The 57,671-nt window shown below is 47.1% G+C and carries 59 protein-coding genes and 2 tRNA genes; 48 read left to right on the top strand and 13 right to left on the bottom strand.

Going from position 1 to position 57,671, the window contains the following annotated elements; genetic code table 11:
- The first annotated feature begins 167 nt into the window (after window positions 1–167).
- From nusB to spo0A, 12 genes are all read left to right on the top strand, one after another.
- On the top strand, window positions 168–575 hold the full coding sequence (nusB, locus tag M3202_RS14230) for a transcription antitermination factor NusB (protein WP_251223996.1): 408 nt from the start codon (window positions 168–170) through the stop codon (window positions 573–575).
- A gap of 13 nt (window positions 576–588) precedes the next feature.
- Complete coding sequence (folD, locus tag M3202_RS14225) at window positions 589–1,434, top strand: bifunctional methylenetetrahydrofolate dehydrogenase/methenyltetrahydrofolate cyclohydrolase FolD (protein WP_251223995.1); 846 nt, start codon at window positions 589–591, stop codon at window positions 1,432–1,434.
- 8 nt (window positions 1,435–1,442) lie between these two features.
- Window positions 1,443–2,804, top strand: coding sequence for an exodeoxyribonuclease VII large subunit (gene xseA, locus M3202_RS14220; RefSeq protein WP_251223994.1), 1,362 nt, complete (start codon window positions 1,443–1,445; stop codon window positions 2,802–2,804).
- Window positions 2,801–3,034: an exodeoxyribonuclease VII small subunit gene (gene xseB / locus M3202_RS14215; RefSeq protein ID WP_251223993.1), complete on the top strand. Its 234-nt coding sequence runs from the start codon at window positions 2,801–2,803 to the stop codon at window positions 3,032–3,034. The genes xseA and xseB overlap by 4 nt, the downstream gene beginning before the upstream one ends.
- A 3-nt stretch (window positions 3,035–3,037) precedes the next feature.
- Window positions 3,038–3,928, top strand: coding sequence for a polyprenyl synthetase family protein (locus tag M3202_RS14210; protein WP_251223992.1), 891 nt, complete (start codon window positions 3,038–3,040; stop codon window positions 3,926–3,928).
- A gap of 700 nt (window positions 3,929–4,628) precedes the next feature.
- Complete coding sequence (locus M3202_RS14205; protein ID WP_251223991.1) at window positions 4,629–5,237, top strand: CNNM metal transporter family protein; 609 nt, start codon at window positions 4,629–4,631, stop codon at window positions 5,235–5,237.
- A 10-nt stretch (window positions 5,238–5,247) separates the two neighbouring features.
- Entirely contained in the window at window positions 5,248–7,137 is a 1,890-nt protein-coding gene (gene dxs, locus M3202_RS14200) for a 1-deoxy-D-xylulose-5-phosphate synthase (RefSeq protein ID WP_251223990.1), read from the top strand.
- Between the two features lie 5 nt (window positions 7,138–7,142).
- On the top strand, window positions 7,143–7,961 hold the full coding sequence (locus M3202_RS14195) for a TlyA family RNA methyltransferase (protein WP_251223989.1): 819 nt from the start codon (window positions 7,143–7,145) through the stop codon (window positions 7,959–7,961).
- A 313-nt stretch (window positions 7,962–8,274) separates the two neighbouring features.
- Window positions 8,275–8,724, top strand: coding sequence for a transcriptional regulator AhrC/ArgR (ahrC, locus tag M3202_RS14190; protein WP_251195463.1), 450 nt, complete (start codon window positions 8,275–8,277; stop codon window positions 8,722–8,724).
- Window positions 8,725–8,737: 13 nt separating this feature from the next.
- Window positions 8,738–10,459: a DNA repair protein RecN gene (gene recN, locus M3202_RS14185; RefSeq protein ID WP_251223988.1), complete on the top strand. Its 1,722-nt coding sequence runs from the start codon at window positions 8,738–8,740 to the stop codon at window positions 10,457–10,459.
- Window positions 10,460–10,582: 123 nt separating this feature from the next.
- Window positions 10,583–11,860, top strand: a complete 1,278-nt coding sequence (spoIVB, locus tag M3202_RS14180; RefSeq protein ID WP_251223987.1) for a SpoIVB peptidase — start codon at window positions 10,583–10,585, stop codon at window positions 11,858–11,860.
- Window positions 11,861–12,090: 230 nt separating this feature from the next.
- Window positions 12,091–12,897 carry a sporulation transcription factor Spo0A gene (spo0A, locus tag M3202_RS14175; RefSeq protein WP_251223986.1) on the top strand — a complete coding sequence of 269 codons (807 nt, stop codon included), beginning with the start codon at window positions 12,091–12,093 and terminating at the stop codon, window positions 12,895–12,897.
- A 659-nt stretch (window positions 12,898–13,556) separates the two neighbouring features.
- Here spo0A and M3202_RS14170 read toward each other — a convergent pair.
- The 3 genes from M3202_RS14170 to M3202_RS14160 all read right to left on the bottom strand — a co-directional run bounded on the left by M3202_RS14170 (window position 13,557) and on the right by M3202_RS14160 (window position 16,404).
- Entirely contained in the window at window positions 13,557–14,579 is a 1,023-nt protein-coding gene (locus tag M3202_RS14170) for a DctP family TRAP transporter solute-binding subunit (protein WP_251223985.1), read from the bottom strand.
- 63 nt (window positions 14,580–14,642) lie between these two features.
- Window positions 14,643–15,908: a TRAP transporter large permease gene (locus M3202_RS14165; protein ID WP_251223984.1), complete on the bottom strand. Its 1,266-nt coding sequence runs from the start codon at window positions 15,906–15,908 to the stop codon at window positions 14,643–14,645.
- 13 nt (window positions 15,909–15,921) lie between these two features.
- Window positions 15,922–16,404: a TRAP transporter small permease gene (locus M3202_RS14160; protein ID WP_251223983.1), complete on the bottom strand. Its 483-nt coding sequence runs from the start codon at window positions 16,402–16,404 to the stop codon at window positions 15,922–15,924.
- A 225-nt stretch (window positions 16,405–16,629) separates the two neighbouring features.
- Between M3202_RS14160 and M3202_RS14155 the strand changes: the two genes are divergently transcribed.
- From M3202_RS14155 to M3202_RS14140, 4 genes are all read left to right on the top strand, one after another.
- Window positions 16,630–17,286: a cyclase family protein gene (locus tag M3202_RS14155; RefSeq protein ID WP_251223982.1), complete on the top strand. Its 657-nt coding sequence runs from the start codon at window positions 16,630–16,632 to the stop codon at window positions 17,284–17,286.
- A gap of 218 nt (window positions 17,287–17,504) precedes the next feature.
- On the top strand, window positions 17,505–18,629 hold the full coding sequence (gene steA / locus M3202_RS14150; protein WP_251223981.1) for a putative cytokinetic ring protein SteA: 1,125 nt from the start codon (window positions 17,505–17,507) through the stop codon (window positions 18,627–18,629).
- Window positions 18,622–19,284, top strand: coding sequence for a glycosyltransferase family 2 protein (locus tag M3202_RS14145; RefSeq protein WP_251223980.1), 663 nt, complete (start codon window positions 18,622–18,624; stop codon window positions 19,282–19,284). Before steA ends, M3202_RS14145 begins: the two co-directional genes overlap by 8 nt.
- Before the next feature lie 2 nt (window positions 19,285–19,286).
- The gene (locus tag M3202_RS14140; protein ID WP_251223979.1) at window positions 19,287–20,081 is read left to right on the top strand and encodes a hypothetical protein; all 795 of its coding nucleotides are present in this window, start codon (window positions 19,287–19,289) and stop codon (window positions 20,079–20,081) included.
- A gap of 75 nt (window positions 20,082–20,156) precedes the next feature.
- Here the strand turns inward: M3202_RS14140 and M3202_RS14135 are convergent, their stop codons facing one another.
- Window positions 20,157–20,399, bottom strand: coding sequence for a DUF2627 domain-containing protein (locus M3202_RS14135; RefSeq protein ID WP_251223978.1), 243 nt, complete (start codon window positions 20,397–20,399; stop codon window positions 20,157–20,159).
- A gap of 253 nt (window positions 20,400–20,652) precedes the next feature.
- On the opposite strand from M3202_RS14135, the gene M3202_RS14130 reads away from it, so the two are divergent.
- From M3202_RS14130 to M3202_RS13980, 31 genes are all read left to right on the top strand, one after another.
- Complete coding sequence (locus M3202_RS14130) at window positions 20,653–22,698, top strand: sigma 54-interacting transcriptional regulator (protein WP_251223977.1); 2,046 nt, start codon at window positions 20,653–20,655, stop codon at window positions 22,696–22,698.
- 163 nt (window positions 22,699–22,861) lie between these two features.
- On the top strand, window positions 22,862–23,959 hold the full coding sequence (gene bcd / locus M3202_RS14125; protein WP_251223976.1) for a branched-chain amino acid dehydrogenase: 1,098 nt from the start codon (window positions 22,862–22,864) through the stop codon (window positions 23,957–23,959).
- Between the two features lie 18 nt (window positions 23,960–23,977).
- Window positions 23,978–25,399 (top strand): dihydrolipoyl dehydrogenase, encoded by a 1,422-nt coding sequence (gene lpdA, locus M3202_RS14120; RefSeq protein ID WP_251223975.1) that lies wholly within the window; start codon window positions 23,978–23,980, stop codon window positions 25,397–25,399.
- A gap of 27 nt (window positions 25,400–25,426) precedes the next feature.
- Window positions 25,427–26,419: a thiamine pyrophosphate-dependent dehydrogenase E1 component subunit alpha gene (locus M3202_RS14115; protein WP_251223974.1), complete on the top strand. Its 993-nt coding sequence runs from the start codon at window positions 25,427–25,429 to the stop codon at window positions 26,417–26,419.
- 18 nt (window positions 26,420–26,437) lie between these two features.
- Window positions 26,438–27,421: an alpha-ketoacid dehydrogenase subunit beta gene (locus M3202_RS14110; protein ID WP_251223973.1), complete on the top strand. Its 984-nt coding sequence runs from the start codon at window positions 26,438–26,440 to the stop codon at window positions 27,419–27,421.
- Between the two features lie 16 nt (window positions 27,422–27,437).
- Window positions 27,438–28,697: a dihydrolipoamide acetyltransferase family protein gene (locus M3202_RS14105; RefSeq protein ID WP_349775622.1), complete on the top strand. Its 1,260-nt coding sequence runs from the start codon at window positions 27,438–27,440 to the stop codon at window positions 28,695–28,697.
- Between the two features lie 88 nt (window positions 28,698–28,785).
- Window positions 28,786–29,244, top strand: coding sequence for a hypothetical protein (locus M3202_RS14100; RefSeq protein WP_251223972.1), 459 nt, complete (start codon window positions 28,786–28,788; stop codon window positions 29,242–29,244).
- Window positions 29,245–30,152: 908 nt separating this feature from the next.
- Window positions 30,153–31,199: a LacI family DNA-binding transcriptional regulator gene (locus tag M3202_RS14095; RefSeq protein WP_251223971.1), complete on the top strand. Its 1,047-nt coding sequence runs from the start codon at window positions 30,153–30,155 to the stop codon at window positions 31,197–31,199.
- A gap of 14 nt (window positions 31,200–31,213) precedes the next feature.
- Window positions 31,214–31,753 carry a TRAP transporter small permease gene (locus M3202_RS14090; protein ID WP_251223970.1) on the top strand — a complete coding sequence of 180 codons (540 nt, stop codon included), beginning with the start codon at window positions 31,214–31,216 and terminating at the stop codon, window positions 31,751–31,753.
- 26 nt (window positions 31,754–31,779) lie between these two features.
- On the top strand, window positions 31,780–33,057 hold the full coding sequence (locus M3202_RS14085; RefSeq protein ID WP_251223969.1) for a TRAP transporter large permease: 1,278 nt from the start codon (window positions 31,780–31,782) through the stop codon (window positions 33,055–33,057).
- Window positions 33,058–33,147: 90 nt separating this feature from the next.
- Window positions 33,148–34,206: a TRAP transporter substrate-binding protein gene (locus M3202_RS14080; protein ID WP_251223968.1), complete on the top strand. Its 1,059-nt coding sequence runs from the start codon at window positions 33,148–33,150 to the stop codon at window positions 34,204–34,206.
- A 96-nt stretch (window positions 34,207–34,302) separates the two neighbouring features.
- Window positions 34,303–34,728, top strand: a complete 426-nt coding sequence (locus M3202_RS14075) for a MaoC family dehydratase (protein WP_251191889.1) — start codon at window positions 34,303–34,305, stop codon at window positions 34,726–34,728.
- A gap of 29 nt (window positions 34,729–34,757) precedes the next feature.
- Window positions 34,758–36,524 (top strand): FAD-binding protein, encoded by a 1,767-nt coding sequence (locus tag M3202_RS14070; RefSeq protein WP_251223967.1) that lies wholly within the window; start codon window positions 34,758–34,760, stop codon window positions 36,522–36,524.
- Window positions 36,505–37,278, top strand: coding sequence for an enoyl-CoA hydratase/isomerase family protein (locus M3202_RS14065; RefSeq protein WP_251223966.1), 774 nt, complete (start codon window positions 36,505–36,507; stop codon window positions 37,276–37,278). The genes M3202_RS14070 and M3202_RS14065 overlap by 20 nt, the downstream gene beginning before the upstream one ends.
- Before the next feature lie 19 nt (window positions 37,279–37,297).
- Window positions 37,298–38,509 carry a CaiB/BaiF CoA transferase family protein gene (locus M3202_RS14060; protein WP_251223965.1) on the top strand — a complete coding sequence of 404 codons (1,212 nt, stop codon included), beginning with the start codon at window positions 37,298–37,300 and terminating at the stop codon, window positions 38,507–38,509.
- A gap of 69 nt (window positions 38,510–38,578) precedes the next feature.
- Window positions 38,579–39,730, top strand: a complete 1,152-nt coding sequence (locus M3202_RS14055; RefSeq protein WP_251223964.1) for an acyl-CoA dehydrogenase family protein — start codon at window positions 38,579–38,581, stop codon at window positions 39,728–39,730.
- A gap of 13 nt (window positions 39,731–39,743) precedes the next feature.
- On the top strand, window positions 39,744–40,190 hold the full coding sequence (locus M3202_RS14050; protein WP_251223963.1) for a MaoC family dehydratase: 447 nt from the start codon (window positions 39,744–39,746) through the stop codon (window positions 40,188–40,190).
- Between the two features lie 16 nt (window positions 40,191–40,206).
- A complete protein-coding gene (locus tag M3202_RS14045; RefSeq protein ID WP_251223962.1) occupies window positions 40,207–41,406 on the top strand; it encodes a hydroxyacid-oxoacid transhydrogenase in 1,200 nt (399 codons plus the stop codon).
- A gap of 66 nt (window positions 41,407–41,472) precedes the next feature.
- The gene (locus tag M3202_RS14040) at window positions 41,473–42,243 is read left to right on the top strand and encodes an electron transfer flavoprotein subunit beta/FixA family protein (RefSeq protein WP_251223961.1); all 771 of its coding nucleotides are present in this window, start codon (window positions 41,473–41,475) and stop codon (window positions 42,241–42,243) included.
- A gap of 14 nt (window positions 42,244–42,257) precedes the next feature.
- On the top strand, window positions 42,258–43,238 hold the full coding sequence (locus M3202_RS14035) for an electron transfer flavoprotein subunit alpha/FixB family protein (protein WP_251223960.1): 981 nt from the start codon (window positions 42,258–42,260) through the stop codon (window positions 43,236–43,238).
- Between the two features lie 113 nt (window positions 43,239–43,351).
- A complete protein-coding gene (locus M3202_RS14030; protein WP_432805976.1) occupies window positions 43,352–45,448 on the top strand; it encodes a (Fe-S)-binding protein in 2,097 nt (698 codons plus the stop codon).
- 87 nt (window positions 45,449–45,535) lie between these two features.
- A complete protein-coding gene (locus tag M3202_RS14025) occupies window positions 45,536–46,609 on the top strand; it encodes a metal ABC transporter solute-binding protein, Zn/Mn family (RefSeq protein WP_251223959.1) in 1,074 nt (357 codons plus the stop codon).
- A 383-nt stretch (window positions 46,610–46,992) separates the two neighbouring features.
- Window positions 46,993–47,217 (top strand): spore coat associated protein CotJA, encoded by a 225-nt coding sequence (locus M3202_RS14020; protein ID WP_349774157.1) that lies wholly within the window; start codon window positions 46,993–46,995, stop codon window positions 47,215–47,217.
- A 5-nt stretch (window positions 47,218–47,222) separates the two neighbouring features.
- Complete coding sequence (locus M3202_RS14015) at window positions 47,223–47,489, top strand: spore coat protein CotJB (RefSeq protein ID WP_251223957.1); 267 nt, start codon at window positions 47,223–47,225, stop codon at window positions 47,487–47,489.
- Window positions 47,490–47,505: 16 nt separating this feature from the next.
- Window positions 47,506–48,075 (top strand): spore coat protein CotJC, encoded by a 570-nt coding sequence (cotJC, locus tag M3202_RS14010; RefSeq protein WP_251191901.1) that lies wholly within the window; start codon window positions 47,506–47,508, stop codon window positions 48,073–48,075.
- Window positions 48,076–48,176: 101 nt separating this feature from the next.
- A complete protein-coding gene (locus M3202_RS14005; protein WP_251223956.1) occupies window positions 48,177–48,602 on the top strand; it encodes a BrxA/BrxB family bacilliredoxin in 426 nt (141 codons plus the stop codon).
- Window positions 48,603–48,789: 187 nt separating this feature from the next.
- Entirely contained in the window at window positions 48,790–49,152 is a 363-nt protein-coding gene (locus M3202_RS14000; RefSeq protein WP_251223955.1) for a hypothetical protein, read from the top strand.
- Between the two features lie 76 nt (window positions 49,153–49,228).
- Window positions 49,229–49,303 (top strand) — tRNA-Arg (locus tag M3202_RS13995).
- 305 nt (window positions 49,304–49,608) lie between these two features.
- On the top strand, window positions 49,609–50,280 hold the full coding sequence (locus tag M3202_RS13990; RefSeq protein ID WP_251224057.1) for a GTP pyrophosphokinase: 672 nt from the start codon (window positions 49,609–49,611) through the stop codon (window positions 50,278–50,280).
- Window positions 50,281–50,300: 20 nt separating this feature from the next.
- Window positions 50,301–50,726, top strand: a complete 426-nt coding sequence (locus M3202_RS13985) for a PH domain-containing protein (protein WP_251223954.1) — start codon at window positions 50,301–50,303, stop codon at window positions 50,724–50,726.
- Between the two features lie 106 nt (window positions 50,727–50,832).
- Window positions 50,833–50,905: transfer RNA gene (locus M3202_RS13980), tRNA-Val, on the top strand.
- 269 nt (window positions 50,906–51,174) lie between these two features.
- Here M3202_RS13980 and M3202_RS13975 read toward each other — a convergent pair.
- Window positions 51,175–51,963, bottom strand: a complete 789-nt coding sequence (locus M3202_RS13975; RefSeq protein ID WP_349775621.1) for an SDR family NAD(P)-dependent oxidoreductase — start codon at window positions 51,961–51,963, stop codon at window positions 51,175–51,177.
- A gap of 86 nt (window positions 51,964–52,049) precedes the next feature.
- Entirely contained in the window at window positions 52,050–52,418 is a 369-nt protein-coding gene (locus tag M3202_RS13970; protein WP_251223952.1) for an ArsR/SmtB family transcription factor, read from the bottom strand.
- A gap of 268 nt (window positions 52,419–52,686) precedes the next feature.
- On the opposite strand from M3202_RS13970, the gene M3202_RS13965 reads away from it, so the two are divergent.
- A complete protein-coding gene (locus M3202_RS13965) occupies window positions 52,687–53,229 on the top strand; it encodes an ATP-binding protein (protein ID WP_251223951.1) in 543 nt (180 codons plus the stop codon).
- A 234-nt stretch (window positions 53,230–53,463) separates the two neighbouring features.
- On the opposite strand, the gene M3202_RS22710 is transcribed toward M3202_RS13965, so the two are convergent.
- From M3202_RS22710 to M3202_RS13930, 7 genes are all read right to left on the bottom strand, one after another.
- Entirely contained in the window at window positions 53,464–53,742 is a 279-nt protein-coding gene (locus M3202_RS22710; protein WP_432805975.1) for a hypothetical protein, read from the bottom strand.
- Window positions 53,743–54,216: 474 nt separating this feature from the next.
- Complete coding sequence (locus M3202_RS13955; protein WP_251223949.1) at window positions 54,217–54,354, bottom strand: hypothetical protein; 138 nt, start codon at window positions 54,352–54,354, stop codon at window positions 54,217–54,219.
- A gap of 556 nt (window positions 54,355–54,910) precedes the next feature.
- The gene (locus M3202_RS13950; RefSeq protein WP_251223948.1) at window positions 54,911–55,210 is read right to left on the bottom strand and encodes a hypothetical protein; all 300 of its coding nucleotides are present in this window, start codon (window positions 55,208–55,210) and stop codon (window positions 54,911–54,913) included.
- A 44-nt stretch (window positions 55,211–55,254) separates the two neighbouring features.
- Window positions 55,255–55,734 carry an immunoglobulin-like domain-containing protein gene (locus tag M3202_RS13945; RefSeq protein WP_251223947.1) on the bottom strand — a complete coding sequence of 160 codons (480 nt, stop codon included), beginning with the start codon at window positions 55,732–55,734 and terminating at the stop codon, window positions 55,255–55,257.
- A gap of 250 nt (window positions 55,735–55,984) precedes the next feature.
- A complete protein-coding gene (locus M3202_RS13940) occupies window positions 55,985–56,386 on the bottom strand; it encodes a DUF1259 domain-containing protein (protein ID WP_251223946.1) in 402 nt (133 codons plus the stop codon).
- A gap of 56 nt (window positions 56,387–56,442) precedes the next feature.
- Window positions 56,443–56,583, bottom strand: coding sequence for a hypothetical protein (locus tag M3202_RS13935; RefSeq protein ID WP_251223945.1), 141 nt, complete (start codon window positions 56,581–56,583; stop codon window positions 56,443–56,445).
- Window positions 56,584–56,804: 221 nt separating this feature from the next.
- A complete protein-coding gene (locus M3202_RS13930; protein WP_251224056.1) occupies window positions 56,805–57,311 on the bottom strand; it encodes a DUF3231 family protein in 507 nt (168 codons plus the stop codon).
- Window positions 57,312–57,671: the final 360 nt, after the last annotated feature.

The following is a 57,671-nucleotide window of genomic DNA, read 5'->3' as shown; positions in this document are numbered from 1 at the left end:
GAAATCGCCAAAGGCTTGTAAAAGATCGAAAATGAAGCGTTGAACCGTTTTGCCCGAGCCTACGCTTTGTCACATTTGAAAACTAAATTGTTCTGTTTTCACGAAACATGTTATGCTATTATCAACATAATAACTGTGCAAAAACGCATGCTTAAAGGAGTTTGACAATGAACCGAAGACTAGCAAGACTAAGAGCTGCTCAAGCGCTCTATCAAATTGATTTAGCAGAAAGCTCTGTGGAGGAAGCGATTGAAAGCGTGCTTGAAGAGGGAGAAGAGCCAAGCCCTTTTATGATCGAGCTCATTCGTGGGACGCTTGAGCATCTGCAAGTAATTGATCCTGTTATTTCTTCAAGTCTTCAAGGCTGGAGTCTGGAGAGAATGGGATTGGTTGACAGAGCCATTGTACGGATGTCTTTTTATGAGATGAAATACATTCATGATGTTCCTCTAAGCGTTACGTTTAATGAAGGGATTGAACTGGCCAAGGCATTTGGCGGGGAAGAGTCGGGACGTTTTATTAACGGAGTCCTTTCAAAAGCAATGGAAACAATTCAGGAAGATGTGCAAAAGTGAAGGAGTGGAGAGCATGACCGCAAAGTTGTTGAACGGAAAAGAACTTGCCCAGAAAAAGAGAGAGCAATTGAAAAGTGATGTCGAAGCATTGACAGAGCATCATCGCCAGCCTGGACTGGCTGTTATTCTTGTCGGGGAAGACCCGGCATCAACGACGTATGTTCGTTCGAAGCAAAAGGCCTGTGAACAGGCCGGCATTTATTCCGTATTGATCAAGAAGGATGATACGATTTCAGAAGAAGAGCTGCTTGCTGAAATTGACCGCCTGAATGAAGATCCGAAAATTGATGGAATCCTCGTCCAGCTCCCGATTCCGAAGCATATTTCCGAGCAGGCGGTGATCGAACGGATTCATCCGGACAAAGATGTCGATGGTTTTCATCCGATCAATATCGGGAAAATGATGACCGGGGAAGAAACCTTTTTACCTTGCACGCCATACGGTGTTGTTGAAATGTTAAAGGAAGCGAAAATCGAGATTGCCGGAAAGCACGCCGTCATCGTTGGCCGAAGCAATATCGTCGGAAAGCCGGTTGGCCAGCTACTGCTTAATGAAAATGCGACCGTTACATATTGTCACTCCCGCACAAAAAATTTAAGAGAGATGACAAAGCAGGCCGATATTCTGATCGTCGCGATCGGACGTCCGAACTTCATTGAAGCCGCGGATGTAAAGCCGGGTGCTGTCGTCGTCGATGTCGGCATTAACCGTGTTGACGGCAAGCTTTGCGGAGATGTTGATTTTGAAGGAGTCAAAGAAGTCGCTTCGCATCTTACTCCGGTACCAGGCGGAGTTGGTCCGATGACGATTACGATGCTGCTTGAAAATACCGTTCAATCCGCCAGGAAGCGCGTATAGGTGGTTGGATGAAAGCGCAAGACATCTATACGATCTCAGAAGCGACGAGATACATAAAGGCTTTGATTGAAGAGGATATTCTTCTTCAGGACATTTGGCTTCGTGGAGAGCTGTCAAATGTAAAATGGCATAGCCGTGGTCATCTGTACTTCACGATCAAAGACGATCAATCCAGAATGCAGGCAGTGATGTTTGCCGGACATAATCGTTACTTAGCCTTCAGGCCTGAGAACGGCATGAAGGTCCTTCTGCGCGGAGAAATCAATGTGTACGAGCCCTATGGCCAGTATCAGTTTTATGCAAAAGAAATGCAGCCAGATGGAATCGGCAGCCTCTATCTCGCTTATGAAGAGCTGAAAGAAAAGCTGCAGGCTGAAGGGCTGTTTGACGCTGAACGGAAACGGGCGATTCCCGTCCATCCTAAGCGAATCGCGATAATTACCTCGCCAACAGGGGCGGCGATCCAGGATATTTATACGACGCTGAAGCGCCGCTATCAGTTGGCCCAGCTGACGTTATTTCCTGTCCTCGTCCAAGGAGAGCAGGCACCGGGATCAATCGTCGCGGCGCTTGAACAGGCGACAGCCGCCGATTGCTTCGATGTGATCATTGTCGGCCGTGGTGGCGGCTCGATTGAGGAGCTTTGGGCATTCAATGATGAACGGGTGGCAAGGGCGATTGCCCAAGCAACCGTGCCTGTCATCTCGGCTGTCGGACACGAAACGGACTATACGATCAGCGATTTTGTCGCTGATTTGCGCGCCCCGACCCCGACAGCCGCCGCTGAGCTGGCGGTGCCGGATCAACAGGAGCTGACAAGAACGATCCGCTCGTTGGAACGGCAGCTTATCCGCGGAATGAAGGAACGCCTTGACCGAGAAGCGAACAAGCTGAACCGGTTTCAGCGCTCCTATGCTTTCCGTTATCCAGGCCAGTTAGTGAGGCAGAAGGAACAGGAGCTGGACGGCCTGATCGAACGGCTGAAGCGGGCGATGAAATACCGAGTCACCGAACCGGTTAACCGGCTGAATGCAACGAGGGCACGCTTAAAGCGGCTTCATCCTGAACAACAGCTGAATCAGGCGAAGGAACGGACGCAGCGGCTTGAGCAGGCTCTGATCAAAAGCATGCAGGCCCGGCTTACAAACAGTCAGCAGGCTTTCCAGCAGAAGATCGGCGAATTACAGCTGCTCAGTCCATTGCGCTTAATGGATCGGGGCTACAGTCTTGTGTACGATGAACAAAACAGATTGCTTAAATCAGTCGCGCAGGTCGAGCTTGATCAACCGGTCCAAATTCAATTTCAGGACGGGGAAGTGACCTGCCGCGTCGAGGATAAACAATTCATTGCCAGGGGGGAGAAGAAATGACAGAGGAAAAAGAACGCAGCTTTGAAGAGGCGCTGAGTGAGCTGGAAGAGGTTGTCGAGAAGCTCGAAGAAGGGGATGTTCCACTGGAAGAAGCGATCTCGATGTTTCAGGTAGGGATGGCACTCTCGAAGCAATGCCATGAGAAGCTGATGAAAGTTGAAAAGCAGATGGATCAGATTCTTCACCCGGATGGAGAGATTGAAGAACTAACTTTCCGGGAGGAAGAGTAAAACGTGGATAAACAGCTACATGAATTTTTGCAGAAGCAAAGGGAAGTCATTGAACAAAAGCTGCCAACCTACCTTGAACGGCTTCAGGCGCCGGAAACGTTAAAGGAGTCGATGCTCTACTCCTTGCATGCCGGCGGAAAACGGATTCGTCCGGCGCTGTTGTTGGCGACGCTGCACAGCTTCGGCAAACCGACTGAAGCGGGCCTTGATGTCGCCTGTGCGATTGAAATGATCCATACCTATTCCTTGATTCATGATGATCTTCCGGCGATGGATGATGATGATATGAGAAGGGGAAAGCCGACGAATCACAAGATTTACGGCGACGCTGTCGCGATTTTAGCTGGCGATGCCCTGCTGACGTTCAGCTTTGAGCTTGTCGCCGGCTCTGAAAAAGGAGAGCTGACGCCTGAACAGAAGTTGCGGATCGTCGCCGAAATCGCTAAAGCTTCCGGCCCTGAAGGAATGGTCGGTGGACAGGTTGCCGACATCGAAGGGGAAAACCGGCAATTAACGCTCGAGGAGCTCACCTATATTCACCATCATAAAACGGGTGACCTGCTTACGAGTGCGATTGTTTCCGGAGCGATTATTGCCGGAGCAGACCGGGAGGATACGGAATGTCTCCGCCTGTTTGCGAAAGAACTCGGCTTATTGTTTCAAATCAAGGATGACATTCTTGATGTCGAAGGCGACGCCGCGATGATCGGCAAGCCTGTTGGAAGCGATCACGACAATAATAAGAGCACCTATCCGAGTTTGCTGGGGATGGACGGGGCAAAACGGGAAATTGAAGCGCATAAGAGAAAAGCAAAGGAATATTTATATAAAGTAAAGATGGATCACAAGCTTTTGGACGCTTTTACCGATTATGTGGCAGACCGGGATCACTAGTGCCTGGCTTTTCCATTGAGCAACACCCCTACACATGTTATAATGAATAGTAAACGAGAGTGGTGCAGTATTCTAGTCGGTTCTCCGTTCTTGAAGGCGGGGCTAAAAATCCGCCAAAGGGCACATCGATGAAGCTCCTTGTTTCGGCTTGAGGCGCCCAGCCTTGGGTCGAAGCTGGGAGATAAGGTAGGAGGGCGATCCGCAAAGGCATGTGGGCGATGACCCTGTTACCGTGGAGGCCTTTTACCCGGTGGATACGCGTGTATTTTACCAGGGTAAAGGGTATGAACCTGCAACGGCAAGCTAGGGAGCTTGTCTGCAGCGTAGCCTGCCTTGAGTGGAGGAAGAGGGGATTATGGATAGAGGATTTAGCGGCAGTCGGCCAACTGCTTCTAAATTTTACCCATATGAAATCTACTCTGCAAAAGAGGATAAAAGAACGGCACGGGACCGCTGAGGAAATCTCCTAGACTGTTCGATTGACATTTAAAGAGGATTACAGTGTAGACTAAGTGGTAATCCAGTCTGGCGTCTGGCGACAGCGTCAAATTCAGCATAAAGGGAAACCGCCGTTGCGGCGACGCAGCGGTGCTGAATTGGGAAATCCTACTGGACCTAAGCTACAGAGTTTACTCTTTAAATGACCACTCCATTACATAGGTACGGGGACTTTATAAAAAAAGGTGATAGAGAAGCGCTTATGAAACCTCTTCAGAAATCAATACAGTGGAGCTTGGGAATTGCCGTTATCACTCTGGTGCTAGCGGCTATTTTTTCAGTTATTTCAACGTTTATATTAAGCGGCGTTACATGGGCGCTCGGGATGCTTATTGTCCTTTTGATTGTCTTTATCGGGGTGTTTTTTGATACAATAGGAGTCGCAGCGACGGCGGCTGATGAGAAGCCCTTTCATGCGATGGCCTCTGAGCGGCTCCATGGCGCAAAGCATGCTGTGCTCATTACGAGAAATGCAGACCGGTTTGCGAATTTCTGTAACGACGTCATCGGCGATATTTCAGGGATTGTAAGTGGAACCGCTTCCGCTTATGTCGTGCTCCAGCTCTCTTTGCAGCTCGGCTACGGGGAGACGTCGGTTCAGCAGTTTGCGATATCGATTTTGTTTACAAGCGTCGTTGCCGCTTTGACAGTCGGAGGAAAAGCGCTTGGAAAAACGTTAGCGATCCACTATTCGACTTCGATCATTTATCAAGTCGGTAGATTATTGTACATTTTAGAGGTAAACTTGAAAATAAAAGTGTTTGCAACAAATGGAAAAGGGAAGAAAAAAGACAAATTGACACGAAAGTGAGGGTTCTCACGTGAAGCTAGAGGATTGGAAAGACCCAAGCGAGCTGAAGAACTATTCGAAGAAGCAATTGGAGGAGCTCGGTGAGGAAATACGCCATTTCCTTATTGAAAAGCTCTCCGTCACTGGCGGTCATCTCGGTCCTAATTTAGGAGTCGTGGAACTAACCTTGATTCTACATCAGCTGTTTGACAGTCCAAAGGATAAATTCATTTGGGATGTCGGACATCAGGCTTATGTTCACAAAATCTTAACAGGACGGGCTGACCAGTTTGACAAGCTTCGCCAATATAAAGGATTGTGCGGCTTTCCAAAGCGCAACGAAAGCGAGCATGATGTGTGGGAAACGGGGCACAGCTCAACATCGCTTTCCGCGGCAATGGGGATGGCGACAGCGCGTGATTTAAAAGGAACGGACGACCATGTTGTCGCGATTATCGGCGATGGCGCGCTGACCGGCGGAATGGCATTAGAGGCGCTCAACCATATCGGCCATGAACAGACGAATTTAATTGTTGTCTTGAATGATAACGAAATGTCGATTGCGCCGAATGTCGGGGCGTTGCATAACGTTCTCGGACGGCTGCGCACGGCCGGAAAATATAAAAAGGCGAAAGAAGAGCTTGAGCAATTAATCAAGAAAATCCCGGCTTTTGGCGGTAAGATTGCTTCGACGGCTGAACGCGTGAAGGACAGCCTGAAATACTTGCTCGTTTCCGGTATTTTCTTTGAAGAACTTGGCTTTACTTATTTAGGGCCGGTTGATGGACATGATCTTGACGACCTGGCGGAGAACCTGACCTTTGCGAAGAAGACGAAGGGACCAGTACTCGTCCATGTTCTGACGAAAAAAGGAAAAGGCTACGAACCGGCGGAGAATGATGCGAAAGGGACATGGCATGGTCTCGGGCCGTACAAAATTGAATCAGGGGAAGTTGTGAAAAAGCCTGGGCCGCCGAGCTACAGTGGTGTTTTTGCTGAAACGCTCAAGAAAATTGCCCGCGAGGACAAGCGGATTGTCGCCCTAACAGCAGCGATGCCTGGCGGGACAAAGCTGGACGTTTTTGCGAAGGAGTTCCCGGAGCGGATGTTTGATGTCGGGATTGCCGAACAGCATGCGACGACGATGGCCGGTGGATTGGCAACGCAAGGGATGAAGCCTGTCTTTGCTGTTTATTCGACATTTCTGCAGCGCGGCTATGACCAGCTTGTCCACGATGTATGCCGGCAAAATTTGAACGTCGTCTTTGCGATTGACCGCGCTGGTTTGGTCGGAGCTGATGGAGAGACGCATCAGGGTGTCTTTGATATCGCTTATCTCCGTCATTTGCCAAATATGAAAATTTTAATGCCGAAGGATGAAAACGAGCTTCAGCATATGATTTTCACCGCAACGCAATATGACGATGGCCCGATCGCCGTCCGCTACCCGCGCGGGAACGGCTATGGCGTTAAGATGGATGAAGAGCTGCAACGGCTGCCGATTGGCAAATGGGAGCAGCTTGAGGAAGGAACGGATGCCTGCATTTTGACATTTGGTACGATGCTGCCGGTCGCCGAGGAAGCGATTGCCCAGCTGCGGGCGCAAGGCTATTCGATTCGTCTCGTCAACGCCAATTCAGCAAAGCCGCTTGATGAAGACCTGCTTCATAGTCTCGCGAAGGAACAAATTCCCGTGCTGACGGTTGAAGAAGCTGCATTACAAGGCGGTTTCGGCAGCGCCGTACTCGAATTTTTCCACGATCATAATTATCATCATATGGAAGTGAAGCGGATGGGGATCCCGGATCAATTTATCGAGCACGGCAACGTCTCCCAACTGTTGGAGGAGATCGGCTTAACCTCAGCGGCGATTACTGAGCAGATGCGCTCGATGCTTCCGCAAAAAAGACAGAGGGCGTAAGGGCGATGGCGAAGAAAGAACGAATTGATGTACTGCTTGTGGAACGGGGGCTGGCAGAGACACGCGAAAAGGCGAAGCGCTCGATTATGGCTGGACTCGTTTTTACAGGAACAGAGAGAATAGACAAGCCGGGGTTGAAGGTGGAGCGTGATCTCCCGCTGGAGATTAAAGGAAATCCGCTGCCCTATGTCAGCCGTGGTGGCTTGAAGCTTGAAAAAGCGCTGCAGCAGTTTGATTTGGACCTTGCTGATAAAGTCGTCCTTGACATCGGCGCTTCGACCGGCGGATTTACCGATTGTTCGTTGCAAAATGGAGCGGCAACGGTGTATGCGCTCGATGTCGGCTATAACCAGCTCGCCTGGAAATTGAGGCAGGATGAGCGGGTCGTCGTCATGGAACGGACGAATTTCCGTTATGTCAAACCTGCTGATTTTGTTAACGGCTTACCGCAGTTTGCGACGATTGATGTGTCCTTTATTTCCCTCAAGCTGATTTTGCCAGTGCTAAAGACGATTCTTGTCGAAGGCGGCGATGTCCTTGCACTTGTAAAGCCACAGTTTGAAGCGGGGCGGGAGCAGGTTGGCAAAAAGGGGATCGTTCGTGATAAGAAGGTCCATCTTGACGTTCTTGAACACATCTCCGGCTTCGCTCTTCAGGAAGGCTTCGATGTGTGCGCCCTAAGCTATTCCCCGATTACAGGAGGCGAGGGAAACATTGAGTTTCTGATGCATTTGCGCTTGCGTCAGCGGGATGGTGAAGGACGACTGCTCGAAAAGACGTCGTTTGCCGAGCTGGTTGAGCAGGCTCACCGGGAATTAACATGAGGACAAGGCTTTCTTGAAAGTGAAGCAATCATTTCAAGAAAGCCTTTTTTTAGGGCTTGATCGACACAGCTCCATATGGGTCTTTTTAGAAAATAGAAACATTTTTGCACTAATTCAAGGGAGGCGGCTGCTTCGTAAGTTACGCGAATGGCTGAAAAAAGCCCGTTTTCAGCCGCTCTTTAAAGATTGTCACAGCTCCGCACGCCGCTTCTAAAAAAAACGCGTAGCGGTTTTCTTATTTTTCGTAGTTGTATTAGGAAACGAATATGTAGATAATAGTAGGTAAGATAAGGGAGGAATGGGTGGAAAGGTTATGAATAAGGGACAACGACATATTAAAATTCGCGAAATTATTTCCAATCATGAAGTGGAAACACAGGACGAGCTTGTTGAGCAGCTGCGACGCTCCGGCTATAATGTCACACAAGCGACTGTTTCACGGGATATTAAAGAGCTTCATTTAGTGAAAGTGCCAATGCTCGACGGCCGTTACAAATACAGTCTGCCGGCCGACCAGCGCTTTAATCCATTGCAAAAATTAAAGCGGGCGTTAATGGACAGCTTTGTCAGCATTGACTGTGCAGAAAATCTTGTCGTGATCAAAACGCTCCCAGGAAACGGGAATGCGATTGCAGTCTTAATTGACAACCTCGATTGGGAGGACGTCATCGGGACAATATGCGGCGATGATACGATTTTGATTATTTGCCGCACGAAGGAAGCAGGTCCGAAAATAACGGACCGTTTTTTAGAGATGCTATAAAGGTGGAGGGTATATGCTAATCGAATTATCGATCAAACATTTCGCGATTATCGAAGAGCTGACAATTCCATTTGAGAAAGGGTTAACTGTTCTAACCGGGGAGACCGGAGCCGGAAAATCGATTATTATTGACGCGATTGGTCTTTTATTAGGCGGCCGGGGCTCGGCTGAATATGTCAGATATGGTGAAAAACGGGCTGAAATCGAGGGGCTGTTTATCGTCGAGGACGCTCATCCGGTGATGAAAAAGGCGGAAGAGCTCGGGATTGACGGGCGCGACTCGATGTTTATTTTACGGCGTGATATTACGTCGCAAGGAAAAAGCATTTGCCGGATTAACGGCAAGCTCGTTACGATCGCCGTCCTGCGGGAAATTGGACAGGCTCTCGTCGATATTCACGGCCAGCACGAGCATCAATCATTGCTCCAGGCTGAGCAGCATCTCGGGATGCTTGACGGCTTTGCCTATCAGGAGCTGCGCCAGACGCAGCTTGAATACCAGGCGCTTTACCGTCGGGCAATGCAGCTCCAGAAGCAGGTGCGCAGCTTAAGCGAAAATGAACAGGAAATGGCGCAAAAGATCGACTTATTCAAATACCAGCTTGAGGAAATTGAAAAAGCCGGGCTTAAGCCGAATGAAGATGTGGAACTGAGTGAGGAGCGTCATAAGCTGTCTCATCTTGAACGGCTGTTCTCCCTATTGGAGAACAGCTACCGCAGTCTGTACGGTGAAGGAAGCGGGCTCGACTTTCTAAGCAATACCGTTGCCCATCTGGAGGAAGCAGCGACGATTGACAAAGAGCTGAAGGACGTTCAGGAAACCGTCAGCAACAGTTATTACCTGCTTGAGGAGGCGGCCTTTTCGCTGAGGGATTATATAGAACAAATCGAGTTCGATCCTAACCGGCTTGAATACATTGAAAGCCGGCTTCATGAGATTCAGCAGCTGAAGCGGAAGTACGGCTCGACCGTTGATGACATTTTAGAATATGCCGCTAAAATTGAAGAAGAGCTTGACTCGATTATTCATAAGGATGACCGCCTGATCAAGCTGCAGGAGCAGCTGCAGACGATCTGGAATGATTTATATGTCGAGGCTAACGCGTTACGGACGATTCGAAAGGAAGCGGCCCTTGCCTTAACGGAGGCCATTCATCATGAATTGCGCTCGCTTTACATGGAGAAGACATCCTTTGCCGTCCAAATCGAGCAGCTTGAAAGCAGTAAACATACAGCTGTCATTCAGGGCGAGGAAATGGCTTTTGGCCCGGATGGAGCGGATTCGGTTGAATTTTATCTTTCGACGAACCCGGGAGAGCCAATGAAGCCATTGGCGAAAATTGCTTCCGGCGGCGAAATTTCCAGAATTATGCTTGCGTTGAAATCGATTTTCTCCGACCAGCAGGGCATTACGTCGGTTATTTTTGATGAGGTCGATACAGGCGTAAGCGGTCGTGTCGCCCAGGCGATTGCCGAAAAAATTCACGGCATTTCAAGCGGCTCGCAAGTCCTTTGCATTACGCATCTGCCGCAGGTCGCTGCAATGGCTGATACGCATTTGTTCATTGAAAAGCATGAAACAAACCAAAGAGTCGTGACGTCTGTGACGCCATTAACGAAAGACGAGCAGGTTGAAGAAATCGCCAGAATGATTTCCGGCGTGGAAGTGACGGAGCTGACGAGAGAGCATGCCAGAGAGCTGCTGGAATTAGCGGGTCAGCATAAGCAAGTTTGAAAAGCTAGCCAATAGTGGTTAGCTTTTTTCTGTCGCCGCAGTTATAAATGTAACGCTGCAAGGCAACATTAGTATTACAGCCAATTATGGAGGTGTGGGCAAGGAGCTAGGAGAGTGAAGTGAGTGAAAGGTGAAGTGGTAAGAAAGACAATAGGTGTAATCCTTCTAACGGTTGTCGTAGGCTTGGGCTTCTCCGCCGGAGTACGTGAGTGGATCAGCATTCCAACCAGCATGGTTGTGTTTGAAGGGGATGACAGCCCGATTACAGACGCTGTCGAGTCATTTGAAGCTGTCACTGCAGCTACTATGGCGGAAACGAATGTGAATCCGGATGGCAACAACGCCGGATTCGACAAGCAGATATCCTTAGAAGTAGCAGGATTTCCAGTTAAAAATATCGATGTCTCGGTTTTGCCAAAAATAGAAGTCATTCCAGGAGGGCAGTCAATCGGGGTAAAGCTGAATACGGAAGGTGTCCTCATTGTTGGTCATCACCTGATCCAAACCGGACAGGACGAGCGTTCACCTGGAGAAGAGGCGGGCATCGAAGTCGGCGATATGATCACAAAAATTGACGATCATCCAATCCAGCGAATGAGCGAGGTTGGGGAATATGTTCAGGCCGCCGGGGAAGCTGGTCGTCATGTAAAGCTCGAAATAAAAAGAGATAAGCAAACGATTCACAAAGAATTAAAGCCGGTTAAGGCGGACGGAGAGCATTTTTACCGGATGGGTCTCTATATTCGGGATTCAGCCGCCGGAGTCGGAACCTTGACATTTTATGAACCTGAATCACAAAAATACGGGGCGCTCGGTCACGTCATTTCTGATGTAGATACTCATCAGCCAATCATTGTTCATGATGGACACATCATCCGTTCCTCAGTGACATCCATTGAAAAGGGCAGCAATGGGGATCCGGGAGAGAAGCTGGCCAGTTTCACCGGGCAGCGTGATATTTTAGGCAATATTGAGAAAAACAGCTCTTTCGGTATTTTTGGGACATTGAAAAAAACGAACTTAAAAAATCATCATCATGATGAAAAAATGCCTGTAGCCTTATCAACGCATGTGAAAGAGGGACCGGCTAAGATTTTGACAGTCGTCAATGGAGAAGATGTGGAAGAATTTGATATTGAAATTGTCAGCTCAGTACCTCAGAAGCAGCCGGCTACAAAAGGAATGGTTATTAAGGTCACTGATCCTAAACTGTTGGAAGAAACAGGCGGAATTGTCCAGGGAATGAGTGGAAGTCCAATTATTCAGGATGGAAAAATAATTGGTGCTGTTACCCACGTATTTGTCAATGATCCAACCTCAGGTTACGGTTGTCATATTAGCTGGATGCTGGAAGAAGCCGGGATCACGGAATTATCTACTGAAAAAGCCAAAGCGAGTTAATCGCTTTGGCTTTTTCAGGCAGCTTTTTATGTTATAATAAAGAAAATTCGACAAAAACGCTTCAGTAACGATTGTCAAATATCGAATGAAGTCGAAAATCGAAGTAAAACGTAGAATTCATTAGGAAATGTGAAAAAAACAAATAAATTCAAATAATTAGAAGGAAATTACATGCCACTGTCGAATTCGTACACTATGCCATATCATAGGGAAACAAGGAGGACTTTTTTGTGCAAAAAGTAAATGTTTGTATAGCGGACGATAATCGGGAGTTAGTAAATTTATTGAATGAATACATTTCGGCTCAAAATGACATGCAAGTCATTGGAACAGCATTTAACGGGCAGGAATGCCTGAGCTTAATTGAGGAGAAAGAGCCTGATGTCTTAATTTTGGATATTATTATGCCTCATTTAGACGGTTTGGCCGTTTTAGAAAGAATGGGACAAATGAAAATGAGCAAAAAACCGAATATTATTATGCTGACGGCATTTGGTCAGGAGGATGTCACAAAGCGGGCTGTTGACTTGGGGGCTTCCTATTATGTATTAAAGCCGTTTGATATGGAAGTGCTGATTACGAATATTCGTGACATAAGCGGGCAAAAACGGAGCTTTATCCAAAATCAGCATTCCTCACCTTCCGTCCACGCACAGGTATCAACGGATAACCGTGGCGGTTCCTTTAATTTGGATGCCAGTATTACGAGCATTATTCATGAAATCGGCGTTCCGGCGCACATTAAAGGGTATATGTATTTACGCGAAGCCATTACGATGGTGTATAACAATATTGAATTGCTTGGCTCCATTACAAAAATTCTTTATCCGGATATTGCGAAGAAATTCAACACTACTGCGAGTCGGGTGGAAAGGGCTATTCGGCATGCGATCGAAGTCGCATGGAGCCGTGGAAATATTGACTCGATTTCCAGCCTGTTCGGCTACACGGTAAGCCATTCAAAAGCCAAACCGACAAACAGCGAATTCATTGCGATGGTGGCTGACAAGCTGCGGATTGAACATAAAGTGTCTTAACAGTAATCGATTAGCATCTTCTATTTTAAGGGGACTCTCTATAAATAGGAGGTGCTTTTTGTGTTGGTTAGAGAGAGGGATTTGCAATTGGATAATTTTATGGTGTATTGCGACCCATCTACACATAGTATGGGGGAGGTTTTGTTTATCTAAGCAATTTTGCTATTTTTTAGCGCAGCCTCAATAGCAATAAATTTGCAAGATAACTTTCTCTGTTGAAACAGTTACTTAGGCAATGAGAAGGAAAAAATTTGCTGAGGAGGTTGTTTTTTTTACCTTTTTCCCAGCCTCTCTAAGCAATGAGCGGAACCGCCACGATCTTTTAAAGCCCGTTGTGAGGAAGCTGCTGAAAAAGTGAAAATCGTACTTTTTCAGCAGCTTTTTCGTAATGAGCGTAGCCGTTTCCTGATTTTGAAAGCCTTGCTACGAGTGGGTTTTTCGTAGTAAGGCGCGCAACGCGCGGAGCCATTACTCTTCTTCGAGTTACGGAAAAAGAGGTTTTTCAGTGGCCTCGTTGTGAGTGGGTTTCTCACAACGGGCTTGTGGCGTGTGAAGCCATTGCCAGTAGGTCCAAAGCTAGTTTTGTCTCAAGCTCTTTCAAAAAAACAGCATAACGCGGAAACAGCTCACATTTTTTTAACGCCCTTAGAGAAATGAGGCTATTGCGCGGAACGAATCTCTTCAATAAGTTCATCGCCGTGGCTCTTGATAAATTCATCATAGGCGTCGACAGCAATTTCTGCAAAGGCTTCCACATTCGGATTTTCTTCAACGGTGACTCCGTTCTCTTTCAGTAATTCTATACTGACAGCTTCTTCCTCATCATTTAAATGGCGCTGAAACTCCTTTGCTTCTTCGGCTGCTCTCATCATGCCTTCTCTCTGGCTTTCGTCTAATTTTTCCCATGTTTGCTCACTGATCGCTAACGTCATTGGTGTGTAGACATGAGCCGTTAAACTGATATAGTCTAACACTTCGTATAAATTGGCACTTGTAATGTCACTGAAAGGGTTTTCTGTTCCGTCTACGACGCCTTGCTGTAATGCTGTATATAATTCACTGAAGTCCATCGGTGTCGGCTGGGCACCTAGCAGTTCCCATGTTTTAACTTGGACGGGAGCAGGCAAAGTGCGTAAGACGATTCCTTCAAGGTCGCTCGGCTCTTTTACCGGACGGACGGTGTTGGCTAAATGTCTGAATCCGATCTCCCAGAAATACATCGGTTTAAGGCCCGTTCCTTCAAACATGGCGATCAATTTCTCACCGACGGGTCCATCAACGGAGGCCCTGGCTGCTTCATAGGAATCAAACAAAAACGGAAGCTCAAACACCTGAAGCTCAGGAACAATGCCGGAAAAATAGCTGTTACCAGTCACGACGATGTCTACCGTTCCTTGAGCGACATTGCTGACTAATGTTGTCGGATCTCCCAGCTGATTATCATAAAATACATCGACCTCGACAGTACCGTTCGTATATTCAGCGATTTTCTCGGCCATCAGATCCATCGCCTGACTGGCCGGGTTAGAGGCAGGCAACCCTGAAGACGCAGATAGAGTAATGCTTTCACCGTTACCTGAAGCTGCTTCCTCTTCCGTTGAAGCGCTTTCGGAATCTCCACAGGCGACAAGCAGCATCATGAGCAGTAGGACCAAAGTAAATGGTTTAACGGAACAGTTCATCGACGATACCTCCAAATAAATTTATATTCTCTCCCTCACCTTTCTTTGCCGAAGCAAACATCGTTAATTAAGTAAAACAAGTGATAGCGCTGGGAACAATATAATCAGGATCAGTGAAATGATAGCAGCAAGGAAAAACAAGCCAATTTCAGGAATGATTTTATGAATCGGCCGATTGGCAACACCTGAAACGACAAACAAATTCAGTCCGATTGGCGGAGTGATTAAGCCGATACACATGCTGGCCAAAACGATCACACCGAAGTGAACAGGGTCGACGCCAAACTCAAGCGCGACCGGAGCCAAGATTGGTCCCATGATCAACACCGCCGGAGCAGAATCTAAAAAGCAACCGACTAGTAGTAAAAGAATGGCCGCGGTAAATAAGAAGACCATTTGGTTAGAGCTGATTCCCGTAAAAAATTCAGCAAGCAGCTGCGGCAAGCCTTCTCTCGTAATCACCCAGCTAAAGGCGGCAGAAGTAGCGACAATCGCCATCACACCCGCCGCGAGCAAACCGGACTTATAGAGGACGTTAGGAATTTCAGAAATGGAAAAGCCCTTATAAATGAACAGCCCGACAAGCAGACTATAAAGACAGCCGACGGCGGCGGCTTCAGTCGGAGTGAAGATGCCGCTGTAAATGCCTCCGATCATGATAACCGGCATTAGCAACGCCCAGATCGCTTCTAAAAATGTTTTCCATAACCTGCTGAAGCTAAAGGTAATATCGCTTTTATAGCCTCTTTTTACAGAAATAATAATCGTGAGAATCATAAAACATAAAACCATGATCAGGCCGGGAATCAGCCCCGCCAAAAGTAAATCTCCAACAGACACCCCTACACTCACAGCGTATAAGACGGCCAGAATACTTGGTGGAATTAACGGCCCCACAATAGCTGATGAAGCCTGGAGCGCACTGGAAAAATCGCGGTCATAGCCCGAACGAACCATCGCCGGGATTAAAATGCTTCCCAAGGCGGCCGCGGTAGCAACACCTGATCCGGACATACTTGCAAAAAGCATGCTGGAAACGATCATCACAAGAGCAAGTCCACCAGGGAAAAAACCTACAGCAGCATTAGCAAAATTAATAATCTTATTGGAAATACCACCTGCCTCCATCAAGCCACCGGCAATAATAAAGAAAGGGATAGCCAACAGGGCATACGTATTGACCGTACTAATCATTTGTTGGGAAATCACAATTACCGAAATGTCCATAAATAGGACCATATAAACTAAAGAGGAAAGCCCTAAAGCAATGACGACAGGGACTCGCAGGACTAAAAAAAGAAGGAAAAAAACAAGTATCATTAAGGCCATAAAATATCTCCCTCTAATCGTAAGATGTAAATACACGTCTGAGCGCTGCTAAGATTTTAAAGATGGCAAAAACGGCCCATAAACAACCGCCAATCAGAAGTCCTGCTGTCATGATCCAAACAGGGATTTCCATAGCTGTTGATATTTCGCCTGTGCTCATTTGTCCGCGCATAATGATAAAACTTTGATAAGAAATCATAACGATAAATAGAAAAGTTAACAGGTGCCGCAATAAATCAAGAAGTAACGCAAATTTTCCTTTAGCAAAATCAGTCACTAACGTTAAATCGACCAACTGATCTTTCTTGTAAACGATTGCCGCCCCAATGAATACAATCCAAACAAACATATATCTCAGCAATTCATCGCTCCAGGGAAGGGATTGTTTCAAGATATATCTGTTGAAAACCGCATAATTGGCAAGAAGAACAGTAAACAAAATCGTTAACCCAAAAACATAGTTTTGTGCTTTTTTCAAAAAAGGAATCGTACTCAAAATAAATCACCTACCTTTCATTCTGGAACTTTAAAATCGTCGGTGCGATGACACCCCAGACAGTATAAATCTATAATTATCCATTAAAAAATAGAACAATCTAAATAATTTGAATATTATTGACGGCTTAGTTGAATAATCTTACAATAGTGAAGGTTGTTGTGTATGTTTAGTGATTTTCCTTTTTCTGAACGAGAAAAGAGAAACCATTACAGGAGGTTATCCATGAAAATGATTGATGTCTCTATGACAGCCCGCGATCACTGGCGTTGGAAAGTGACCCATGATATTACAAGTGACTTCGGGGAAGACTCTGATTTTCGCTCATCCCGTGTGCAACTCAGCGCTCATGCCTTTACTCATGTAGATACACCGCTGCACTGCAAGCAAGGTGAGAACACGATGGAGGAAATGGCTGCCGATGCCTACAGCGGGGAAGCGGTAGTGGTAGATCTGTCCTCGAAAAAAGCTGACGAAGCCATTACGGTTGAAGATCTTCAAAATGCCGGTATCAAAGATCATGAAAAAATTATCATTTTAAAAACATGCTGGGATAAAACGTATGGGTATGAGACGCGTGAATTCTGGTCAAAGGCTCCTTATGTGACGATGGAAGCGGCTCAGTGGCTGCTTGAGAAAAAGCCGGAAGCTGTGGCGTTTGATTTTCCGCAGGACTATCCACTGAAGCTGATAGACAGTAAAAACCCTTTTCAAGTGAAAGATATGCCGACGCATGAACTGCTTTTAAAGAACGGCATCCTCTTAATTGAGTATTTGTGCAACCTTTCACAAGTGACGAAGGAACGTGTTCAGTTTATCTGCTTGCCGTTAAAGCTTGAAGGGTTTGAAGGAGCGCCGGCCCGGGCGGTCGTGATTGAGTAAAAAAGCCCGTTGCGAGTGAATGTCTCACAACAGGCTTATGGCGCAGGAAGGAAACTATTCAACGCGCCCGCCTGCCGAAAGCGTGCCTCCCATCCCGGTAGCGAGGTTGAAGAGCCAAACCCTGGAGATCCTTGGGCAACAAGGGTCTTTTTCTTTGAAGCTAATAATTCTGCTGAAACTGCTTATATTATGAACAAACGATGTAAAGAGGGATCACGATGGCAGAAATCATTAAAGGGCCGATTTATGAGCATGAAAAAACAAAAGAATTGCTCCACTATGTTCCACAGCAGACGATTGTTTTTTTATGGCATGAGGATTTAGATGGCGTCGCCGCCGACAGCCTGGTGAAAGCGAACGTAAAAGCGGTTATTAACGGCAAGCCGTCGATGAGTGGAAAGTACCGTCAAAAGCATGTGATGACCTTGCTTGCAGCCGGGATCGCTGTATATGATGTGCTGCAGCAGGAAAAAAGAGCGCTCCCGTTCAATGGAGAAGCGGCGGTGATTATCGGTGATGAGTTGTTTATATCCGTTAATACCCGCCCTGTTTTGGCGGCAAAGCTGCTACGGTACAATGAGCGAATGCTGCAGGAAAAGCTGCGCCAGGCTGAACGACATTTTTCCACCGCTTTTGCCGGGTTTGTGGAAAATACCCTTCACTATGCAGAGAGAGAGAGCGGCTGGTTTCAATCGGCATTTCACTTGCCGCCCGTTCTTCAATCCATTAAGGGGAGGCCTGTTTTCATCGTCGCCCGCAATACGAATTATGAGAAGGATATTCGTGTCGTTCGCTCAAAGTTGCTTAAGAAATCGGCGGTCATTATGGCTGTGGACGGGGCAGCGGATGGTCTGCTGCGACAAGGAATATGTCCGCATTTCATCATCGGCGATATGGATTCAGTAAGCGGTGAGGCATTAACATGTGGGGCGACTCTGCTCTGTCATCAGCATCCTGACGGCCATTCGCCCGGAAAATCCCGTCTCGAGGCATTAGGATTAACAGCCGAGACAATCTGCTTTGTCGGTACAAGTGAAGATGTGGCGATTTCAGCCGCATTCTGGGCCGGAGCAGATCATATGTATTTGATCGGCTGTCGAATCGGAATGATCGAATTTCTGGAAAAAGGACGGGCCGGGATGGGGGCAACCTGGCTGGCGCGCATTCAAGCCGGAGAAAAAATTACAGACTTAAAAGGCATTCATACTCTTTACGGCAAAGCGGAGGGCGTATTTCCGAATTTGTTGCAGGCAAAGCTGCAGACTTATAGCAGAAGCTTGTATCAATTAATTCAGGAACGGTTTAACGAATGGAAAAAGAAGGAGGCTCTTCATCATGATTAAACAATCCTTTATCATTCCTGCCTATAATGAAGAGAGCTACCTTGAAAAGACGCTTCTTGCCATTCAGCGTTTTACGGAACGAGCGGAAATCATAGTCATCGATGACGGCAGTCAGGACAACACAAAACTGATTGCCGAGCGCTATGCAGACAAGCTGATTACTTTTCCAGAAAACATGGGCAAAGGCTTTGCCCTTCAGGCAGGCTGGAAAGAGGCTAGAGGTGACATCATTATTTGTCTTGATGCCGACCTTGGGGAAAGCGCCGAGGAAATCGGAGCGTTGATCGAGGCGTTGGAAAGGGAAGAGGCCGACCTCGTCATTTCAGTCATGAAACCCGGGAAGCGGGCTGGCTTCGGACTGGTAAAACGTAGAGTTCAGGCGATGATTTACCGGAAAACGGGGGTGAAGCTTGCTTCTCCGCTTTCAGGCCAGCGGGTTTTTCGGAGGAAATGGCTCCCTGTTTTGCTGGAAAAGGACTATAAACGTTTTGGCGTGGAGGCGCAGATGACACTCGATTTGCTTCGCGCCGGGGCGACTTGCCAAGAGATGGTGACGCGGATGACGCACCGGGAAATGGGAAAAAATATCCGGGGATTTCTCCATCGGCTGAAGCAATGGCTTGAAATTGAACGACAGCTGCGTGAGGCTCAGTAGCCATGATTATTTTATTACTAACATTGCCGCTCATTGCTTATTTGAGCATGATTGCCTTTCAGTCGATGCAGCTCGCCGTGCGAAATTATCAATGTCAGCTTGTTCCTTACAGTCTCGGTGTCGTGATTTTTTACAGCTATTGCGTTCTCTATTCTTTTCCTCCTTTCCAGGATGAAGTGTTTTCGTTTCAAGCCTTTCTTTTTATTTTTAGTGTCTGGCTGCTTGGCTTTATTGATGATCGTCTTGGAACAAGCTATCCTAAAGGATTAAAAGGCCATCTCGTTTTTGCAAGGGAGCACCGCAAAGTAACGACAGGGCTGTTAAAAGCAGGAGGAACGATCATCGTCGCCCTGCTTTATCTCTGGTCAAAGCAGCCGATGACCTTCATGCAAAATCTGCTGGCGTTTTTTTTACTGACCGGTCTTCCGCATGTGATGAACCTGTTTGACACAAGGCCATTGCGTGTCTGGAAAGTAGCGCTTTGTTTTACCGTTCTTTTATTTTACCTTCTTCCTTTACCTCCGCTGCTATTTGTCGTAACGGTGCTGGCGGTCTTCTATATTTCATTTGTCCTTGAAGGGCATCGGAAAGTGATGCTTGGCGATAATGGGGCAACAGTTACCGGAGCGATTTTCGCTGTTATTTTGATTCATCATAGTGAAGTGTCCGTTCAGTCCGGCGTGCTGCTCTTTGTTTTCGTGATGATGATCCTTGCTGAGAAAATCTCACTCTCGGCCGTGATTGAGCGCTGGACAGTGCTCAAAAGACTCGACCAGCTTGGAGTTTCCAAAAAATAAAAGGGGTTGGGAAAAAGGCTGTTAATCCTTTTGCCCAACCCCTTGTCGAGGGTAAAGCGATGGCTGTGTAAGCAGCTACTTGTTTCTTTTTTGAAACCGGGGGGCGATTTTCCCGTTTTTTCGATCGCGATAAAAAATGAACCCGCCGATAAAGCTGAGCCCTGCAAGAAACAGGACAAATCCTGCTGCGAATTGCAGCGTTAAATTAGGGTAAGGAGAATTGCTGATTTGAAAAATCGTATCTCTCATTTGCTTAATGCCATAGCCGGCGACAATGATCGGAATGATCATAATCATCAATGCGATAAAACGTCCCATCTTCATTCCTCTTTCATGTATGAATTCCATCTCAGTGTGCTTCGCTTGAACGAGATAACTCATAAAAATCAGGTGATAAAAATAAAATTTATGATCCGGAATTTTTCTTGTTTAGTATCAGTTTAGCGGATTTTTTTGCTGATGTACAATCTTAGGAGTTGCATCTTTGTGACATTTGCGTAATAGTGAAGAGAGAGAAATTATTAGCAGCAATTAGGACCCGGTCTTAATTTTTTAGGAGGGGATTCTTTTCATGCAGCGAGCAATGATTGTTGGCGCAGGACGAGGAGGGGTGGCCCTCTTTCAAATGCTGATGAAGATGGAGCATATTCATGTCGCGGCGGTTGTCGACCGTGATCCAGAAGCGCCCGGCCTGGCGCTGGCCCGGCAGCATCAGCTTGTGACCGCGGCGACGTGGCACAACCTGATTGGAGAACAGTTTGATTTTGTTTTTGAAGTGACGGGTGATCCGGATGTTGCTGCATCCTTACAGGCTGATTTTACGGAGCGGACACTTGTCGTTCCGTCAGAACTGTCGCGTTTGTTTTTTTCGCTATTGAGGGAAAAGGATACATTGATCCAGCAATTGAATCAGCAGACCTCTCTGCAGGAAACGATCTTAAATGCGACTCATGACGGGATGATTGCGATTGACCGCAATGAACGGATACTGATCTGTAATCAAGCCGCGGCAAAAATCGTCGGTGTCGACGCGGAGCAAGCAATCGGCCGGCCGATCACTGCCGTCCTTCCGTCAAGCGGATTGCCACGGGTCGTACAGACGATGGAGGTTGAATATAACCGCCGCCAGCAGCTTAGCAATGGGACGGTGATTGTGACGACTCGGGTGCCTTTATTTGAAGGGCGTCACTGTATCGGAGCCCTTGGCGTATTCAAGGATGTCACCGATCTCGTGGCGATGACGGATCAAGTAAGCAATTTGAAAGAAATCCAGACGATGCTTGAAGCAATTATTCAATCTTCGGATGATGCGATCTCGGTCGTTGATGAAAATGGGAACGGCTTAATGATTAATCCGGCTTATACGCGCTTAACCGGTCTTTTGCCGGAGGAGGTGATCGGTCATCCGGCGACAGCGGATATTTCCGAAGGGGAGAGCATGCATTTTCAAGTGCTGAAAACAGGCCAGCCGGTACGGGGAGTCCCTTTGAAGGTTGGTCCGAAAAAAAGAGATGTGATTGTTAACGTAGCGCCGATCATCGTTGATCAAAAGACGCGTGGAAGCGTCGGTGTCATTCACGATGTCTCGGAGCTGAATTCCCTCCATGCCCAGCTGGAAAAAGCGAAACGGCGAATTCGGACACTCGAAGCGAAATATTCCTTTGCTGATATTGTCGGCACGTCAGCTGAAATGCAGCTCGCCATTAATCAGGCGAAGCTGGCAGCGGCGACCCCTGTGACGATTTTGCTGCGCGGGGAATCCGGCACTGGCAAGGAGCTTTTTGCCCATGCGATACATAATCAAAGCGAGAGAAGAAGGCATTCTTTTGTCAGGGTCAACTGTGCGGCCTTATCGGAACAGCTGCTTGAAAGCGAGTTGTTTGGCTATGAAGAAGGAGCGTTTTCGGGGGCGAAACGCGGTGGCAAGCGGGGATTGTTTGAAGAAGCAGATCAAGGCAGCATCTTTCTTGATGAACTCGGTGAGCTGTCAGCGGCGATGCAGGCCAAACTGCTCCGCGTCCTGCAGGAACAGGAAATTGTGCGCGTAGGGGGGACGAAGCCGATTGCGATTGATGTCCGGGTGATTGCTGCGACAAATATGAATGTAGAAAAAGCGGTTGCCGAGCAGCGTTTTCGTGAAGACTTGTACTATCGCATTAATAAAATGCCAATCCATATTCCGCCTTTGCGGGAGCGGATCGAGGATCTGGAGCAGCTTGTCGCCCATTTGCTGGCGAAGCTCAATCACGATTACGGCCGTTTTGTCCAATCTGTCTCGGATGAAGCACTTGCTGAATGGAAGGCTTATCATTGGCCGGGAAATGTCCGGGAGCTTGAGAATGTGCTAGGCAGAACGATGATTTATATGGAACCATCACGGCAAATCATTGAACGGGAGGATCTTCCGCCATTGTATGAGCAGCCGGTGGAAGCGGCCAGACGATTGAAAAGCAAAGCGGATGGCAGCACGCTGGAAGAGAAAATGGCGCAGCATGAAAAGCAAATTATTCTGCACTCCTTAAAGCAGTGTGACGGCAACCGGACGAGGACGGCGAAGGAGCTTGGCATTTCCTTACGAAACTTATATTACAAGCTTCACAAGTATGACCTTGCATAAATGTGCATGCAATTTGTTGCGTGATGTGCAAAATTTTGCATGGTGAGAATGTGAGATTGGAACGAGATATGTGAAGAAATGGCAATTTCCGAAGCGGATAGTAGGTTGGCATAGAACTTGCGTGATGAAAAGCAACAATGGTTCACTTTAAGGAGGAAAAAGCATGAAGCTATTCTCTTATATGGAAAAATATGATTATGAGCAAGTTGTCATTTGTCAGGACCAATTATCCGGATTGAAAGCAATCATTGCCATACATGATACGACGCTCGGCCCGGCGCTCGGAGGTACGCGGATGTGGAACTATCAGAGCGAGGAGGAAGCCTTGGAAGATGCGCTGCGTCTGGCAAAGGGAATGACCTATAAAAATGCCGCTGCGGGCTTGAATCTCGGCGGCGGCAAGACGGTGATCATCGGTGATCCGCGTACTGATAAGAACGAAGAGATGTTTCGCGCTTTTGGCCGTTATATCCAGGGGCTAAATGGACGCTACATTACGGCGGAGGATGTCGGTACGACCGTCGAGGATATGGATACGATTCATGAGGAAACGGACTATGTAACCGGCATCTCACCAGCATTCGGTGCTTCCGGGAATCCATCACCTGTGACAGCGTACGGCGTCTATGTCGGGATGAAGGCCGCGGCGAAGGAGGCGTTTGGCTCTGATCAGCTGAGCGGCAAAACTGTCGCGGTGCAAGGCGTTGGAAATGTCGCCTATCATTTATGCAAGCATCTTCATGAAGAGGGGGCACAGCTGATTGTGACCGATATTAATCGGGAAGCAGTGAAGCGGGCGGTCAACGAGTTTGGTGCAAAGGCAGTGGACATTGATGACATTTATCAAGTCGATTGTGACATTTTTGCCCCCTGCGCCTTAGGAGCCGTAATCAATGATCAAACAATTCCGCAACTGAAAGCAAAAGTCATTGCCGGTGCCGCCAATAATCAGCTTAAAGAAGACCGGCACGGTAATGTGGTCCATGAGATGGGGATTTTATATGTGCCCGACTATGTGATTAATGCCGGCGGGGTGATTAATGTCGCGGATGAATTGAACGGCTATAACCGTGAACGTGCGATGAAAAAAGTTGAAGGTATTTACCAAAATGTTGCGAAAGTATTTGAGATCTCTAACCGCGATGCGATTCCGACGTATCAGGCGGCTGATCGCATGGCTGAAGAGCGGATTGCTCGGCTGAGACGGTCGCGCAGACAATTTTTGCAGCAGGAACACCATATTTTATCAAGACGTGATTAGGAGCAGGAGGGGAAGCAAGTGGCTGAAGAATATGATCTTGTCGTGTTAGGAGCAGGAACGGGAGGCTATGTGGCGGCCATCAGGGCGGCGCAGCACGGTTTGAAAGTCGCTGTTGTCGAAAAAGAAAAACTGGGCGGCACATGTCTCCATAAAGGCTGTATTCCAAGCAAAGCGCTGCTAAGAAGCGCAGAAGTGCTCACAACTGCCAAACGGGCCGGCGAATTTGGCGTGGAAACGGGCGAAGTGACGTTTAATTTTGCGAATGTCCAGAAGCGCAAACAGCAGATTGTCGATCAGCTGTACCGCGGTGTCCAGCACTTGATGAAAAAAGGAAAAATTGCCGTTTACGAAGGGAAAGGGCGGATTTTAGGTCCTTCGATTTTCTCGCCAACCCCGGGGACGATTTCAGTTGAACGGACGGACGGGCAGGAAAATACGATGCTTATCCCGAAAAACGTGATCATCGCAACAGGCTCCGCGCCAAAAATCTTACCAGGACTGGAGCCGGACGGGACGTATGTTCTCACTTCAGATGAGGCGCTCGCGTTGACGGAGCTGCCTTCTTCGATCATCATTGTCGGGGGAGGAGTGATTGGAATGGAGTGGGCCTCCCTCTTGCATGACTTCGGAGTAGAAGTGACCGTCGTCGAATATGCCAAGCAAATATTGCCAACCGAGGATGCTGATATTGCCAACGAAGCGGCGAGATTGATGCAAAAAAAGGGGATTAAGCTTTACACCAACGCGAAAATCATGCCGGAAACCTTGAAAAAGGGCGCGGGCGTTCAAATAAAGGCCGATCATCAAGGAGAGGAAATCAGGCTGACCGCCGACCAGTTGCTTGTCTCAGTCGGACGGGCGGCAAATGTGAATGATCTCGGGCTGGAAAACACCGAAATCGCCGTTGAAAATGGGGGAATTGCCGTCAATGAATGGTATCAAACGAAAGAGTCGCATATTTATGCGATCGGTGATGTCATCGGCGGCCTGCAGCTGGCCCATGTCGCTTCGCATGAAGGAATCATCGCTGTCGATCATCTAGCGGGAAAACAGCCGGAGGCACTGAACTATCAGACCGTTGCTAAATGTATCTACAGCCAGCCTGAAATGGCGAGTGTCGGCTTGACAGAAGCCGAAGCGGTGCGGCAAGGCCACACGATCAAAACAGCGACGTTTCCGTTTAAGGCAATTGGAAAAGCGCTCGTCTACGGCGAAACAGACGGCTTCGCCAAAATGATCGTTGATGCGTCCAATGACGACGTCCTTGGGATTCATATGATCGGGCCGCATGTGACCGATATGATTTCGGAGGCGGCATTGGCGAAGGTGGTCGATGCGTCCCACCTTGAAATCGCCGATATGATTCACCCTCACCCAACGCTTTCTGAAATAGTCGGCGAGGCGGCGCTCGCCGTCGAAGGAAAGGCCATTCATTTATAAAGGAGTAAGCAAAAGGAGGACACAAGCATGACTGATAATCGCCATAATGCTTTAGGACTTAGCGATGAAAAGGTACTGGAAATGTTTGAGACAATGCTGCTGGCGCGCCGCATCGATGAGCGGATGTGGCTCTTAAACCGCGCTGGTAAGATTCCCTTCGTCATCTCATGTCAAGGGCAGGAAGCGGCCCAAGTCGGGGCTGCCTTTGCGCTTGATCGCGAGAAGGACTATATTTTGCCATATTACCGCGACATGGGTGTCGTGTTGACATTTGGCATGACGGCCCGTGATTTAATGTTGTCAGGCTTTGCCAAAGCAGAAGACCCGAATTCGGGTGGGCGGCAAATGCCAGGCCATTTTGGCCAAAGAAAAAATCGGATCGTCACAGGCTCTTCCCCGGTGACGACGCAAGTCCCTCATGCTGTAGGCATCGCGCTTGCCGGAAAAATGAAGGGCGAGGATTTTATCACCTTCACGACCTTTGGGGAAGGCTCTTCCAATCAGGGAGATTTCCATGAAGGGGCTAATTTTGCCGGTGTTCACAAACTGCCGGTCATCTTTATGTGCGAAAATAATAAATACGCGATTTCCGTCCCGATTGAAAAGCAGCTCGCCTGCAAGCAGGTGTCGGACCGTGCAATTGGCTATGGAATGCCCGGCTTTACAGTCGACGGGAATGACCCATTAGCAGTCTATGAAGCTGTCAAAGCGGCAGCTGACCGGGCAAGAAACGGCGAGGGGCCGACGTTGATCGAGACCGTTTCGTACCGCTTGACGCCTCATTCCAGCGATGATGATGACCGTGCCTACCGCGACCAGGATGAAGTTGAAGAAGCGAAGAAGCTTGATTCGATTTTTACCTTTGAGACGTATTTGCGCGAGGTTGGCCTGCTGACAGATGAGCTGAAGAACGAGATGGAGGCGCGGATGGCGAAGGTGATCGACGAGGCAACGGAGTACGCCGAGCAGGCGCCGTATGCTGATCCGGAAGATGCGCTGCGCTACGTCTATGCAGATTAGGAAGGGGGAAATGAGGCAATGCCAGTAATTTCATATATCGAAGCAGTGACGCAAGCTCTCCGCGAGGAGATGGAACGCGATCAGGATGTATTCATTTTAGGGGAGGATGTCGGAGCACGCGGCGGTGTTTTCCGTGCGACGAATGGCTTGTACGAGCAGTTTGGCGAAGAGCGAGTAATCGATACGCCGCTAGCTGAATCGGCGATTGCCGGCGTCGGGGTCGGCGCGGCGATGTACGGTATGCGCCCGGTGGCCGAAATGCAATTTGCCGATTTTATTATGCCGGCTGTCAACCAAATTATCTCTGAAGCGGCTAAAGTCCGTTATCGTTCCAATAATGATTGGCAATGTCCGATCACGATCCGCGCTCCATATGGGGGTGGCGTGCATGGCGCCCTGTATCATTCGCAATCAGTCGAAGCGATTTTTGCCAATGTACCGGGCTTGAAAATTGTCATGCCGTCAACTCCTTATGATGTGAAAGGACTACTGAAAGCGGCGATTCGTTCCGATGACCCCGTTTTGTTTTTTGAGCATAAGCGGGCCTACCGTTTGATTAAAGGCGAAGTTCCGGCAGAAGAATACACACTGCCAATTGGAAAAGCTGATGTAAAGCGGGAAGGCGACGATATTACCGTCATCACATACGGCCTGGCGGTGCATTTTGCCCTGCAGGCGGCGGAACGGCTTGAAAAGGACGGTATTCAGGCGCATATTCTCGATTTACGTACGGTCTATCCGCTTGATCAGGAGGCGGTGATCGAAGCGGCACGCAAGACCGGGAAAGTGCTGCTCGTCACAGAGGCCAATAAGGAAGGCAGCATTATGAGTGAAGTGGCCGCGGTTATCGCCGAGCATTGTTTGTTCGATCTTGATGCGCCGATTCAGCGGTTAGCTGGTCCGGATATTCCGGCGATGCCGTATGCGCCGACGATGGAGAAATTTTTTATGATCAATCCGGATAAAGTAGAAAAAGCAATGCGTGAACTGGCTGAATTTTAGAAATGAGGTGAGATACGTGGCAACTGAAATGAAAATGCCTCAGCTTGGGGAAAGTGTAACGGAAGGAACGATCAGCAAATGGCTCGTTAGTCCGGGAGACCATGTGAACAAGTATGATCCCATTGCTGAAGTCATGACAGATAAAGTCAATGCCGAGGTACCTTCCTCCTACACAGGGATTATTAAAGAATTGCTTGTCCAGGAGGACGAGACGGTAGAGGTTGGCGTCGTCATCTGCACAATTGACGTCGAAGGCACAGAGCCAAAGGGCGAACAGCAAGACGCTGCCGTGCCGCAGCCCGAGCCGACAAAGCCGGAAAGCGATTCGGCGGCACCGTCACAGAAGCATCGCTATTCACCTGCCGTGTTAAAAATGTCGCAGGAGCACGGGATTGATCTGACACAAGTAACCGGCTCTGGAAAAGGCGGGCGGATTACCCGCAAGGATATCCAAAAGCTGATTGATGAAGGAACGGTCCCGGTGGCTAATGCGGAAGCACCAGCTCGGTCAGAAACGGGAACTGAGCCGAAGTCGCGCACAGCTGAGCCGATCCAAAGCACCGAGGGTGATCTGGAGATTCCAATTTCCGGCGTGCGCAAAGCGATCGCCGCCAACATGGTGAAAAGCAAGCGGGAAACACCACATGCCTGGATGACGGTTGAAGTCGACGTGACAAATCTTGTCCGTTATCGCGATCAACAAAAAGCGGCATTCAAAGAAAAAGAAGGGCACAGCCTGACCTTTCTCCCGTTTTTTATTAAAGCGGCAGTGGAAGCTCTGAAAGAGTACCCACAGCTGAATGCAATGTGGGCAGAAGATAAAATCATTCAGAAAAAGGATATTCATATTTCTCTGGCCGTAGCGACAGAAGATGCGTTATTTGTACCGGTAATCAAGCACGCTGACGAGAAGTCAATCAAAGGTCTGGCGCGTGAGGTGAACGAGCTGGCGATGAAGGTCCGTTCCGGTAAGCTGGCGCAGACCGATATGCAGGGCGGCACGTTTACGATTAATAACACCGGCTCATTTGGTTCGATTTTGTCAACGCCGATTATTAACCATCCACAGGCGGCGATTTTGTCCGTTGAATCAATCGTTAAACGTCCCGTCGTAATTGAGTCGGAGAGCGGAGATATGATTGCGATCAGAAGCATGGTCAATCTCTGCCTTTCGCTCGATCACCGCGTCCTTGACGGCTTAGTGTGCGGCAGATTTCTGGCAAGTGTGAAGCAACGGCTCGAGCAGATGAATGCCGAGACGATTTCGCTTTATTAAGAGGAGCGGCGAGGGCTGCTTGTAACGGATGCATGTTTTTAACAATGATGGTTATTCTACTACTAAAACGTGGAAGGAATGATCATCTGTGAAACAGTTTTGGAGGTTGTTTCTCGTGCTGCAAATAGTCGGTATCACCGCAGCGCTGACCGCTGTCAGCTTGTCTGATTTTGTTCAGGCGGAGCAAGCGGAGAGCGAAGAGGAAAGACCATGGCCATGCGCGGAAGGAATCAATGATCACATCGATTATTATTACGAGCTGCTTGCTGAAAAAAATCGGCCGCATGAGGTGGAGCGCTGGCAGAATATCAAAAAAGAGCGCGATCTTTTGCTGAAAGCGATCAATGAAGCGCAAAAGCGGGAGCTGCTCGCCGAATCAAAGCAGGAAAAAGAATGGGCGGCTCAACATGAGAAGCTGCAGAAGGCGTTTCTTGAAGCGGTGAAGAAACGGGATGAGGAACAAATCAGTCAATTGCTGACCGAACTTTTTGCGCAATATGAGCTGAGAAACAAGCTGCTAAAGGAAAAAGTCGTCGAAAGCGAATAGCCGCCTTGCCATTCTTCTATTTGAAAAATGAAAACGTCAAAAACATCGTAACATTGAGCTTGAGACAAAACTAGCTTTGGACCTACTGGCAATGGCTTCACACGCCACAAGCCCGTTGTGAGAAACCCACTCACAACGAGGCCACTGAAAAACCTCTTTTTCCGTAACTCGAAGAAGAGTAATGGCTCCGCGCGTTGCGCGCCTTACTACGAAAAACCCACTCGTAGCAAGGCTTTCAAAATCAGGCAACGGCTACGCTCATTACTAAAAAGCTGCTGAAAAAGTACGATTTTCACTTTTTCAGCAGCTTCCTCACAGCGGGTTTTTAAAAAAGATCGGGGTGGTTCCGCTCATTGCTTAGAGGCGGGGATAAAAGGTAAAAAACAACCTTTTATCCCGCCTCTTTTTTATCGTAGGAAGGGGGGCGACGAGCCGCTTGGATCATGTAAAATCGATATGTAAAACAGACCAACTTCACACTCTTGAATCCGTTACGTATGGAGCCACTGAACCCCTTCCTTTTTCGTAACTCGAAGAAGAAGCTCACCAGCTTCCCGTGGAAAGCGAAGTCTATTTCAGCTGCGGGGAGTCTCCCCTTCATAAGCGTTAAAAGAAGGTACGAAAAGGTGCTTGACTGGGATAAAAGCTTTTTTTTTCCTTTTTTCCAGCCCTTTAAAAAAAGAACTTGACTATTACGCCATCTTATAATATTCTGAATTTACGAAAAAGAAGCCTGTTTTTGCAAACGATTACAAAGATGAAAAGAAGGCAAACACAATCTTTCTTTGAGAAAGAAAAGGAGGCGAAGGAGGAAAGAACAACAGTTTATTTGTAAACGTTTACAAGTAAATGGATAATTGTAAACGATTACAAAATAGTAGAAAAAACAAAAAAGTGAGTGTGTCCCGATGCATAAACCAACGATGAAAGACATTGCCAAAAAAGCAGGCGTATCGACAGCTACGGTGTCCCGTGTGATTAACAACTATCCTTTTGTGAAGGAAAGGACGAAAAAGAAAGTTCAGGAGGTGATCGATCAGTACAAGTACTACCCTGATCTTATCGCGAGAAGCATGATTAAAAAAAGAACGTTTACAATTGGTCTCATAGTCGGCGGGCTAGATAATCCGTTTTTTGCTGAAAGCGCAGAATGTATTGTAAAAGAAGCTTCAAAGTTTGATAGTCATGTCATGCTGTATGTCAACGAAGAAAAGTCGAGCAAGATGGCAGAATATATCGCCTTTCTGATTGCGAAACGGGTCGATGGGATCATCATCGGCTCGATGTACAAGGATGATCATAGGCTCATAGAGCAGCTGGATCACAGTCAGATTCCATATGTGCTGTACAACCGGAAGAACAAGCGGAAGCAAGTGGATTATATCGTCCAGGACAACTATAAAGGTGCCTTTGAAGCAGTGAGTCACTTAATTCGGCTCGGCCATAAACGGATTAGTATGGTTTACGGCTCAAGTGAATCCGAGACGGTCGAGAGCCGGCTTGAAGGCTATCATAAGGCGCTCGCGGTCAATGGATTGAAAGTCTATCCCCATTTAATGCACGAGGTGGGCTTTAAAAACATCGAAACGAAAGTTAGAGAGGCGATCCGGGTGATGTACAGCGATAAAATCAAGCCGACTGCGATCTTTACTTCGGCCGATTTCATCGCAATGGAGGCAATGGAATGCTTGTCGGAGCTCGGCTATCGCGTTCCTGAAGAAGTAGCAATTGTCGGCTTTGATAACATTCGCCTGTCTGGTCACAGCTTTATCGGTCTGACGACGGTTAATCAGGCCGTAGAGGAAATGTCAAAGCTGGCAGTGGAAAGGCTGATGCAGAAAATTGATGAACAGGAAAATAATTTGCCGCCTTCTGAATTGAATTCATGGCAAATTAAATTAAGCCCACAGTTAATTATCCGAAAAACATGTGGCGCTACTGTTCAGGAAAAATAAGGAGGAGGGAAAGTATGGGGTTCGTCAGATTGGTTGATCGTTTAAACCGCTTCGCTGTCATCTCTCTTAGTGCGGCGTTCGCGGTGATGACTTTATCGATCTTTTTACAGGTGCTCGTTCGTTTTGTCTTCACGGCGATGGATATTCGCCTGTCTGTGCCGTGGACGGAGGAACTGGCAAGGTATTTAATGATTTGGTCTGTTTTTATCGGAGGAGCTGTCGCCGTCAGGACAGATAAGCTGATCGCACTCGAGGTGCTGATTCATTCCTTGCCGGCGAGCTTAGGCAAGGCGCTGAAAACCGGTGCTCATTTGCTGACGATGGTCTTCTTTGGATATTTACTTTACTTAGGCTTTGAGTTTGCGCTGAATCAGGGCGGGAGACAGACGTCACCTGTTATGGGGATTCCGATGCTGGCTGTCTATCTTTCGATGCCGATTGGCGCTTTATTAGGAACGTTGAATTTGATCACATTATTCATTAATGTCTTCCTCAAAAAAGGCGATATCCGATTTGTTTCAATGGAAGATGAAGCCTACGAATCTTTAGATTAAAGAAAGTGTAAAGGAGGGGTAGATTAATGACTTTGAAATTGTTTTTGTTACTTGGTGTTTTATTTATAATCGGGGTGCCGATCGCGATCTCGCTCGGGCTTTCATCGATTTTGCTGTTGCAGCTGGAAGGCAAAGCGATTGGCGTTGTTGCCCAAAAGGTTTTCGAAGGACTGGATAAGTTTTCATTAATGGCTGTTCCGTTTTTCATTCTCGCAGGTGCGTTGATGCAGAAAGGCGGCATTGCCAAACGGCTGCTCGCTTTGGCGAATGTGCTTGTCGGCTGGTTCAGAGGGGGGCTGGGGGCTGCCTCGGTTCTGACGACGATGTTTTTTTCAACAATGTCAGGTTCTTCGTCGGCAACAACTGCGGCAATTGGCTCGGTCATGATCCCATCAATGGAGAAAAAAGGCTATCCGCGAAATTTCGCGACCGCTTTGACGGCGTCATCCGGTGAATTGGGCGTTATTATTCCTCCTTCTATTTCGATGATCGTCTATGGACTGGTAGCCAATGTTTCAATCGGTGGCTTGTTTCTTGCCGGCATCGTTCCCGGCATTTTAATCGGCTTGTCATTAATGATAACGGTTTCAATTGTAGCTAAAATAAAAGGCTTTGATGAAGTCACGCAAATTGACAAAGGCAGCTGGTTTAAAGAGCTGTGGAAAGCGTTTAAGGATGCTTTCTGGGCGCTCTTGATGCCGATCATAATTCTTGGCGGAATTTACTTTGGCCTCTTTACTCCGACAGAGGCGGCAGTTGTAGCGGTTGTCTATGGTTTTATCGTCGGCTATTTTATTTACCGCGAAATTACAATGAAAGATATCGGCGACATCCTTGGTAAGGCGGCGGTCACGACCGGGATTATTCTTCTGCTCGTCGGGTTTGCCTCGATTTTCGGTTATATCCTGACGATTAATCAAGTGCCTCATATGGTTGCAGAAACAATAGCGCAAATCTCAGACAGCCCGATCGTCTTTCTCATTCTCGTTAATATCCTCCTGTTTATAACAGGGATGTTCATGGAAACCTTGGCGGCGATTATTATTTTAGGGCCGATTCTTGCACCGATTGCTGTCCAGTTTGGCATCGATCCGATTCATTTCGGGATTGTGATGATTGTCAACCTGGCAATCGGAATGGTTACACCGCCTGTAGGGGTCAATCTGTTTGTTGCTTGTCAGATTGCGAAGCTGAGAATCGATCAGCTTTTCAGGCCGTTGGCGATCTTTTTAGCGGTTTTGATTACGAATGTATTGTTAATAACTTATCTACCATTTTTGACATTGTGGCTTCCGAATCTGTAAAGGATTACAGGTTAAAAGGGGGGATTTTACACAGGAAGCCGGTCGCTGGTTGAAAGTTATCATAAGAATCAAAAGAGGAGAGTGAAAACAGTGAAGAAGTCATTATTAATCTTAGTTGCTTTACTTACAGCCGTTTGCATTGGATTAGCTGCATGTGGAGGAGAGGATACGGCAGCTCTTGATACGTCTGGTGGAACCGGAGGCGGAGAAAATGGAGAGGCGTCAGCCGGGGAAGAAGAAAGCTTTGAATTTAATATCGGACATACGCTTGCTCCGGACAGTCATTATCACGTCGTCTCGGAAAGACTGGCTGAACTTGTCGAGGAAAAGACAGGCGGTAGCATTACAATGAATGTCTTCCCTCAATCACAGCTTGGTGGGGAAGTAGCGATGATTCAAGCTGCGCAGGCAGGAAATCAGGAAATGCTTATTACAGCGCAGGCTCCGTTGACAAATATGGTGCCGGAATGGTCGATGTTTGACTTGCCGTACTTGTTTGACAACCTCGATGAAGCGAATGCGATTTTACAAAGTGAAGTAGGAGATCAATATTTGGAGATGCTTGAGGAGCACGATTTAATAGGACTTGGCTTCTTATCGGCGATGGAGCGAAATGTGTTTTCTTCTAAACCGCTTGACACAGCTGATGATTTTAATGGGTTTCGCGTTCGCGTGATGGAGGCTCCCGGGTATGTGGCAGCATACGAAGCATTGGGAGCCCAGCCAACCGCGATGGCTTATTCAGAAGTGTATACAGCATTACAACAAGGCGTCGTTGATGGCGCTGATACATCTCCGGACCAATTTGTCATGGACCGTTTTGTAGAAGTAGCCGATTATTACAATATCACAAAAGTCCATTATTTACCAGCAACGCTAATTATTTCGAAAACGATCTGGGAGCAATTAAGTGAAAATCAACAGCAGGCGTTAACGGAAGCTGCGGAGGAAGCATTGGCGGAAGGAATGGATTATTATTATCAGTCGTTTGATGAATCGATTGCCGAGATGCAGGAAGCAGGAGTCACCGTCATTGAGAGTGACACCGCAGGTATGCAGGAGCAGGCTTCAGCGATCTATGATGACTTGTTAAATGGAATTCCAAATGGACAGGAGCTATATGAAGCCATTCAGGCTCAAAAAGAATAACCGCAACAATTAGAAAGGAGCAGCCTGACCGCATTTGGAGCCAGTCCAAAGATCCAGGTGCGGCAAGCTGCCACATAAGTGAAGGAGAGTGAACATATGGCTAAGCGTGCCAATATGGATGTGTTTCAAATTGGAGACAATTCTCAGTTTTCGAAAACGGTCAGCGAATATGATGTATATGGGTTTGCCGGGATTGTCGGTGATTTTTACGGGGTGCATGTCGATGAGGAATATGCAAAGAAAACCCGTTTCGGCACAAGGATTGCCCAAGGAGCGCTTTCCGTCGGATATATCGCGACGGTGATGGGGTTCATGGCTCAGCGCGTTCCGGATCCGGGCGCGGTCTCGTATCGTTATGACGTGACCTTTACCGCGCCCGTTCTGATTGGTGATACGGTAACGGCCCGGCTCGATTTAAAAGAAAAAGACGAGGAAAAAAACACGTGCATCTTTGATGCGGTCGTCACAAAACAGGATGGAACCGTCGTTCTGAAAGGAAACACGTATTTGAAAGTATTGTAGGAAAACAGGAGAGAAGAGGAGGGAGATCAATGAGAAAAGATATTCAATGCGATGTGCTTGTCATCGGCGGTGGAGCCGCAGCCGGAAAAGCGGCGATTGCCGCGCATGACGGCGGGGCTTCGGTAGCCGTTGTCATGAAGGGCGCATTTGGAACGAGCGGGGCAAGTGCCTACAAAATAGCGGAGATTCTAGGTTATAACGTTGCTGATGGGCAAGCCGACCCTGAAGACTCACCGGAAGTCCATTACGCCGATGTTATGCGGGCGGCGGCCGGAATGGCTGATCCTGAGCTGGCGAAAGTGTTGACGGATGAATCAATTGAAACGCTGCGGGATTTGGAAAGGTTAAACATTCCCTTCCATAAAAATGAAGATGGCAGTTATTTTGAAGTGTTAGGCTGCTTTGCGACGAAGCCGCGAATGCATTTAATTCCCGGGCATGCTGAACCGATCGTTCATGCGCAAAAGGAGGAGATTTACAAGCGGGGCATTCCGGTATATGAATGGACGATGTTAACGAAGTTTCTCGTCGAGAACAACCAGGTTTGCGGGGCGGTCGGTCTTAATCGCCAGGGGGAAACCGTTGTCTTTCAGGCGAAGGCGATTATTATGGGCACAGGCGGCGCCGGGCAATTATTCTCTTATAACATTAATCCGTCCGATATTACCGGCGACGGCTATTCACTTGGGTTTAAAGCGGGAGCCGAGCTGATTAACATGGAATTTATGCAGGCCGGCCCGGGGTTGATCTATCCGTGCAAAAATATGTTTAATTCATGGCTGTGGGCGTTTCATCCAGAGGTGACAAATGGCCGGGGCGAACATTTTATACGAAACTATTTGCCGGAAGGAATGACGGTTGAACGCTGTATGGATTTACGTTCAGGTCACTATCCATTTTCAAGCTATGACGGGTCGCAATGGATTGATGTCTCGATTCAGACTGAGATCAAGGAAGGCAGGGGTGGCCCGCATGGCGGGGTGATCGTTGACTTTACAAAGATTGATTTGGATAAACTGCCGCATAATGCCCGCGGCGAGGAGATTCGCAAGTCATGGAACATTACCGTAAACTGGCTGATTGAAAATCGCGATCTCGATTTGCGAACGACCCCGGTTGAGGTGGCGATATTAGGGCATGCGATCAATGGCGGTTTATTGATTGATGAACATGGAGGCACGACGATCAAAGGCCTGTATGCCGCCGGAGAAACATCGGGTGGACCGCATGGAGCCGACCGGCTGGGCGGAAATATGGTGCTGACTTGTCAGGTTTACGGGAAGCGTGCAGGACTGGCGGCGGCTGAATTCATCAAACAGGTTGAGGCACTGCCTGTGCCGGCCGAGCAGGTAACAGGAGAAACCGAGCGCCTGCAAATGCTTCTTGACAAACAAGGAACGGTGAAGCCGCATCATCTTAAAAAGCAATTGCAGGAAATCATGTGGAAGTATGTCCTCGTGACGCGCAGCGAGGAAAGCTTAACGACAGCGATTGAAAAGCTGCAGGCGCTTCGCAGGACGTTTGAAACGGATATCGTCGTCAACAATCGCAAAGAGCTGACGCACGCGATTGAAGCGGAAAACTTGCTATTAATCGGTGAAATTATTTCACGGGTGGCGCGGATGAGAAAAGAAACACGCGGCAGCCACTTCAGAGTTGATTATCAAAAGCGCGATGATGAGCAGCACTTATACCGGATCGCCACAAGGCTGGAGGGAGAGGAGATCAAGCACCGGAAAATCGCCAGTGATCCTGAGACGGTAAGGAGGTTCCCGTATGACATTGTCCACGCTTAACACGTTGCTGACCAAAAGAGAGGATGCGGTATTTACCGTCACGGTAAACCGCGCTGATAAATTGAATGCGTTTAACCCGGAGGTTTTGAGTGAGCTGAATCAGGTGCTTGACCGGATTGAGAAGGACGAGACGCTCAAGGTCGTCATCATCACCGGAGCCGGCGAAAAAGCATTTGTCGTCGGCAATGATCTCGAGCAATTGGCTAAGCTCGACCCAGTAGCAGCCTATGAGCAAATGCGCCTTGGCCAACGGACTTTTTTACGGATTCATGAATTTCCGAAGCCGGTGATCGCGATGGTTAATGGCTACGCGCTCGGAGGTGGCTTTGAGCTGGCGCTTTCCTGCGACTTGATCGTTGCATCTGAAAAAGCGACGTTCGGATTTCCGGAAATTAACTTAAATACGATGCCTGGCTGGGGAGGAACACAGCTTGCCGCCAAGAAGCTCGGCTTGAATAGGGCGAAGGAAATGATTTTAACGGGAGCATATTACCCGGCAAATGTCTGCGCGGAGTTTGGTTTTATAAACCGGATCGTGCGCCATGAACAGCTGGAGAGAGAGACGATGGCTTTAGCGGATCAGCTCGCTGAAAAAGCGCCATTTCCCTTAAAAATAGCAAAGGAGGCGATCAATAAAGGAGCAGAGCTCGGTCTTTCAGACGGCTTCCAATTTGAAGCCCACGCTTATGCTGTCAATTACAGCGCCCCGCACACGGAGGAAGGATTTGCGAAATTTCTCAACCGCACGAAATAAAATACGAGGAGGTTAGGTCATGCTGGAAAATGTCAAGGTGCTCAGCTTTACTCATTTTTTACAGGGACCGTCAGCTGTCCAGATGCTAGCTGATTTAGGAGCAGAAGTCATTAAAATTGAATCACCTAAAGGAGCGTTTGAACGTCATTGGGCCGGAGCTGAATCTTATCTTGATGACGTAAGCGTGTTTTTCTTACTCGGCAACCGCAATCAGCGGAGCTTGAGCATTGATTTGCGAACAGATGAGGGCAAAGAGATTATTTACCGCCTCGTCAAAGATGCCGATGTTGTCGTCGAAAATTTTAGACCGGGTGTCATGGAGCGACTCGGCTTCGGCTATCAGAAGCTGGCCGCGATCAATTCACGGATTGTCTACTGCTCCTGCACCGGTTACGGCTCGGATGGTCCTTATCAGCAGCGTCCGGGACAGGATTTGCTTCTTCAGGCGATGAGCGGACTGGCGAGCTTGAGCGGTAAAAAAGACGATGCGCCAGTGCCGGTCGGAACAGCTGCCGTCGATCAGCATGGGGCGGTTCTGGCTGCCTTTGGAATCGTCGCCGCACTTTATGAACGTGAAAGGACAAAGAAAGGACGGAAGGTCGAGACCAATTTATTAAACGCCGCCCTCGATTTACAAATCGAGCCATTGACCTATTATTTAAATACCGGCCCGCTTGATGAACGCAGTCCAACAGGCTTAGGCAGCCGCTTTCACCAGGCTCCTTACGGCATTTATGAAACAGCAAACAGTTGGATTGCGATTTCCCTTACCTCGATTGAAAAGCTGGCAAAGGTTTGTAACAGCGCGGATCTCGCCCAATTTTCAGATAAGGAGCAAATGAGCAGGCGCGAGGAAATCAACAAGAGCGTTTGTGCCGAAATCAAAAAGAAAACAACGGAAGAATGGTTTGATATTTTTGAAGAAAATCAGATCTGGTACGCGCCGGTTAATGATTATGAGGACGTCTTTCAGGATCCACAGGTCCGCTGGAACAAAATGATTATGGAGGTGGAGCATCCGGACGTCGGCACAGTAAAGCTATTAAGTCATCCAGTTCGCTACGATGGCGAGGCGCCGCCCGTCAAGCGCTATCCGCCGCGTTTAGGTGAGCATGCAGCAGAAATTTTACAAAGCTGCGGGTACTCGGATGAGGAGATTGCCAGCTTCAAGGAGAAAAACGTCATTACCTCGTATCACGATCAAGTGAACAAGCAGGTTCGTCCGAAATAGGGGAAGCACGGCTTTGATTGTAAACGATTTCAGAGTATGGAATGAGGAAGAAAGGTGGAGATGAGGCCGATGGCGATTCAATTAACAGAAGAGCAGCAGATGATTCGTAAAATGGTGCGCGAATTTGCGGAAGCGGAAATTGCTCCGGTTGCCGAAAAGCTGTGGGAAGGGCAAACCTTTCCGTACGACATCTGGAAAAAGGGCGGGGAGCTTGGCTTGGCCGGCTTTCCGTACCCTGAGGAAGTAGGAGGAGCCGGAGGTGACTGGCTCTCCTTTACGATTATTTTAGAGGAACTGGCCCGGGTGGATTGTGCGGTGGCGAATGCCTTTATGGCGAATTCGTCGGCCGCTAGCCTGATTAACAACTATGGTTCAAAAAAGCTGAAAGAAAGCTACTTGCCGCCGATTTTGACCGGTGAGCAAGTCGGGGCGATCGGCCTTTCCGAACCGAATGCCGGCTCCGATGCCGCCAATATTCAAACAACAGCCAGGCTTGAAGGGGACGAGTGGGTGATCAACGGTTCAAAGATTTTCATCAGTAACTCCGATAATGACATAACGGGGCCTGTCGTCGTTGCTGCTGTGACCGGGAAAAAGCCTGACGGACGGAATCAAATCTCGAACTTTGTCATCCCGAATGGGGTGGCCGGATTTACGTATGGCAGAAAGCTGAACAAAATTGGCTGGCGTGCTTCAAGCACCGGAGAATTGTTCTTTGATCAAGTGCGCATTCCGAAAGACCATTTATTAGGTGAAGAAGGAAAGGGACTGAAGCAAACATTATCCACGATCAGCACAGGGCGGATTTTAATTGGAGCAATGGCGCTTGGAATCATCCAAGGTTCGATCGATCGCAGTCTGCAATATATGCAGGAACGAAAAACGTTCGGCAAGCCGTTAACCGACTATCAATCGTTGCAATTTGCATTGGCGGACATGGCGACCAATGCCCATGCGGCACGGCTGATGCTCTATCAGGCGGCGATGCTCAAGGATGAAGGCAAGCCATTTGACCAGGAGTCATCAATGGCGAAGTTGTTCGCAACAGAAAAGGCGATGGAAGCTGCGCATCAGGCAATTCAACTCCATGGGGGTTACGGCATCATGTCTGAATATCCGGTCAGCCGAGCGTTCGGTGATGCGAAGGTGCTTGAAATTGTCGAAGGGACATCAGAAATCCAACGGCTGATTATTTCCCGACATGTTATAGCTGGAAAGTGAGGAGAGAACAGCGATGGGACATACGAGAAAACCATTTGACCAAATGGAGATTGGCACGACTCATGTTGAGATGAGAACGATTACAGAGGAGGATGTCAATACATTCGGCCGGCTTTCCGGTGATTTGAATCCGCTTCATATGGATGAAGCATTCGCTACGAAAACGATTTTTCAAAGGCGCGTCGTTCACGGGATGTTTACGGCTGCGATTATTTCGACAGCCCATACGAATTTGACTGATCCGGGCTATGTGTACGTCGGGCAGGAGCTGAACTTTAAAGCGCCTGTTTTTATCGGTGATACGATTACCGTGACGCTAACGGTCGTTGAAAAAAAGCCAAAAAAGAAGATTCTTGTGCTTGAGGCAGTTGTGACAAACCAGGATGAAAAAGTTATCGTCGAAGGACGATCCGCTCTGATGGAGCTAGATGATTTATACACGAGGCGAACGAATTCGTAAAAAGGTGGGGGCTTGAGTGAGAAACGTATGGACATTTACGAGTGCCGGGTCAATTGTCTTTGGCAACGGATCATTGCAACGGCTTCCGGGAATTGTTGAACGCTTCAAGGTGACGCGCGTAGCGGTAGTAACCGACAAGGGAATCATTCAAGCCGGTTTGCTTCAACCGCTACTAACTGTGCTTGAGCAGGCGGACATTCAACCGGCGGTTTACCAGCAGGAAACGACGGAGCCGTCTGTCGCATCCGTTTCAGCCTGTTTTACTGAGCTCAAAAAAAGCAGCCCGGAGCTGTTTATCGCTCTGGGCGGCGGTTCAAGCATCGACTTGGCGAAGATGACCTCTTTATTGCTTTCCCATGGAGGACCGCTTTCAGACTATTACGGAGAGAATCGTGTACCGGGAGCGATACGTCCAGTCATCGCCATTCCAACGACAGCCGGGACAGGCGCCGATGTTTCGCCGGTCGCGGTCGTGACAGACGATGAGACAAAGCTGAAAATCGGCATCTCCGATCAGAATTTGCGACCCGCTGTCTCGCTTCTCGATCCGGAGCTGACGCTGAAGCTGCCTCCGTATTTAACAGCATGTACGGGGATGGACGCGTTATCGCAGGCGATTGAAGCTTACTTCGCCAAGGATCATCGCTATATCGAAGCAGGAGATAACGTCATTTATCAAGGAGGAAACCCGCTTTCCGATCAGCTAGCCGAAAAAGCAATTGAATTAATTGGCCGCAATCTTCAGCTTGCTGTTCATCAGGGCAGTCATCTTGAAGCGAGAGCGAACATGATGTTAGGCAATCTTTTTTCCGCATTGGCATTTACAAACTCGGGGACATCACTGATTCACGCTCTCGCCTATCCGATCTATGAAAACAGTGAACGGCCTCATGGCGAGATTATCGCCTTGCTGCTCCCATATGTCATGCAATATAATGCTTCCGTCTGTACAGAGAAGTTTGCGCGAATTGCCGAGCTGCTTCGGGTGACTACTGGCGGGGAGACCGCCGGGCAAAAAGCTGAGCAGGCCATTTCAGCTGTTTTTCAGCTCGTCGCCGATCTCGGCTTACCGACGAAGCTGTCGGAAATCGGCATTGAGCATGACCATATTCCCGGGATTGTCGCGAAGGCGCTTCCGCTTGAACGTCTCGTCCGTTTAAATCCGCGAACAGCAGTAGCTAAAGAGGTTGAAGAAGTGTTATATCAAGCTTTATAAAAGCCGAAAAGAGAAAAGCAGAAGTTTCATTGTAAACGATTACAGTAAAGAGGAGTGGAGAAGCGAATGAACATTTACGTCGTCATGAAACAGACTCTTGATACAGAAGAAAGGATCGCGATTGATCAGCAACAAATTGTCACCGAAGGGGCGGAGCTGATCATTAATCCGTATGATGAATACGCGATTGAGGAAGCGGTGCAACTAAAAGAAGCGCACGGTGGGGACGTAACGGTTGTAACAGTGGGAGGCAGTATAGCGGAAAGCGCCTTGCGAACCGCTTTAGCCATCGGAGCTGATAAAGCTGATCTGATTGAGGTCGACGAGCAAACCGAACTCGATTCTGCGGCGACAAGCATGCTGTTCGCCGCCTATTTTCAAGACCGCGAATATGACCTGATTGTAGCCGGAAATGTCTCAATTGACAACGGATCAGGCCAGGTCGGTCCCCGTTTGGCTGAGGAATTGGCGATTCCGGCTGTGACAACGGCGACGAAGCTTACGGTCAACGAAAACAAGGCGACGGTAGAGCGCGATGTCGAAGGAGATCTGGAAATTGTTGAAGTTCCTCTCCCGGCCCTCATTACCGCCCAGCAAGGACTGAACGAGCCGCGCTACCCGTCGCTGCCAGGTATCATGAAAGCAAAGAAGAAGCCATTAACAGTCCTTGAGCCGGAGGAGCTTGAAGTAGCAGTCGAAGCGCTAAAAGCAAAAACGAAAACAATCAAGCGCTATCTTCCACCGGAGAAAAAGACCGGGGTGATGCTTGACGGAGACATTCAGCAGCAGGTTTCCGAATTAGTCTCGCGCTTAACGACTGAAAAGAACATTTTATAGGAGGAGTGGAGACAATGAGCCAAAACATGTTTGTTCTCGCTGAAATTCGTCACGGTGCATTGCGCCACGTTTCATTTGAAGCGATTGCGGCGGCAAAAAAACTGACCACAAGCGGCAAAGTAACGGCGGTGCTGCTTGGGGAAAAGGTGGAAAGATTCACAGAGCTGTTGTTTCAGTACGGGGCCGACCGTGTGATCATCGCTGAGCATCCGGACTTAGACGCTTATCGGCCAGAGGCATACAAGCAGGCGCTGCTTCAGATTATTGAAGAGGAGAGACCGGATGGATTCCTTTTTGCCCATACATCCCAGGGGAGAGACCTTGCGCCAAGAATCGCCGCAAGCTTGAAAAGCGGTCTAATCTCGGATGTTGTCAAGCTCGAGCTTGTCGATGATCGAGTCGTATTCACTAGGCCGATTTATTCTGGAAAAGCATTTGAAGAAAAGATAATCGAGGAAGGAATGATCATGGCGACGATTCGTCCGAATAACATCCAGGCGGCAGAAAGCGATCCGTCACGCAGCGGCGAAATAAAAACGGTTTATCCGGACATAAAAGATTTTCACACTACGATTAAAGATATTGTGGAAAAAACAACGAGCGGTGTCGATCTGACGGAAGCTAACATTGTTGTCGCCGGCGGGCGCGGTGTCAAAAGCAAGGACGGATTCCACCCGCTCCAAGAGCTTGCCGATGTACTTGGGGCAGCCGTCGGTGCCTCCCGCGGAGCATGCGATGCCGACTATTGCGATTATTCCTTGCAAATTGGGCAAACCGGCAAGGTCGTGACCCCTGACCTCTACATCGCTTGCGGGATTTCAGGAGCGATTCAGCATGTTGCCGGAATGTCAAACTCGAAAGTGATCGTCGCGATAAATAAAGATCCAGAAGCACCGATTTTTTCGATTGCAGATTACGGCATCGTCGGCGACCTTTTTGAAGTGCTTCCCGTTTTAACGGAAGAATGCAGAAAGGTAGTCACTAGTAAAGCGTAAAACATAGACAGGGAGTGGCTAAAAAAGACGGGAAATGCCAAAAGGAAAACAGCCCATTTGGCACCCGTACACTCTCACTAATACAAACGTCATCACGAAAAGGAGTGGGAAAGGTGGACGTTTTTCTAGTTATCACGAGAATCTTGTTTGTTATGATAACGGGCTATGCTCTTTTTTTATTTGCCTCGCTTGTCAAAACACGGTACCAATTTGTCAAGCTCGGTAAAAAGCCTGACTTCCAACAGACAATGAAAGAGCGGATTCGGGCGGTGATCGTCAATGTCTTTGGACAAAAAAAGCTGTTAAAGGATCGAAAAAGCGGGTTGATTCATCTCGTCTTTTTTTACGGATTTCTGCTCGTTCAGTTCAGTGCGCTCGATGTTATCATGAAAGGATTGAAGCCGAATGCTCATTTGCCGCTGGGAAGCTTTTATCCTTATTTCACGTTCATCCAAGAAGTGATCGTTTTCCTCATTTTACTTGCCGTGCTTTGGGCTTTTCACCGTCGATATATCGAAAAGCTAGCGCGGTTGAAGCGAGGCTGGAAATCAGGGCTTGTACTATTGTTTATAGCTGGTTTGATGTTATCGAAGCTCGGCGCCAAAGGAATGGAAAAAGTGTGGCTCGATAAGCCGTTGTCAGGCTTTGAACCGCTGGCTTCCGCGATCGCTTCTGTCGCCGCCCAATTGCCACATGCCGCTGCCGGGGCCGGCTTTTATTTTTTCTGGTGGTTGCATTTATTATTTTTACTCGTCTTTTTAGTCTATATTCCGCAGTCGAAGCATGCCCACCTGCTCGCCGCACCGTTAAACGTCTTTCTCGGGCAAACCCATCAAGTTGGCCAGCTCGTTCCGATTGATTTTGCGGACGAGACACAGGAAACGTTTGGTGTCAACAACATCGAGGACTTTAATCAGAAACAACTGCTCGATTTGTACGCCTGTGTCGAATGCGGCCGCTGTACGTCGATGTGTCCGGCAACCGGGACAGGGAAGCTGCTTTCCCCAATGGATTTAATCGTCAATATGCGCGATCATTTAACGGAAAAAGGAGCGGCCCTCACCTCGCGTTCCCCCTGGCTGCCCAGCTATGCCTTTTCTGGGACTACAGCCAATCAACTCGCGCGGCAGGCGGCCGGACAAGAGGAAGTTGCCGTCGCTTATGACGACCAGATTATCGGAAACGTTGTAACGGAGGAGGAAATTTGGGCATGTACGACCTGTCGTAACTGTGAAGATCAGTGTCCGGTTATGAATGAGCATGTTGATAAAATCATCGATCTGCGACGCTATTTGGTACTGACAGAAGGCCAATTACCTGCGGAAGCGCAACGGGCGATGACGAATATTGAGCGCCAGGGAAATCCGTGGGGATTGAATCGGAAGGAACGGGAAAAGTGGCGGCTTGACGTGGAAGAGCTGCAAATCCCGACGATGAAAGAATGCCAACAGCAAGGGCTCGAGGTTGAGTATTTATTTTACGTCGGCTCAATGGGATCATTCGATAAACGGAGCCAAAAAATCGCCCAGTCGTTTGCCCGTGTGCTGCATAAAAGCGGGGTGACGTTTGCGATTCTCGGAAACGAAGAGAAAAATTCCGGCGATACACCGCGCCGTCTCGGGAATGAATTTTTGTTCCAGGAGCTAGCGGCAGCAACAATTGAACGATTTAACGCTTATCAAGTGAAAAAAATCGTGACGATTGATCCGCACGCGTACCATACATTTACTCATGAATATCCTGATTTTGGTCTGAATGGCGTGGAAGTATTTCATCATACAGAGCTGTTAGCGGAACTGATTCGTGATGGGAGACTTGCGCCAACCTATGAAGTAAAAGAAACCGTCGTCTATCACGATTCCTGCTATTTAGGGAGATACAACGATGTTTACAGCCCGCCGCGTGAGATTTTACAAGCAATTCCCGGGCTTGAACTGGTCGAAATGAGCCGCAATCGGGAGAATGCGATGTGCTGCGGAGCCGGCGGCGGAATGATGTGGATCGAAGAAGAAACAGGAAGCCGGATCAATGTCGCCAGGACGGAGCAGGCTCTCGCCGTGGACCCTAGTATTATTAGCAGTGGCTGTCCGTATTGCTTAACGATGCTGGCCGACGGCACGAAGGCGAAAGAGGTGGAAGAAACCGTAGAGACACTAGATGTCGTGGAGCTGCTAGAGAGGTCATTATTCGGTCGAGATGGAATAAAATGAAGCAAGAGCTGCCGGTTTACAGATCAGAAGAATTCCGATATACTTCTTACTTGTGATAAAGCGTAATGGTTACGAAAGGGGAAGACCATGAAAAAGAATGGATATCGGTTTGTTCTGCTAAGCGCGCTTTTCTTTCTAATTGTAGCTTGCAGCAACAATGAAAACGAGGCGGGCGATCAGGAACAAGGAGAGGAAGAGACAGACGGCGCTACGGAGGCTCTTGAGATTTACACGACTATATTTCCGCTTGAGGATTTCGCTAATAAAATCGGGGGAGAGTATGTTCATGTCACGAATCTTGTCCCGGTTGGGGCGGACGCCCATACATTTGAGCCGACGGCAAGGGATATGATCAGCGTCGCAGAAGGAGATGCTTTCATTTATAATGGAGCGGGACTGGAGGGCTTTGCTGCAGCTCTGATTGACACGATAAACGGCGAAACCGTCGCCATTGTGGAAGCGGCAAAAAATATAGACCTAATCGATACGAGCGATACTGAACCAAGTGAAGAAGGGCACGCTCATGAGGAAGGCGAGTCCCATGCGCACGAGGAAGAGCATGCTCATGAAGGAGAAGATGCTCACGCGCACGAGGAAGAGCATGCTCATGAAGGAGAAGATGCTCACGGTCATTCTCATGATCAGGATCCGCACGTATGGCTTGATCCAATTCTTTCGATCTCAATGGCCGAAGAAATTAAGAATGCCCTGATCGAACTGATGCCAGAGCAGGAAGAGACATTTTCAAGCAATTTTGCAGAGCTGAAGGCCGAGCTCGAAGCATTGGATGCTGAATTTACGGCGATGGTTGAGCAAGCCGAAAAAGATACATTTCTTGTTTCGCACGCCGGCTACGGCTATTGGGAGCGCCGTTATGGCTTGACGCAAGTTGGCATCTCGGGTATTTCACCAACGAGTGAGCCGTCGCAACGCGAATTGCAACGGATCATTGAGTTCGCGAAGGAAAACAATCTGCAGCATGTCATGTTTGAGCAAAACATTTCCACCAAGGTGGCCGAAGTAGTCACAAATGAAGTTGGTGCCGAGCCGCTTTACCTTCACAACCTTGAAGCACTTGTCGAAGAGGATGTGCAGCAGGAGGAAGACTATTTCAGTCTAATGAGACAAAATATTGAGTCATTGCGCACCGCTCTACAGTAAGATAAATCGCAAAGAGGTCGTTGCATCGGGTATTTCCCTGCTGCAGCGGCTTTTTTTATGGATAGAAAGGGAGCACAAGTAAGGAGGCGGCGTCTGCCGCTGCAAAAAAAAAAAATCCACTTTTACGATCTTGGTCATTCTAAAAAAACAGTTGGATGAATATGGTTAAATAGTGCGCGACATAACTGAGGCCACTGAAAACCTTCCTTTTTCGTAACTCGAAGAAGAGTAATGGCTCCGCGCGTTGCGCGCCTTGCTTCGACAAACTCACTCGTAGCAAGGCTTTCAAAATCAGGCAACGGCTACGCTCATTACGAAAAAGCTGCTGAAAAAAGTGAAAATCGTCCTTTTTCAGCAGCTTCACATAACTGGAGGTGTTTAACGTGAAGGAGTTTTCGCAACGAAAGTATTACCACCCTTATGTCAGTCCATTTGATCCGTGCCCGCCGATTTTAGTGAAGTCGTATGAGACACCGCCGCAATTGTATTTAGGCTTTCAGCCATATGGCCTTCCACAGTTTTCTCCACAGGAAGCGTTACGCTATGGAACGCTATGGCCGGCGCTTTATTCTCCTTATGACAATCCTTATGAGCAAGGAAGGGAGTGAGAAGAATGGCACAGAAACAGCTTCCGGAAGAATTTTATCCATTGATGGAGGAGCTTCAGGCTGTCGATTTTGTCCTCGTTGAGCTGACATTGTACCTTGACACCCACCCGAATGATCAGGCCGCAATCCAGCAATTCAACGAGATGGCCGAATACCGGCACCATGTGAAATACCAGGTTGAGCAGTACTTAGGCCCATTGCAGCAATTTGGCAACAGCTATAGCGGCTACCCGTGGAACTGGATTGACGCGCCGTGGCCGTGGCAGTTATAAAAAAAGGGGGACCATTATGTGGATTTATGAAAAAAAGCTGCAATATCCAGTGAAAGTGAGCACATGTAATCCGATGCTTGCCAAATTTTTAATTGAGCAATACGGCGGGGCGGATGGTGAGCTTGCGGCGGCGCTTCGCTATTTGAACCAACGTTACACGATTCCTGATAAAGTCATTGGCTTGCTGACCGACATCGGTACAGAGGAGTTTGCCCATCTTGAAATGATTGCGACGATGGTCTATAAGCTGACAAAGGATGCCACACCGGAGCAGCTGAAGGCGGCCGGGCTTGGAGATCATTATGTGAATCATGGGGAAGCCCTCTTTTACCATAACGCGAGCGGAGTGCCGTGGACGGCGTCCTATATTCAGGCGAAGGGCGATCCGATTGCTGATTTATATGAAGATATTGCCGCAGAAGAGAAAGCGCGCGCCACGTATCAATGGATTATCAATCTATCCGATGATCCGGACTTAAATGATGGGTTGAAATTTTTACGTGAACGGGAAGTAGTCCATTCCCAGCGTTTCCGTGAAGCGGTGGAAATTTTAAAAGAAGAACGGGATAAAAAGACAGTCTTTTAAATGGGTGATCGCCTCAATGATAGTCATGCTCAATGCAAAAGAATTGGTTTTCTCCGTGAAACGGGTTACAATAGGAGCAAAGAGTAGTGAGGTGAAGAAGGATGGAATTTAACTTTTTAATGAATGATGTCGTAAAAGTCGCGCGTCAGGAAATGGACGCTGCCGGCTATGAGCAGCTCACGACTCCAGAGGAAGTCGATGAAGTGCTTCAACAAAAAGGGACAACGCTTGTCATGGTCAACTCAGTTTGTGGCTGTGCCGGCGGTATTGCCCGTCCGGCTGCAGCTTATATGCAAAATTATGAAACAAAGCCTGACCGTTTCGTGACGGTTTTCGCCGGGCAGGATAAAGACGCGACAGCAAGAGCGCGCGAATATTTCAAAGGCTATGCGCCATCATCGCCATCATTTGCGCTAATTAAGGACGGCGAAATCAAAACGATGGTGGAACGGTACGAAATTGAAGGCCATGAACCGATCCAGGTCGTTCAAAAGCTCGAAAAAGCATTCGACGAGTATTGCGGATAAAACGTTCAAAGCCGGGGGCGATATGTTTCGCTCCCGGCTTTTTTAAGGATAATCGAGGAAAGACGCTCATAAGAAACGCCGCTAGCGGCGTTTCTTATTTCAAATGTCTGCATTTCACTTTGCATATTCACTCTTACTATCGAAGTATGCTATAATAGCCCAGAGTTTGAAAAAGGAGTGTAGACGCATGCTATCACTATATGATCAAATCCAGGTTTATTTAAACATGGAGGAAGAGATTTCGTTTAAGGAATTCAGCGATTATTACAAGCGCGTGCTTGATGAGCTTGGCCAAAACCATGAAACATTTGATGAGGAAGACGTATGGAAGCATTTATTTGTCGTCGAAAACGTCATGTCAAATGCGGAAGGTCGCGCAAAGCAGGGCAAAGGCGCAGAAGCGAAGAAATATGCGAAAATGGCGCAGCGTTTAGAGCTATGGGCGAAGAACTTTGGCGGCCGCCTGGCTGAAGCCGGCTATACGGAAGAGAATATTAACGAACGCTTCAATAAAATGTTTGAAGAAGATGCTCCCGTCAATCAATCGTAATTCTAGTAAGAAAGCAGCAAGATGTTGACATCTGCTCTTTCTTACTTTATAATAGAAGATGTTGCTTAGCTATTGTGCGCCTATGGTGAAAGGGATATCACACGAGATTCCGGTTCTCGCGTTGTAGGTTCGAGTCCTACTAGGCGTGCCAAATGTACATATTATAAAGCCTTTTTCCTTTTTGGAAGAAAGGCTTTTTTGTATTTTCTAATAGTAATGCAAATACCGCCAGAAGGTCGGCCGTGTTTTGCAGTGGGAGAAACCGGGTAGTAGTAGAACGGTGCTGCGTTTCGGTCATCAAACCTTCCTTTTTAGAAATTGACTTTCTCTACGCAATCGCTCACAATAAGAAGTGAGTTCTACTATCATATTGAACTGGAGAGGAATAACGTGAATCCCGCCACAACAATTGATTTAAAACGATTAAAAGCCTATCGTACTGAAGCCACTCGTTTTATGATGACGTATAAGTTTGCTTTAGACGAAATGAATACGAAAATTAAAATTTTACAAGAAGAATTTCAGCTGATTCATGATTATAATCCGATTGAACATATCAGCTCGCGTTTAAAATCACCAGAAAGTATTTTAAAAAAGCTTCACCGCAAAAACTATCCCATCACTCTGGAAAGTATTAAGGACAACATTAAAGATGTTGCCGGCATCCGAATCACATGCTCGTTTCTGACAGATATTTATCAGCTGAGCGACATGATCCAGAAGCAGGGAGACATCAAAGTCCTTGAGGTGAAGGACTATTTGCGCGACCCGAAGCCAAACGGCTACCGCAGCCTCCATTTGATCATCGAGGTCCCGGTCTACATGTCCGACCGCCAAAGCAGTGTATGTGTTGAAGTCCAAATTCGGACGATCGCTATGGATTTCTGGGCGAGCCTGGAACACAAAATCTATTACAAATACAACAAAGAAATCCCAGAGCGCCTCCTCCTGGAACTGAAAAATGCCGCCGACCTCGCTGCGGTTCTTGATAAAAAAATGGAGGATTTGCATAAGGAAGTCGGGGAGCTGAAAGATCAGGACGACGCCGATGAAATTGAAAAAATGATCAACAAAAACGAAAAAATCCATCTCCCGTCAAATTTCCTGACCTCGCTGTTTAACGATTAATCTTGCCGGCAGGTGCACAAATGAACTTTAAGTCGAGACGAGACACCGTCACAACCGTTACCATTTGGCTGACCGCCAGCTTGATGATCATCCCGTTTTTCACAAGGGAACTAATTAGCTTTTTCATTCTCGCACCGATTTGCACCCTGCTGCTCTGGTGCTGGTTTCAAACAGACTACACGCTCAAGCACGACGAAATCCGGATTCGCTGCGGCCCTTTTCGCAAACGCATCCAGATCGCTGAGATTAGACGAATAGAAGCAACTAGCTCGCTTGTTACAACCTTTTCTTTAGGGCTCTCCCTGAAACGAATCATCATTCATTACGGCGCAGGCTACTCTCTCGTCGAAATCTCGCCCCAGCAGCAAGACGAATTTATCAAAGCCGTTACGGCGATCAATCCACATATCGAACTATCAGGACTGGCCGATCCGAAGCCCCGTTGACCGCCAGTCCCTCCTATACAAAAAAATAATGTTGACAACCTGAAGAATTTGCTGTATATTTATAAATGTCGCAGGGCAGACACCCTCAAAAGCAAATTACATATGCGATCTGTTAGCTCAGTTGGGAGAGCGCCACCTTGACAGGGTGGAGGTCACTGGTTCGAGCCCAGTACAGGTCATCCCGCAAAACCCTTGGTATTCAAGGGTTTTTTGTTTTGTCTGGAATTATCAGATGGGAAAAATTAGTCGATTTCACCCTCGGTGGTCAAGAATTGGTCAAGAATGTGTTTCTGGTCAATTAACTTGAGAGAAAGGCTACAGGAGAGATCTTAACAAATTACTGTTGCTAAAAGGACGTAAAACCGACAATATGAGCAGTTGGTTTTCCTGCGCTAACGATTAACGACTTGTTGAGTTTGGTATTTCGTTATCGTCCTCTTTAGAGATGCTACTTTTTGGTCAAAGCTGATTGAAATACAGCTTTAGCGAATTTCACGACCGTGCTCCGGGGCAGGAAACGTGGCAATTGAGCCATAATAAAATTATTTCGCCCAACGATTGTATGGCTACGACCCTTTTCTACAGCCTTAAATGCTGCGTTTACGACATCTATCGGTTCCATGCGCTTACTTTTCAAGCTATCTGTACCGGATACTGCATGAAATGAACTCTTCGTTTCTCCGGGGCATAATGCAACGATTTGAATGCCGCTATCTCTGTATTCAGCCCATAATGCTTCCGTGAAGGAGAGGACATAAGCTTTCGTCGCACCATATACCGCCATATACGGTGTCGGTTGAAATGCTGTCATTGAAGCGACATTGATAATTATCCCTTCCTTTCTTTCAATCATGGAGCCAATAAAATGATGAGTTAATTCAGTTAAGGATAGAACATTTAGCTGAATTTCTTGATGAATACGAGTGGACAAGATTTGATTGAAAACACCCATCGTTCCAAACCCCGCATTGTTAATAAGAATGTCGATTGTTATTCCTAAATTTTCAACTTCCTGACCTAATTTCTGTGCAGCGGTAATTGACGAAAGGTCAACTGAAAGAGGAATTGCATTGATCAAATACGTGTCCTGAAGGTTATGTGCGAGTTGTTTAAGTTTATCCTCTGACCGGGCGACCAATAGTAAGTTACATCCTTTTTTAGCGAGTTCGTTTGCGAAAACCTCCCCTATTCCGGATGATGCACCTGTTACCAAGGCCGTCTTCTTTGAATAATTCATTTGCATTACCTCCAACAATTATTTTAAATGATTAAACATTTGAACGTTTATTTCAAAAAAAGACTTTCTTCATTTTGGAGAGAAAGTCATGGATGTTCTTCAAACGCTTTAGCAGGGTCATCCGATAGGCTTTCGGCTGCATGAATGATTGCTTTAAGCTGGTCTATCACTGAGTTCTCAAGCGTTAAGCTGTAATAAACCTCCGTCTTCTCCTTCACAGAGTCTAAGATGCCTGCTTGTTTAAGTATTTTTAAATGATGAGATATGGCCGGCCTGGACAAATGAGATTGCTCCACAACTTGTGCAACGTTCATTCGTTTAGCTATCATAAACATCATTAAAATATCCTGTCTTACGGGATCCGCAAGCGCTTTGAAAATATCTGTGGACTTACGAATTTCATCTAGCAGAGCTTGCTTCTTTTCTAACAATACGCTTTGGCTTCGCTCCTTCAACCCATCACCCCTAGATCAAATGATTAAGTGTTTGATTATTTGTTTTAATATAGCAGATAGCTTTTAAAAAAGCAATGGTGGATTCTAAATAGATGATTACATTTGAAGGGGACGGCATTTGTATTTTGAAAACAAGTCTAACCAATGACGGATAAGAAAGTTTCATCTTCACTAAACCTAAAGTGAGTTGACTTGTTCTGTTTATCTGAAGGTTGATATACTTACACAAACGATGCAGAAGAGTGGAAAAGGGAAGTGAGGAGGAACTATGAAAAATAACATTCACATTATGGGAGCTTCAGGGGCAGGTACTTCAACACTGGGTTCTGCATTAGCAGAGGTTTTGCCTCATGCTTATTTTGATACCGATGATTACTATTGGGCAACTAAATTCACTAAAAAAAGGGACATTCCTGATAGAAGAAGGATGCTTGAAAAGGATTTATCGCAAAATGAAAATTGGATTCTTTCTGGTGCATTATGCGGCTGGGGAGATCATTTTAGAAGTGATTTTGACCTTGTTGTCTTCTTATGGATTCCGCAAGATATAAGACTCGAAAGGCTAAAACAGAGAGAATTTCAGCGTTATGGGAATGAAATAGTAGCTGGTGGCAGCAAACATGAACAATATAAGGCATTTTTAGAGTGGGCTGCTTTATATGACAGTGCTGGAATGGAAGTTAGAAGTAAGACGTTGCATGAAAGTTGGATGGCAAACTTGCCTTGTCCAGTTTTAAGAATTGAAGGGGATTATTCAGTGAAGGAACGAGTTAATAGTGTCCTCGAGTACTTAAGCTCTAATTCGTGTTAGTATGAGTTTGAACAGCTAAGCAAGGCTTGGTTTTTAATATGATAGTTAGAGGCCACTGAAAAAGGACGATTTCCACTTTTTCAGCAGCTTCGATATTCAAGGGTTTTTTGCTTTGTTTTTAAGGCGAGTTTAACAACAATCATACTGACAATTGGGATGGGCTGTGTGTATGACGAAGAAATCCTTAGTTAGGCAAATACACATTTCTGAAAATACAAGCTGCTAGGTAAATGACTAAAGAATACTATGAGGTAACCTTAAAGTAGAGAGGAAGTGCAGCTTTGTATCCAAGTCATGGAAATCTGTATTATCAAGCTCCTTATGGTCAGGATGCTTCTTTTTCTTCAAGTCCATTTCAAGAGAACATGACTTACAGCGGAGATGTTGATGAAAGACAATTTGGCCAATGGTTTCTTCCAATAGGATTGCCACCAGGACTGCCTGGTCTCCAACCTCCGTTTGGACCGCCGAGTCAAGGCCAAGCAGGTGGACCACCACAAACGCCACCGCCATCAACCGTTCCTGCACAGACACAACAAATAGAAGCTTTCGCAGTTGATCCGGGGGGCATTAGAAGATGTTTATTCCGGTTTACGTACGTATGGTTAAGAGGCTTTCAGCAATTTTGGTTTTATCCAATCTTTGTCGGTCGAAACTCTATTGCCGGGTGGCGTTGGAATGGATTTAGATGGGTGTATTTCGGTATAAGCTTACGACAAATTCAATCATTTACTTGCTTCTAGCAAATAGAGTTTCTCCGTTAGTACTCGTTTGAGAACGAATCGAAATTATTTTGCTGTTCAAAATTGGCTTAAAGGTAGCTTGAGAGAGCAAACTGGAGAATTCAAGCGATTTCTCGCTGATGGCATATTTTGATGCGCGAAAAAGGAATGAGTGTAGTGAACCGAAATGAAATAGACCCCTCTTAAGTCGAAAGCTTAGGAAAGTCTATTTCTTTTGTCTTTTGAGCCACGTGGCAATTGTAGCTTACGTTGTGGATTTTCTTGTGTTAAATAACATGCCGATCAGCAGTGCTGCGAACAAACCGATTAAAGCGCCGGTGTATTCATAGTTGATGTATCCGATGATAAGACCGGATGAAATCAGAGTTAGAGATAATCCCATTAAATCCCTCCTTTTGGTGAGCTTAAAATTTGGCGGATAAGGTTAAATATTCCATCGATTCAATTAAGAAATCGACCCTGCCCTCTTACTGACTTAATGAATCCGGCAGGTAAGTTTGAAAAAAGATAATCCAGATGTTTACTACCTTAGCAGGATAACGAAAGGAAAATGCTTTGTGAAGCTGCTGAAAATGAAGGTGAGTTCTTGGTGTGGAAAAGAAGTGGCGACCACTGACGAGAGGACTACAAATTCATTAAAGGATTTGATTAAGATTACCACAGTTGAGGGTGGAAGTCAAATTAAGGTATACGAATGAGTTCATATGTGGTGCAGAGTTGAAGGGGATGGAGTATGAGGTTGAACTGTAATATAGTATAAAATATAAGCAGAGGGTTATTTCCTATGGTAAATCGGGCGATGAACATGATAGTGGCAGATTATGATGAAAATGGGTAGAACTATTAAAAGAGAAGCGCAGATAATTAGGAGGCCACTGGAAGCACAAAAACCCCGCCCACATCAGCAAGGGTTAGAGTGAGTTTTCCGTTTGCGATACTCATTCATTCACTTCCACGACCTCTTTCGCGAACCAGTGAATGTAGCCGCATTCTTTACAGATTAACGTTTTTGCTGTGTCATTAAGCCACTCTACATCAAAAAAAGTCATGGCTCTTGTATTGAGTAATGTCTCATCTAATTCAAATTTGTCATGCTTGCAGTGGACACATCTTATCTCGATTTCATTTGCTTTATATTTTTGCCCGATCGCTCTTCGTTTTCTTTCTCTTTCCATTTCTTCAAACTTTTCTTCGCCTTCTTTTCGCAGCTCTTCTAAACGCTTTTTATTGTAATACACTAGTCATTCCCCTTTCTTCTCTGTATGCTATCAAGTTTGATTCGCTATTCAATGGTGAATTCCGCTGCCAAATCGTATTTGTCATAGTCTCCTGGCTGTCTGAAATCGAGTATATTTTTTATAATACGGTAATGGCCCGAATCGAGGCTGCCATAGAGCCACTCCCAATCAACTGGCCAATCGAGGACAGTTGTAGAATCTAACCTATAGCCAATAGCATCAAATCCATAATTGTCGCCAATGGAGACTGGAACTTCATACCAGCTTCCATTGATGTTCTTCTCAAGCAAAAAGTATTCACCATAGATCATCTGTTTATCGGTGCTGTTTTCAAATGTAACTGTCAAACCAGTAGAGGAGAGTGTTCCTTCCTTCGCCTTCATCGTTACCCCGTCTATGCTGTTGACGGTTTCAATCTGGCTCCGTTCCCAGTCAGCTGCCTCGCTATGATGAGCACCTCCACATCCTGACAGGAGCAGCAAGCTTAGTGCCAAACAGAATTGAGAAAAGTCAGACCTGCTCATGTTTATCGCTCCTTTTTCACCTGCTTCGTTCTCGACTCATTTTTTTCCTTATGCTGTACTTTCAACAAAGAAGCGTGCCAATCCTTCTAACGATGGAATGATTCACAGTTCGGCGGTTTTAAAGTAGTATAATCATACTGTATAAAAATGACTAAGGAGTTATTTTTTTAAATATAGTGTAGGATGGAGGAAGGATAGGCAGACAAAAAGCTGTCTCAAGAAGCATGGATGGACGCTTCTTGAGACAGCTCTACTGCTTTAATACTGTAAAAGCCTCAGCCGTTTTTTGCGCGAAGGACAGTGGTGGCTCCACAGACTGAAAGTGGACGTACAGAATAGGCGGATCGGTGAAAATCCAATGATTATGAATCGCGCTGACGACCAGATTGTTTTTGACAAGCATATGAATAAATAAAGGTAGTTCCTCCTGCAGAACGGCGACTTCCCCGAGGTTAAGGGCGTTGCCTTCATGATCAAGTGATTCAAACGTGATCCCGGCCGGAACCGCACTCCGGCTTATGCGGCCCTGGATCGTGACATGAAGATGGCGCCCGATTTCCACTGAACAAACGCCCTGTTCCATTTTAGGCTTGCCATTCACGGTGTGAGCATATTGCTGACAAAGGTTTTGCCAATAATCCACTTCATTCACCTCACTCTTATTCAACAGTATATGAATGAAGAGTGACGGTAGAACGGCTTCAAAGGCTAATTTTTATTCCCCTGTCTCAAGTCCTCCCGTAATTTTCTTATTTCTTCGGTCTGGTTCAGCACATTATTATTTAACCTGCGAATCGCGTCAAACACACAAAAAACCCCGATGAAAGTTAACAAACCAAATAAGTCCATTTCAAACATCTCCTTTATCCACTCTTCTTCTTAACAATAAAGCAGATAAAGAGAGATGTAAATGAATGTAAAGTATAAAAGGGCCCGCACCATTTGTTGGTCATTTGATTTGAGTGAAAAAGGGGGGACGCCGACTTTTCCTAAATCGGTTTTCGAAGCCGATTATTCGGTTCTTTGCTTTCATCTGAAAAGAAAGGGATTCAAGGGGCAAAGCGCCCCTGCTATTCTCCTTTGTTTGGATGTAAAGGAGGAGGTATTAACCAGCCTTTTTCTTTGCTGAGTTTTAAAGCTTTAGCTGCAAATTGTGCTTTACTTGTATGAAATTGTCCGTACATCATGGCGATATCTTCCCTGATGGATTGCCCCATTGCCTGACTGCAGGCGACTAATCCGGCCGCTGCATCCTTTGAAAGAGCAGCCCCTATTTCAGGATCGATAAATCTTGCCCCGACTGGAATATCTTCTAAGTTGGCGACAGGGCGATCCGCTTGGGCCGGTGGAGGAGCAACACCATTTGCTTTAAGTATTTCTTGCAGTTGCTGATTCTCAGTTTGCAAACCGTCAATGCCTTCTTTAATTAATTTCTTTAGATCCTCGTCACCTGCATGGTGATAAAAGGCTTGATACGCAGAAATCATTCCATTATTTCCTAATACATTTGACCATACAGTAAATACTTCTCCATAATGCAAAGGTTCATCTTGAGGATTACCGCTTAAAATACCCATAACAACACTCCTTGTTAATTTTTGAACGTTCATCATTTTTTCTCCTTTAAGAAAGGTAATACGAAAATTAGTATTTAATATGTGGGACTGGATTATTCAGGATTACTCAATAATATTTGTCAGATATTTTAGGGGAGAACCTGCTGAATTTATCTGACGACGATTTTTCACATTAATTGAGCCTAGACGGGCACCTAAAATCAGTTTGTAAATACACTGAAGTGAAAGTATTAAAAGGAGCATTCCTGTAATGAAGAAATTTGAGGATTGAACAAAAAAGAGCCCTCTTGGTATTATACGAGGTGTCCAAAGCTTCGAAGCAAAAATGGACCCTTAAATTAGTAACCAAGGAGGACTCGT

Origin of the sequence: Halalkalibacter oceani (assembly GCF_023715605.1) — a bacterium.
GTDB classification, from domain to species: domain Bacteria; phylum Bacillota; class Bacilli; order Bacillales; family Bacillaceae_D; genus Halalkalibacter; species Halalkalibacter oceani.
Note: the sequence above shows the minus strand (reverse complement) of the source record. Positions and strands in the feature narration are given on the sequence as shown.

Coding starts and splice junctions, on each gene's coding strand:
- nusB (WP_251223996.1), top strand. CDS start 168: ATGAACCGAAGACTAGCAAGACTAAGAGCTGCTCAAGCGCTCTATCAA.
- folD (WP_251223995.1), top strand. CDS start 589: ATGACCGCAAAGTTGTTGAACGGAAAAGAACTTGCCCAGAAAAAGAGA.
- xseA (WP_251223994.1), top strand. CDS start 1,443: ATGAAAGCGCAAGACATCTATACGATCTCAGAAGCGACGAGATACATA.
- xseB (WP_251223993.1), top strand. CDS start 2,801: ATGACAGAGGAAAAAGAACGCAGCTTTGAAGAGGCGCTGAGTGAGCTG.
- M3202_RS14205 (WP_251223991.1), top strand. CDS start 4,629: ATGAAACCTCTTCAGAAATCAATACAGTGGAGCTTGGGAATTGCCGTT.
- M3202_RS14195 (WP_251223989.1), top strand. CDS start 7,143: ATGGCGAAGAAAGAACGAATTGATGTACTGCTTGTGGAACGGGGGCTG.
- ahrC (WP_251195463.1), top strand. CDS start 8,275: ATGAATAAGGGACAACGACATATTAAAATTCGCGAAATTATTTCCAAT.
- recN (WP_251223988.1), top strand. CDS start 8,738: ATGCTAATCGAATTATCGATCAAACATTTCGCGATTATCGAAGAGCTG.
- M3202_RS14170 (WP_251223985.1), bottom strand. CDS start 14,579: ATGAACTGTTCCGTTAAACCATTTACTTTGGTCCTACTGCTCATGATG.
- M3202_RS14165 (WP_251223984.1), bottom strand. CDS start 15,908: ATGGCCTTAATGATACTTGTTTTTTTCCTTCTTTTTTTAGTCCTGCGA.
- M3202_RS14155 (WP_251223982.1), top strand. CDS start 16,630: ATGAAAATGATTGATGTCTCTATGACAGCCCGCGATCACTGGCGTTGG.
- steA (WP_251223981.1), top strand. CDS start 17,505: ATGGCAGAAATCATTAAAGGGCCGATTTATGAGCATGAAAAAACAAAA.
- M3202_RS14145 (WP_251223980.1), top strand. CDS start 18,622: ATGATTAAACAATCCTTTATCATTCCTGCCTATAATGAAGAGAGCTAC.
- M3202_RS14140 (WP_251223979.1), top strand. CDS start 19,287: ATGATTATTTTATTACTAACATTGCCGCTCATTGCTTATTTGAGCATG.
- M3202_RS14135 (WP_251223978.1), bottom strand. CDS start 20,399: ATGGGACGTTTTATCGCATTGATGATTATGATCATTCCGATCATTGTC.
- M3202_RS14130 (WP_251223977.1), top strand. CDS start 20,653: ATGCAGCGAGCAATGATTGTTGGCGCAGGACGAGGAGGGGTGGCCCTC.
- bcd (WP_251223976.1), top strand. CDS start 22,862: ATGAAGCTATTCTCTTATATGGAAAAATATGATTATGAGCAAGTTGTC.
- M3202_RS14115 (WP_251223974.1), top strand. CDS start 25,427: ATGACTGATAATCGCCATAATGCTTTAGGACTTAGCGATGAAAAGGTA.
- M3202_RS14110 (WP_251223973.1), top strand. CDS start 26,438: ATGCCAGTAATTTCATATATCGAAGCAGTGACGCAAGCTCTCCGCGAG.
- M3202_RS14095 (WP_251223971.1), top strand. CDS start 30,153: ATGCATAAACCAACGATGAAAGACATTGCCAAAAAAGCAGGCGTATCG.
- M3202_RS14090 (WP_251223970.1), top strand. CDS start 31,214: ATGGGGTTCGTCAGATTGGTTGATCGTTTAAACCGCTTCGCTGTCATC.
- M3202_RS14085 (WP_251223969.1), top strand. CDS start 31,780: ATGACTTTGAAATTGTTTTTGTTACTTGGTGTTTTATTTATAATCGGG.
- M3202_RS14075 (WP_251191889.1), top strand. CDS start 34,303: ATGGCTAAGCGTGCCAATATGGATGTGTTTCAAATTGGAGACAATTCT.
- M3202_RS14070 (WP_251223967.1), top strand. CDS start 34,758: ATGAGAAAAGATATTCAATGCGATGTGCTTGTCATCGGCGGTGGAGCC.
- M3202_RS14065 (WP_251223966.1), top strand. CDS start 36,505: ATGACATTGTCCACGCTTAACACGTTGCTGACCAAAAGAGAGGATGCG.
- M3202_RS14060 (WP_251223965.1), top strand. CDS start 37,298: ATGCTGGAAAATGTCAAGGTGCTCAGCTTTACTCATTTTTTACAGGGA.
- M3202_RS14055 (WP_251223964.1), top strand. CDS start 38,579: ATGGCGATTCAATTAACAGAAGAGCAGCAGATGATTCGTAAAATGGTG.
- M3202_RS14050 (WP_251223963.1), top strand. CDS start 39,744: ATGGGACATACGAGAAAACCATTTGACCAAATGGAGATTGGCACGACT.
- M3202_RS14040 (WP_251223961.1), top strand. CDS start 41,473: ATGAACATTTACGTCGTCATGAAACAGACTCTTGATACAGAAGAAAGG.
- M3202_RS14035 (WP_251223960.1), top strand. CDS start 42,258: ATGAGCCAAAACATGTTTGTTCTCGCTGAAATTCGTCACGGTGCATTG.
- M3202_RS14025 (WP_251223959.1), top strand. CDS start 45,536: ATGAAAAAGAATGGATATCGGTTTGTTCTGCTAAGCGCGCTTTTCTTT.
- M3202_RS14015 (WP_251223957.1), top strand. CDS start 47,223: ATGGCACAGAAACAGCTTCCGGAAGAATTTTATCCATTGATGGAGGAG.
- cotJC (WP_251191901.1), top strand. CDS start 47,506: ATGTGGATTTATGAAAAAAAGCTGCAATATCCAGTGAAAGTGAGCACA.
- M3202_RS14005 (WP_251223956.1), top strand. CDS start 48,177: ATGGAATTTAACTTTTTAATGAATGATGTCGTAAAAGTCGCGCGTCAG.
- M3202_RS14000 (WP_251223955.1), top strand. CDS start 48,790: ATGCTATCACTATATGATCAAATCCAGGTTTATTTAAACATGGAGGAA.
- M3202_RS13990 (WP_251224057.1), top strand. CDS start 49,609: ATGATGACGTATAAGTTTGCTTTAGACGAAATGAATACGAAAATTAAA.
- M3202_RS13985 (WP_251223954.1), top strand. CDS start 50,301: ATGAACTTTAAGTCGAGACGAGACACCGTCACAACCGTTACCATTTGG.
- M3202_RS13975 (WP_349775621.1), bottom strand. CDS start 51,963: ATGAATTATTCAAAGAAGACGGCCTTGGTAACAGGTGCATCATCCGGA.
- M3202_RS13965 (WP_251223951.1), top strand. CDS start 52,687: ATGAAAAATAACATTCACATTATGGGAGCTTCAGGGGCAGGTACTTCA.
- M3202_RS22710 (WP_432805975.1), bottom strand. CDS start 53,742: ATGGCGGTGGCGTTTGTGGTGGTCCACCTGCTTGGCCTTGACTCGGCG.
- M3202_RS13955 (WP_251223949.1), bottom strand. CDS start 54,354: ATGGGATTATCTCTAACTCTGATTTCATCCGGTCTTATCATCGGATAC.
- M3202_RS13945 (WP_251223947.1), bottom strand. CDS start 55,734: ATGAGCAGGTCTGACTTTTCTCAATTCTGTTTGGCACTAAGCTTGCTG.
- M3202_RS13935 (WP_251223945.1), bottom strand. CDS start 56,583: ATGGACTTATTTGGTTTGTTAACTTTCATCGGGGTTTTTTGTGTGTTT.
- M3202_RS13930 (WP_251224056.1), bottom strand. CDS start 57,311: ATGGGTATTTTAAGCGGTAATCCTCAAGATGAACCTTTGCATTATGGA.